Below are 57,671 nucleotides of genomic sequence, written 5' to 3'. Positions count from 1 at the left end.
TAAGAGATGGTGAGGGCGTTAAACAAGATAAGGTGGAAGCGATTAAATGGTTTATGCTTGCGGCTGAACAAGGCGATGCTGACGCTCAATATACTCTTGGTGTTAGCTATATAAATGGTGAAGGCGTAAAAAGAAACAGAGCCGAAGCTATCAAATGGTTTAAGCTAGCGGCTGAACAGGGCGATACTGATGCAAAACTTGCTTTACGCCGATTTGGTCGATAAGCTGGCATAGTATTTAAATAATTAGTGCTATTGCAGTAGCTAAAAACAGATCATCTATTTGGGGGCTGCCCCTAAAAATCTATAGGAGCGGTTATTGAAAACGCCGATTATAAAACTTTTTTTTATTGCAATAGCCAGTATGTTTTTCGTTAATTTTGCTCACAGTAACGACCTTATTGCAGATTTTCGCCAAAAAGCCGAGCAGGGCGATGCAATTGCTCAATTTGAAATGGGGGCAGCCTATGATATCGGCAAAGCCATTGCGCAAGATAAGGTGCAAGCTGTTAAATGGTATCGCCTTTCAGCCGATCAAGGGTTTTCAAAAGCCCAATTTAATTTGGCGGTTAAATATTTGCTTGGTGATGGCGTTGAAATGAATAAGCTGGAAGCTGTAAAATGGTTTAAACGGGCAGCAGAACAAGGCGAAGTTCGATCTCAATATAATGTTGCCACCGCCTATTTAACGGGTGAGGGGGAAGTTAAAAATACCCAGGAAGCCATAAAGTGGTTTAAACTTGCCGCAGATCAGGGCTATGTCGATGCGCAATTTGCTTTAGCAAACATATATTTCTTTGGCGAAGGAATTGATAAGGATAGAGAGCAGGGGATTAAGCTATTTACACTTGCTGCCGAGCAAGGCGATGCTAAATCTCAATATAATCTAGGAATAATCTATTATAATGGAATGGGCGTCACCATGGATAAGGTTGAGGCGGCAAAGTGGTATAGGCGGTCTGCCGATCAAGGATATGCTGATGCGCAATTTAACCTTGGTTGTAATTATATGCATGGCGAAGGGGTGGAAAAAAATATGGATGAAGCTGTTAAATGGTTTCAGCTTGCGGCGGCTCAAGGCCATGGATTTGCCCAAGATACGTTAAAACAATTGGGTAAATAAGGTATAAATCTAAAGCCATTATGGTTATTAAACCGCTATAGGAGTTGTCATTGAAAACGCACATAATCAAAATTTTATTAATAGCAATGGCAAGTATGTTGCTTGTCAATTATGGTTACAGCAATGAAACTATTATAGATCTTCATAAAAAAGCCGAGCAAGGTGATGTTGATGCCCAACACAGTTTGGGCACGATGTATCTTAAGGGCGAAGGTGTTGCACAAGATAAGGCTGAGGGGATAAAATGGTTGCGCCTTGCAGCAGAACAAGGATCTGCAACGGCCCAAAATAATTTAGGACTTGCCTATTTAACTGGTTTTGGCGTTGAGCGTGATCCGTTTGAAGCCGTAAAATGGTTGCGTTTATCTGCCGAACAAGGCCATGCAAGAGCTCAATATAATCTGGCTCGCGCTTATCTTGATGGAGATGGAGTTAATCAAAATAATGCGGAAGCAATAAAGTGGTTTACACGTTCAGCCGAACAAAATTATGCTGCATCTCAATATATCCTTGGCGTTGCCTATGAAAATGGTCAAGGCGTTGAACAAGATAAGGCGGAAGCCATCAAATGGTACAAGCGTGCCGCCAGTCAAGGCTATGCTGCAGCTCAATATAATCTTGGTGTTATTTTGTACGCCAGTGATAAAATAGAAGCGATTAAATTATTCAAGCTTGCGGCTCAACAAGGTGATGAGGATGCATATCGAGCCTTAAAGCAATTGGGTGAATAATTTAGTTTTGCTAGGGTAAAACGCGAACATATCAATGATTTTGGTTTGAATTAAAGCAGCTATTATTTTTTAAAAAACAACTTTTAACTTTGAAAGAATATATTGTTTTATGAGCAATTAATGCGTTAAAACTTTAGGTCGCGATAATTCCAAGGTCAAATTGGTCATGGCAGATGATTTTGATCTAGGAAAACTCTTCCATGACAAAATAAACAATCAAATGACCAAATTTGGCTATTTTAATTTTTAAACCTATCTTAAAATTTCAAATAGACAAGTTTTACTGATGGTAATTTCTCCATAGCATTTCGTTTGCATTAATAGGTTTTGCGCCGAATGCTTTTTGAAAATATGCCATTACTTGCTTTCACAAATACATAAAATCAATAATTAGAGCACGCTCAATTATAATAAACTCTTGTCAGCATGCTCTAATTGCGTTGTTTAATTAGTGGCAAAAAGCTTTAATATTATTCTACTCATGTTATTCTTTAGCGATTGGCGTATCGCTTTCAATAATTTGAACATCGCCTTGAATATTTTTAATTTTTTCTTCAGTGTCTTTCACCTGCTCACTATTATGAAGCACTGTATAAGTTAAGTCAAAAATAGTACTTTCACCGGCTTGTAATTGCTTGACGCGCTTTTGCTCCCTTTCAATCGTTACTGGATAAGCATAGCTTGTTCCAGGTTCAATCCCTGTTACATAGCCTTGTTTTTGCGTATCTGTATTTTTCCAAAGGGTTAAAACAGGCAATTCACGAATATCAAATTGAATTGCCGCGCCCTTATCGCCGGCTTTATTAATCACGGCTGCAATGGTTTTATGGTCTTTATCGGCGAGTGGTTCAATATTAAACACCATTTCGTCAAAGTCTTTTGTTGGGCCGGCAAAATCTTGCCATGTTTTCAAACCTGCCTTTGCATAATCATTGAATGGGCTAATTTTTGTCATTGGTGCGATAAAACGCGCCCCTTCTTCGAGCAAAGGTGTACCAAAATTGCTGTGATAGATGATTTGATAATCATGAGGATAATCAGCATGGTTGGTTAAAACATCATGAAGGGTAAAACTATTGCTGCCCGGTATATAGCGCAACTCTGTCATAGTTTGTAAATCTGCTTTTTTAAATGTGCTTTCTTTGATCAGGCCACGAATACGGATTTCATAAGGGGCTTTTTCATTAATTTCAACTTCAACCAGTGAAGCTGGCGTATTGCCAGCTTTACCGTGTAATGTGTAAATTTGGCCATCTGCAGTTACTGGGTGGCCCGTCCATTCAAAGCCACAACGAACCATCATTTCGTTAAAACCTTCAAGCCAGCCAACGCCATTTCTACTTTCAAGATTTATAAAAGCTGGATTAACTACTTCTTTAACTGGTGAATCCCATCCCATGCGCGTATTAAAACCTTCAACACGCAATAAATTCATGCCTCTTGTCGGAATAAGCGTTATTGTAAGCCCATCTTTACTCGTGATGGTTATAATCTTGCTGCCCTCTTGTTTGCCACCATGGAGAAGTTTTTGCTCAACAGTGAATTCTTTATCCTTGATAGCCAAGTCTTGACTGGAAATTTGCCAATTGCCTGCTTCAATATTGTTCTCAGTACTGGTTAAAACCCATGTCTTGGCAGATAGTGGACTAGAAATTATCATTGCAATTGCAGTTAGTGCTAATGTTCTTTTCATTTTATCACTCCATGAAACGAAGATGATTTAAATTTAGCACAAGAATTGGATATAGCTTCATCAAAAATAAAAATACCCGAAAAATCAATACATTAGCATAGACTTTATTACTGATGACGTTAGAGTATAAATATTTAAATATTATTTGTATTTTATCTACTTTATTATCAATTGCCTATTCCAAATAGCAGATTGGCAATTAGGTAATATTTACTAGATTGAGGTCAATATCGACACGATTACCGGAAAAATCTTGTAAAATTAAGGCTCAATTTGTTTTAATTTTTGAATGGCTGGTCCAAAATCTTGATCTGCCGCTCGCTTTATCCATTTTATCGCTTCCGCCTTGTCAATCTTTCCACCTTTACCTTCATAATATAAATTACCAAGATTTAATTGCGATGCGGCATGGCCTTTGTTTGCCGCCATAGAAAGCCATTTTTTTGCCGTATCATAGTTTTGCGGAACTATCTGGCCTTCATAATATAATCGCGCTAAATTTATTTGTGCCGAAAGGCTACCTTGATTGGCTGATTTTTCAAATAATTCAATGGCTTTTTCTAGGTTTTTTGGCACGCCATTGCCATTAATATAAAGCAATGCCAAAGCATTTTTTGCATTCCTGTCATCTTGGCTAACTGCACGCTCATACCATTCACGCGCCTTGGTATAATCTTGTGCAACGCCATCGCCCTCTTCATACATATAGCCTAAATAAAACTGCCCCTTAGAATTGCCTTGGCGTGCTGCAAGTTCAAACCACTTAAAAGCTTCACTGTAATTTTGGCGTACCCCTTTGCCGTCATAATACAATTGCGCCAAGCTCAGTTGCGCGTCAACATGACCTTGATTGGCGGCGCTTTTAAACAATTCAATCGCCTTTTCTGTGTCTTTTGCGCCACCTCTACCATTCACATCGAGCACAGCTAAATTGTTTTGGGCGTCTGGGTCATTTTGGCTAGCCGCACGCTCATACCACGTGCGCGCCTTGGCATAATCTTGCGCAACGCCATCGCCTTCAGCATAGATAACACCCATAATAAATTGCGCCGGTGCATAATCTTGTTTTGCTGCTAATTCAAACCACTTAAACGCTTCGCTATAATTCTTTTCAACACCGCTTCCAGTATAATAGAATCTGCCAAGCTGAAATTGCGCGTTAACTTGACCTTGATTGGCGGCGCTTTTAAACAATTCAATCGCCTTTTCTATGTCTTTTGCGCCACCTCGACCATTCACATAGAGCACAGCTAAATTGTTTTGGGCGTCTGGGTCATTTTGGCTAGCCGCACGTTCATACCACGTGCGCGCCTTGGCATAATCTTGCGCAACGCCATCGCCTTCAGCATAGATAACACCCATAATAAATTGCGCCGGTGCATAATCTTGTTTTGCTGCTAATTCAAACCACTCAAACGCTTCGCTATAATTCTTTTCAACACCGCTTCCGGCATAATATAATCTGCCAAGCTGAAATTGCGCGTTAATTTGACCTTGATTGCCGGCGCTTTTAAACAATTCAATCGCCTTTTCTGTGTCTTTTGCGCCGCCTTTGCCATTCACATAGAGCAAAGCTAAATTGTTTTGGGCCTTTGGGTCATTTTGGTTAGCCGCACGCTCATACCACGCGCGCGCCTTGGCATAATCTTGCGCAACGCCATCGCCTTCAGCATAGATAACACCCATAATAAATTGCGCCGGTGCATAATCTTGTTTTGCTGCTAATTCAAACCACTTAAACGCTTCGCTATAATTCTTTTCAACACCGCTTCCGGCATAATATAATCTGCCAAGCTGCAATTGCGCGTTAACTTGACCTTGATTAGCGGCGCTTTTAAATAATTCAATTGCTTTTTTTGTATCTTTTGCGCCACCTTGACCATTCATATAGAGAAAAGCTAAATTGTTTTGGGCGTTTGGGTCGTTTTGTTTAGCCGCACGCTCATACCATTCGCGAGCTTTGGCGTCATCTTGGGCAAAGCTTTGCCCTTGCTTATACATAACACCCAAATTAAATTGTGCCTGAGCATTATTATGCTCTGCCGCAAGCGTAAACCAGTGCCTTGCTATGTCATAATCTTGGCTGACAGTATCACCTGTATAATATAGCATACCAAGTTTAACTTGGGCATGACTGTCGCCGAGATCGGCTTTTAGACGCGTGACATGATGATCGGGATAATGGATAAAAACAAAAGCAATTGTGCCGATAATGGCAATGAAAAAAATACTCATTACAATTTGTAAAATGCGGCTCATTTTTAATCCCTATTATTTAACCAATAACAAAGCTGTTTTACACTGGCTCATATGCATCAGATTTAATGTAAATGCCAAAAGATAAAAATGTAAATAGCACTTGCTTGCTTTTATACATCTAGAGCACGTCTCTTTATTGTTAAACGCTCGTAAATTTTAGTATTTTGTATCAATGGCAAATTAAATATTTTAATTTTTAACAAATTTAATTAAAACTTACATTAATTGTACGCAAGGCCGTATTGCCATTTTCATCACTTACTCGCAATTGCATGCGCCCTGCCTGTTTTGGCCGCCAATCAAGGCTTGTTCCTGGAGTTACAACGCCAAGAAAGCGGTCTTTTTCAAACCAATAAAGCCGTTTTACGCCGGCCGGCGCATCCGCCTCTAAGCGTATATGATCATTTTCATCATCGCGCTTTAAAACATAGGTGACATTCACCAACGGATAACGAATTTGCGGTGGGGACATATTGTCAGATTTAACTGTAATACCACATGTTTTTTGCGTGGGTGGTTTACGCCGTGGCAAGCCAGCCGTGTCAAATAATGCATTTAAATCACTTGGCCAAAATTCAAAAATTTCTTGTTTAATATAGGGCTTATTATAAGGTGGGCAGGCAATTTCGCCGCTGCGTGTATCAATCATTAATGGTCGATGTAGATTGGAAATTTTAATTGGCGAAACGCCGGCAATAAACCAAGTTTGCTTTCGTTTTGGACAATATTCATTAGGTAAATCGCCAGAGGCTGCACAAACATCAACGCGCACGACATTTTTAGGCGGCAATTGTACTAATTGCTTTTCATTGGGCTTTAAAATTGGCAAAGCATCAGCAATCTTAAAAAATAACGGCGCTGCAGAACGCACGCCAATAAAGGCAGTAGGGCCGCTATTGTCAAAATTGCCAATCCATACCACCACAATATAGGGGCCAATCATGCCGCTTGTCCAGGCATCGTGGTAACTCCATGATGTGCCGGTTTTCCATGCAACAGGCCAATCTTTTCCACGGCGATCTTTTGGCAAACCATCGGGGCGCGGGTTTTGATAAAGCATTTGGCGGGTGATGAAGCTAGCTTCTGGTGATATTAGTGCCTCGCCCTCATGATAAAGCTCGGTTTTTAAAAAGCGCGGAAACTGTCTTTTGCCGTCTTTGGCAAGGGTGGCATAAAGGCTGGCAAGTTCCAACATTTTCATTTCACCGCCACCAAGGGCAATGGATAGTCCATAGCTTTCTTCTGGTCGCAGACCCGTAATGCCAGCATTTTTTAAAAACTGATAAAGGCTTGGTTTACGGGTTTTACTGGCCAGCCAAACGGCAGGCACATTGCGTGAACGGATAAGCGCTTCTTGCGCCGATAATGGTCCGACAAAACGGCCATCAAAATTTTCAGGCTGAAACGATCCAAACATAGTTGGCGCATCTTTAAGCATGGTCATTGGGTGGATAATGCCTTGATCAATCGCCAAAGCATATAAAAACGGCTTTACTGTTGACCCCGGCGAGCGCGCGGCGATGGTGCCATTGACTTGGCCATGGATTTTCTCATTAAAAAAATCTGCTGAGCCAATCATGGTCTTTATGCCCATATCACGGCTATCAATGATTAAAATGGCGCTATTGCGGATACCTAAGCGGCTGCGATCTTTAATATAGCCAGTATTAATTGCCTCTATTGCCTTTTGCAATTTCAAGTCGAGGGTGCCCTGTAACTGGTCTTCACGGTAATTGGCAAGCAGATAATCGCTATAATGGGGGGCTAAAAATGGCAAATCGCGCCTTGTATAAGCGGTGATTGGTAAATCATTTAATGCCGCACTGCGCGGATCATCTTTATTGGCGTCGCGCCAATCATTTAGCAATAATAGCCGCGCTTTTTGGGTCTCAAGTCCAAAACTTGCGCGTTTTGTTGGGCTTTGCGGAATAACAGCTAAGGCGAGGGCTTCATTTAGGGATAATTTCTGTGCAGATTTATGGAAATAAATTTGCGCAGCCGCTTCCACGCCTTCAATATTGCCACCCATTGGCGCAAGATTAAGATAGGCTTCTAAAATCTCCGCTTTGCTGTAACGCGCTTCTAACCAAAGGGCTGCTAATATTTGTTGCGTTTTACCTGAGATTGAACGCGTATTAATATTGTAAATTTTGCGCGCTAGTTGCATGGTAAGGGTGGACGCGCCTTGGCGATTGCCGCCAATATAAGTCGCAAGGCTAGCGCGAAACAGCGCAAAGGGATTAACGCCAAAATGGGAATAAAAATAGCGATCCTCTTTTAGCATAATGGATTCGACCATTACCGGTGACATGTCTTCAAGCGGCACAAAAAGTCGATAATGATCATCTTTGCTCAAGGTTAAACGCAAAATTTGCCCATTTTGGTCGCTAACAAGCCTTGAATAGGAAAATTGTTGTTTAAGCGGTGTATGGGGCCAAAGGCGCAGCGCGACGAGTACTAAGCTTAAAAAAGCAAAGCTATAAAGAAAAATGCGTAAATATCGCCGCAATCTTGATTTTGTAAAAAAACGCCGCCGCATTTAAGCCATACCAGTTTTAAGTCTTTATATGAAATACGCCATGATACCATCATGGCGTATTTTGTCATGGTTTATCGCAATTTTTGCGGTTTACTATTTTACCTCAATAATCAGCTTACCAATAGCACCTTCACCATTAATTTGCGGATTATACATGCTTTCAGCAAAAGCGGCCGGAATGGTAAATTGCCCTGCATTGATAGCGCGTACCTTATAGGTAAATGTGCCAACTTCTTTATCTAAGCTGCCGTAAAGCACAACGCGGTCGTCACGTGGATCAATAAAGTGAGGCTGCCAATCGCTTTGGTCTGGCTCGCCAACGGCTGGCAATGCCTGTTCTTCATCGCCTTCACTATCATATTCATTGCCCTCATCACCCTCATCACCACTTTCATCGTCATCAGAAGATTGCGAATGATTGGGTTGGCGATAAACAAGTTCAACACCACCTGGTAAAAGATCAACAATCGCGACATCACCGACATAATCTTGCCCTGTGCTGCGCATTCTTACTCGCACCAAGAATTCATCGCCAACATTGACCTTATCAATCTTGTTGCCTTTTAGGTCGGTATAATCATGGAAGATATCAATGCCATTATTTCGTGGTTCTTGGCTTTTGTTAATATCATAGCCAGCTTCACTTAACAGCACAAAACCTGGTAAGTCGGATCGGCTTTTTGTTAGTGTCAAGGATTTAAAATCAAAAGGTAAAATGGCTTTTGATGGGCTACCCTCTAAAGTCACACTTGTTGTTTGATCATTATTTTGTTTGACAACAGCTTCGATTGAGGCACCACTATTTTGCACTGCATTTTCGTAAATTGATGCTGCACGAATAAGCAATGCCGATGAAAGACTATTATAGCGTTGGCTTTGTAAATTATCGGCAATTTTTTGCCAAACTTCGTTTGGAATTTTTGATAATTGGTTAGGGAAATAGCGACCAAGTATGGTGATCGTTTCGCTATCATGCGTTAAAGCATCATCAAAGTAATATTGACTATCTTCATTATTTTTAAGCAATTGCCAATCAATGGAATTTACCAAGGCATTGGCTTCTTTATTTTGCTTAAACATCAAATAACTGGCCGCCATATAAACAGCAGTCGTATCTTTTTGCCATTCCTTTTTTTCATAATAAGTGTCAAGTCGCTCGCGAAGATTAGCAAGCTCATTGAAACTAGGACTAATGCCAAGGCTTTGTGCTTGGCGGTTTAACAAGTAAATTGCATAGGCTTGTAAACGAAAGCCGTTCATTCCTTCAAAAGGTGGTTCTTCTGCAATGTCTTTCAAAAAGGCTCTTGTGCGTTCAAAATTTTGGCTCGCTACATAAAAACCACGCTCTTGCGCATCAAGCATAAAATCAACCGCATAAAGCGTTGCGAAAATATCGCTATCGGGTGTTGCATTCCATTGCCCTAAACCACCAGAACTATTCATGCGTTGGCCTAATATTGTCAATGTATTGGCAACATTTTTTGCTGCATCACTGTCTTCTGCTTTGCCAAAAATAATTGATGGCATGGTTTTAGAAATGGTTTGCTCGGTGCAAACATAGGCATAATTATCAAGATATTGATTAAGGCCGGTTGCCCAATTAAGCGGTGAATAGCCAAAAGATGCCTCTACCTTGCTTAATTGCGAATAAAGCTTGCGTGTTGGTTCAAGCGTTATAACCTTATCATTGGTGATTTTAGCGCTTAACTGCACCCGTCGTTCAGATAGTGGACGGACAGAAACATTTTCAACCATAGTAAAGCTACGGCCATCAGCCAATTTTGCAACAAATTTTATATCATGGGCACCTAATTTGTTGCCATCATTATCATTGGAAGCTTTTAACTGCCAATTAGCGGTTGCTTCTTTAAGTGGATCAACAGTGAATTGCTGGGTCTTGTCACCAATAATCTCGAAAGCCCGACTTGGCTCAATGGTCAAACTTACCACATCTTGCGAAGCTAGATTGCTAAATGCGCCCATTGACACATTGACCACATCGCCAGGAGCAACAAAAGCCGGCACATTTGGGGTGAGTACAATTGGTGCCTTACTTTCCGTATAGCTTTGGGCAATACCAATATGGTTTTGATCAACTGCCACCGCAAAGAAATGCACTTTACCGTTGAAATAATCAGGCACTTGCCAATTAAGTTCACTTTCACCCTTCGGCATATCTTGAATGCCACTCCAATAGACAACAGGTGGCTTATTTTTGCGCTTAAATGGATTTAAATGATTGGACAACGCCCCTTCATCATCACCGCCTGAAGCTGCCAAAAATAATTTTGAAAATTCAGGCAAGATCAAATCAAGAATTTGAGTGGTTTCAACTTCCAAAGCGCGCTTTTTGAAAAAGAAATCCAATGGCCGTGGCTGGCTATAACGTGCCACTTGCAAAATGCCTTCATCAACGCCCCAAACCATCACTTGTGATGGGCGGTTAAGGTTGACCTTAATGGCAATATCATCACCCGGCTCAACCGTCTTTGGTGTTGTAAGCGCAATATTGGTCGTGCGATTATCTAAACTAATGGCAAAAGGCGCAACACCATAGGAAAGTGGCGACATGAAAATTTCATCCGATTGCGGCGAGCGGACAAATTGCACATTAATATAAGCATTGCCCTCTAACCCCTCAGGCAATTCAATATATTGAACGCTTGATGTTGTATCGGTTTTAAACCAAGAATGGGCATAGACCTTATCACGCTCGATGGTGATGAGACCTGCTCCGACATAAGGCGCACGAATATTAATTTCAATAAATTCGCCCGGCTTATAAGAGGTTTTATTAAGTTTAAGGGTAAGTTCGCTGTTACGATCTAACGAGCGTGATAGGTTAGCATCGCCCGCAACACTATAATTAAGCTGGTTTAAAACCGTATCACCATTTTTAATTTTAACAATAAATTCACCCGGATTACTGGTGTCGAGTGTATCAAATGTGCCATTTTCAGTAATAGAAAATGGTTTATTTTCAAGCACAACTTCTTTTTTGCGCGAAGCATAGCGATAAGTATCATCATATTGCTTTACCAATACCGATACATAGCGCACTTCCACCACTTCGCGTCTAAGGCCATTAATACCAATTGGTTTCAAATTGGCATTAACCGCAAGCCAGTTGACGCGCCGTTGTGTTCCCTTATTCACATAATCAAGATTATCATCACTCTTGACACCCACCATATAATCAGCCGGTGAAACAAGGGCGCTTGCGTCTGCTGCAACATTCCTGCCGCCATCAGCTTCAAAAACCCGTGCCAAAACTTGCAGCTTATAACCGCTTGCAGTAAAGCGGTTTAAATCAAGATTAAAATTGGCAATGCCATTTTCATCAGTTTTTTGGTCTGCCAAGTCTTCAACATGGCTTTCGTCCAAGGTGTTTTCAAGATAGAAACGATAATCGCGATAGCTATCAAAACCAACAAAAGCTGGCTCCATGCGCATGGTCATGCTTGTACGCCGATCACCTGCCGGCGCACCAAAAAGATGCATTGCTTTGACACTTGCCTTAACTTCTTCTGGCTTTAACCAGCCTTTAATTGGCGTTGGCGAAAGACTAGCTGTTACTTTCATGCGGTCTGGTTCAAAATCACGAATAGAAAATGAAACGCTACCAAGCGAATAATTGCCACCACTTTTGTTGGCAAGCTCAAGCTCTGCCGTATAGGTACCTGCAGGCATTGCAGGATCGGACGCAAAATCATAGCTTTCAAAGCCTTCTGCCGATAGCTGCATTTTCTCGGTCTTTACTTCGCGGCGGGCAGGATCATAAATGGTAAGCTCAACCGGCAAGCCTTGCAAATTACCATGCCAATCATCACGGCGAACAATCATGCCAAGATGCACGGTTTCGCCGGGGCGATAAAGGCCGCGCTCGCTAAACATGAAAGCACGTAACGTATCGGTTTTGCCATCTGCCATTAAACCGCCAATAGCAAAGCGCGATAGGTCAAGCTGGCGGCCTTCATTATTAATAGGCAAGAAAGATTGATCCTCGCCATTGGTGACCACATACATTAGCGGGCGTTTTTCACGAGATAATTCGCTTAAATCACCAAAATAAGCATGGCCTGTTTCATCGCTATAGCTTTGCGCAACCGGCAAACCATTAACGCCGTAAACTTCCACTAAGGCATTATCAATTGGTAAGCCCGTTTCGATGGATTGCACAAAAATATCATGGCCGCGATTGCTGTCGCGCTTAGCAATAATGCCAATATCGGTGACGACAATAAAGCGTATGTCACGCGCTGATGTAACCTCACCAAGGGTTTGGCGATCATAGCTACCTTTTTCACTCATGCGGACAACAAAAATACCATGCCGTCCATCTTCACTTGATAGGTAAGGAGCAAGATCCACATAGCTATATTGCATTTTATTGACGGCAATATCAGGAAGATCAAAGTCGATATTTTCGCGCTCGACTAAAGTATCAAATTCGCTTTCGCTCATATCAGGGCGAACAAAATTACCATCCAATTGATTAACCAAATGGTGAAGCTGCTTTGGCAGAACGCGGGCTATTTCAACTTGTGCGCCACTTACACCTTGCGCCATAACGCCAAGGGTGCGTTCACCACGAAGACCAAGCAAAGCGCCTTCTGACATGAATTGCAAAGTCTTGGGATAATTGGGCATATTTGATGTGTAAAGTGTTTGCGCATCACGCGATAAATAACCGCCTTGAGATTGGATTTTGCCATTAATGCGCACATAAAGTTGCACACCGGGCTCAGCATTAAGCTTAAATGAATGAAGGCTATTTTGAGCGCTATCACTAGGAATTTGAATAAGCGGAATTTTGCGCGAGCGAGCAAGCAAATTATCGGTAATTTCATTGTCGCGCCAATTAATGCGATCGCCAGATTCATTTTTACGCTGAGGTAAAGCCCAAGCTGTCACTTGTCCATCAATATTAGTATCGCTTACCGGTTTTGAGCTTTCAAACATGAAAATCGGCTCTGGTTCACCATTATTATTGCGCACAAAATCTATTTTTGCGTCACCAAAACTTAACTGATAACGTCCCGGTACATCAATGCTTGCACTAAATTCCTCAGTGCTAGCATTACCGCCAAGATTTGACGTCACGCCTTTTGACACCTTCAATTTAACGGTAGAGGTTTCAAGCGGCATGCTTAAAATTGCTGATTGAACAGACGCGGTTAAACCATCTTCAGAAAAGAAAATTTGCGGATTATTATTAGTCTTATTTTGATAAGTAAGACCGCGCGATAATTCAAATGATATATGTTTTGCAAAAGTCTTTTGATCAATTGGGTGGCTTGCTTTAATTTCCGCTACCATCTTCTTTTGATTAGGATCTTGCGGATCTTCATAAAGCTTTGAATTATTAACCGAAATAGCAAATGGACTAGTGGTTACATCAAAACTATAATCTTTTAGCAATACGCCGTCGGTAAACAAGCCTTTTTGCGCAAGGCTTACAGTATATTTTTGGTCAATTGGCCAATCTTGTTGCGGCTTAAAAGTTAAGACCTTGTCATTAGACCAATGCCATGTACCCTTGATTTGTGGTGATAGGCTTACGCCCTCTTCAATTGTTGTATTGACTTTATCAATGGGGGCGACAGAATCTGAAAATTCAATAGTTAAAGGATAGGTTTTGACATCCTTTTTATCATAATCGGATAAAGGTGGATTAGAATAATCATAGCTTACCATATAGGGCAGAGGTTGGTTCTGGTACCATATCCAGCCTCCGATTCCTGCACCAATGGCGACAATCAGAACTAATACACTTGCGATAGCACTTTTAGTATATCTTTTAAAAAAACAACCAATGAGAGAAAATAATTTGCAAATGGGTCTTAGCCAAAAAGGCGGCACCCATGAAACATTACCAAAAATAAGGCTCAAGATTTTTGCGAAAAAAGAATAAATTGCTTTAAAAAATGCCATAACTCGCCCATAAATTTGTTAATGTCTTCAATTAAAAATACTAAAGTCACAATTTGGATAAGAATATTACATTTTTCAAAAAACTTCACAATATAGTATATATTTTTATTAAGAGATTTTTCGAAAATTCGTTTTGAATTAAGATTATTCACTATATATGATTTTGAATATTTCTAAATAAAATGAGTTTGGTTTGAGGGATGCTATAATAATGGTAAAACTTAAGATAGTTGATATATTTCGATTACGTCATATCACACATATATTATGCGAAGAATTAACTCTTGATCAAAGTGCTAATATCAAAAACCATAATAATGCCTATGTTTTTAAGGATGAGGAAAAAATAGGCTCTTATATTACATCTTCTGGAAAAGTGTTTTTTTCATACCGTACATTAAATCCACCTAAATATTTTAGTTTTGCGACCAAAGATGAGGTGAATCTTGAAAGCCAACAATGTCAAACTGAAAATTGGTACTTAAAATTTGAATAGTTTTTACTATCAACTAAAAACAACAAAGCAGCTCATTTTTTATTAAATATAATGTTGTTTCAGCCAAGGTTACCCATCACCAAGAAGGCTTAGAGCTTAACTCCAATGATCATCGCGCATTTATCATTAAGTCGCTGATGTTGTATTGGGCGAAATTGCTTATTACCAATTTTTATCATCTCACGTTTTTTATAGCGATGAATGCATTCTTGGGCTGCAAGTTTGTGATCGCTTATCAACTCGAAAAACTTATCATCCAGCGATAAAACGCCAGAAAAGTCGCCTAGCGGATAATAGTCCTTATAAATTTCAAGGGCTAATCGGTCATGATAAATCATCAATATGTCCAATGCATCATGGTAACTTAAATTGCTATAAATGTTTAACCTATCGCAATAATCTGCAAATATCTTTGATCCATCAAGCTCAGTTTTGGCAAGCTGGCTTTTTATAACCATTGTTGTGTTTTGTAATTTAACGGGAAAATATTCAAAAATACATTCAGCAAAAGCAAGGGCTTCTGCCACACAAATTGGTGGCTTGAAATTTCCTGCCGCAAAAGCGTTGCCAATAAATTGCATTTGCTGTTCTATTTTATTTGCTTTCAAAAATAGTACTCACTGTGTTTTCCGATGCTCCAATATCATTTTGATAGTAAAACCTAACCGTAATTCGTAAAATACGTATGTTCTTAATTTTTCTAAGCATGAGTTTTCATATATAACCCTATAGCCACCTTTATCTTTACTATAATAAATACTTTTAAAACTTTGTCGATGAATAATATAGGGAGGATTTAAAATTTCGTCTTTAAATTCACTATTTTCAAAGGCACATTTTATTTCATTAAATATATAATCTTGCGGATAAATATCTTTAATTTTCTTAAATTCCGGATGGCTTGGATAATAAATTATAGCGAAATGTCGCGGATTCTTAAGAGTATATAGTGTATAATGATCAGCATCTTTTACAAAAGCAAAAGAGCCTTCTATCTGCGAATTTTCGATAAAATTGGGTGCTAGATAGCCAACTAAATCCATTATTTATAAACCTTAAATGTTAGTTTGATTATATTTAAAGCGGTTTTCAAACAAAAAACGCTTTGTAAACAATGGATTAGTGCGCCGATCTGATCCAATCAGAGCGAAATGCGCTCTGATGTGCAAAGGAAATATCAATAATAAACTGTGCTAAAGTTTTATGGCAACAATAAGAGGGGTTCGCATCGATAGTTGAAAAAGGCTATTGGTGCCAATAGCTTTTTCTGCTGCTGTTTTAGCAGGTGGAAACACGAAAACCGCCACGTCTTATTTATACAAACTGCAATGCGATAAAAACTAGCAGGCTAGCATCTTGCCGCCAAGGACTTTTTGTCATCGATTATTGTCGCAAAATCATAATTGGTATGAATATATTGTACGAGCATTAAAGGTTGCGATTATGTTGTTAATGATAACTCTTTAACTAAAATATCCAAATGATTCCCATTTTAGTAGATATTTCGAATTATAATTAAATAGTTTTAAATGTTTTGAAATATAGCCAATATGGATATAGAATTTACATTTATACTGGAAAAAAATAGGAGGGAAAATGTCTATAGATAATAAGCATAATTTTGTTGAAATAATATATAAGTCTATTATTGATGAAAATATTGAATTATATCGTGATAGTTATCTTGATATAAAAGCTGATCCCTCTTTTGATAATTACGGCAAGAACGTAGTTAACCTTATAAAAAATTTAGATACAGATGAAAAGGAAACGTTGTTAATGATTATGAAGCAAGTCATGATCGATACACTTTCCAGCATTTTTAATCTAATTGAAGAGGATGGCAATATTGCTGATGTAAAGCTCATTTATAAGGGTGAAACCATTAATGAAGATTTACAAGATGCCTTTTTAGCATATGTGGAAGAATTATAGTCTAAGAAATCAATAGGAGCTTACATTGAAGCATTATATTATCCGGTTATTTTTTATCTTCATCACTAGTATTTTTCTTGTAAATTTTAGCCATGGCGCTGAAACAATTGCTCAACTACTAGAAAGGGCTGAAAAAGGTGACGCCAATGCACAGTATGATCTAGGTCTCCATTATGATTATGGCGATGAAGTTGCAGAGGATAAGGCAGAGGCTGTAAAATGGTATAGGCGCGCTGCCGAGCAGGGGCATGACAAAGCACAATATAATTTGGGCATTAGTTACGACATTGGTGAAGGTGTTGCAGAGGATAAGGTCGAGGCAGCAAAATGGTTTAGACTCGCCGCTGATCAAGATAACCCTAAAGCGCAATTTAACCTTGCCGTTGCTTATGATCTTGGTGAAGGTGTTGCAGAGGATAACGCTGAATCTGCAAAATGGTATAGGCTTGCCGCTGAACAAGGTTACGCTAAAGCTCAGTTTAATCTCGGCGTTGCTTATGATAAAGGCCAAGGCGTTACAGAAGATAAGGAGGAGGCTGCAAAATGGTATAGGCTCGCCGCTGATCAAAGTCTCGCTAAAGCCCAATTTAACCTTGCCGTTGCTTATGATCTTGGTGAAGGTGTTATTGAGGATAAGGCTGAATCTGCAAAATGGTATAGGCTTGCCGCTGAACAAGGTAACGTTAGCGCGCAGTTTAACCTTGGTGTTGCTTATGATGACGGCGAAGGTGTTATTGAGGATAAGGTAGAAGCTACCAAATGGTATAGGCTCGCTGCAGAGCAGGGACACGCCAAAGCACAGTTTAATCTTGGATATAATTATTATCATGGTGAGGGTGTAAAAAAGAATAGACTAGAAGCAATCAAATGGCTTAAACTTGCTGCAGAACAAGGCGATGGTAGAGCACGTAAAATGTTAAATGCATTAGGCGAATAATTGAACGCTAATATTAAAAAAACGATTTTATGTGAGGTAAATGGAAATTATGCATTTTATCTCACATAAGCGTCTAATGGTGCATTCGCCCCGTTTAACTTCATAACTTTTTGCATTGATGTACTTTTAAGATATATTTTTATTAATTGAAAAATAGACAACATTATTAATGTAATTATTTATGTCATTACCCAAATATTTGTCATTGTAATAGTTTATTAATATGCAATTATTGGTTATCAAAAATTCAAAAATATGTCTTAAATCAATAAGATCAATCATTCTTATATGCACTTTAAAAATTACATCGCCATAATATTCTTCAAAAATAATAGAATGGTCCTGTTTATGAAACGGAAGAGCTTTATTGCTTAAATATCGACCATGATAGAATATCGACCATGATAGTTATGAAGTTTAAGATAAGTAATCAATTTTTGATATAAAGCGCTGTAATCATCTTGCCAAAAATCAGCTATATTATCCAGATGAAAATTGCCTTCATTATATATTTATTGAGGCAATATAATTGCTTTATAATATATATTGGACATCGCATATCTCTATTTTTACAAAACTATATTTAGGAAGATGGATTATAGCTTGATAGAATTTTTGTAATATTAATATATCGCATGATTATTACACAAATATATTGAACATAAAAGTTGAAAGGTAATTTTTAAAGTTATGCTAGAAATAGGTGATTAGGGTCAATACCAATGATATTTAACATTTGCAAAGTTTGCTGCTTTTAAAAGCACGCTATGATTTTGATCTACCAAAGCGTGCTTTGTTTTAAAAAATTTGGAATTTTATTTATGGGCATCCAACATATGGCGATTGGTTTTGCCAAGGTAATAGACAAGCGCTGCCCCAAATAGTGGTAAAATGCCAAGGATTAACAAGCCCAATGATGCGCTACTGGTGGTTTCCTTAATCCAACCCATGAGATAAGGACCACCAAAGCCAGCAAGATTGCCCACCGAATTAATCAGCGCAATACCTGCTGCGGCAGCACTACCAGTTAAAAACGCGGTTGGCAGTGTCCAAAATAGTGAAAAACAACAAAAAATACCAATAGCTGCAAAGGTTAGTGCAACCATAAGAATAATCGGCTCTTTCAAAAAGCTTGCGGTAATAAGGGCGATAGAGGCTAATAAAAATGGCAAGATCACATGCCAGATACGCTCACCAGTGCGGTCGGAATGAATGCCCCAAAGTACCATAGCAATAGCGGCAAAGAAATAAGGAATAGCAGTAACAAAACCCGTTTCCACATTGCTTAAACCAAAAGCCTTGATAATTTGTGGTAACCAAAAACTCATGGCATAAAGTGCTGCAACAAAGCTAAAATAAACAAAGCACAAAATTAATACGCGCGGCGAGGTAAGCCCTGCCATAAACGAATGATCGCTACCAACTTTGCGCCCTTTTTCAGCTTCCATGGCAATTTCATTTTCAAGCCAATCTTTTTCGTCATTTGTCAGCCATGATGCTTTGCTTGGTCTATCGGTTAGATAAAACCAAGCAATAATGCCAAGAATGACTGTTGGCACCCCCTCAATGATGAAAAGCCATTGCCAACCGCGCAAGCCCCAAAATCCGTGCATTTCAAGCAAAATGCCTGAAATTGGTGCGCCAATTAGGGTTGATATGGGTACTGCAATCACAAATCCTGCTAAAATACGGGCGCGGTAACGGCTTGGATACCAATAGGTTAAATAAAGCAAAATGCCGGGAAAAAACCCAGCTTCCGCAAGACCAAGCAGCAAGCGCAAGCCATAAAAACTCCATTGGCCTACAATGAGCGCCATGAAACAGGAGATCAGCCCCCAAGTGATTAATATGCGGGCAATCCACAGCCGCGCGCCTAATTTTTCCATAAAATAATTGCTAGGCACTTCAAAAAGGAAATAGCCCACAAAAAATATACCTGCACCAATACTATAAATTGTTGGTGTAAAGCTTAAATCTGCATTCATCTCCAATGCGGCAAAACCAACATTGACCCGGTCAAGATAGGCCATAAAATAGGCAATAATCAAAAAAGGCACTAAGCGCAGCGATACTTTGCGTATGGCGCTTTGCTCAATGCTTGCTAACGATTTTTTTGCCGTTACATTTGAAATTTCAACCATGAATCTCCCTCTTCCCGTAAAATAATGTGGTTCAAGTCAATAAATCTTGTTTACCCATGCTTTCCCCTAAAAGCCCATAGACTATAAACTTGAAAATAAAGAATAATTTTCTATACTTAAATGAAAAGACGATCAATCACTTTTATGCTGAAGAGCATATTGGCTTTTCTGAAAGGCAACACATGCGCAAAACTCTTAGTTTTGGCGCATTGTCTAAACGCAAAACTTGATCAACTCTTGCTGAATATGCTTTTAATAACAGCCAAGTTAAAAATTACAAAGATTACGCATTTATATATGGAATGTCATTTCTTGCGTGTTATTCATCATCGAGCATTTTATTGAGCACAATGTTTTATGCGATTGAAAAACCCTACATTAAAAATTGTATCCATACACTTAATTATCATGCATTATGATCTGATGCTTTATTTCAATCTTTTATAAAGCCCAAAACTTTATAAAGCCTTATAGTTTTATTAAACACAAGAGTTTTATTACAAAGCGATGTTCTAAATTCACAAATATGGATCGTTCGATGTCAAATTATTCGCAATAGTTTAATGTTAAAATTAATCAGATGACCATGGCGAAATTTGCGTTGGTAAAAGAGGTATTTGTTTAAGGGTTACGCCACGGTCGTCGATAAATTCTACCTCGTAGGCTATGCAAGGATTTGAAAATATTTCTATTATAGTACCACGTTCGCCCTTTTGTAAATTTTCAGTTTCTAAATCTTCCAAAACTACGACAATATCAAATAATCTATATTCCATAAAATGTCTTTCTTATTCGACAAAAAGATGGGGTCAAGCAGCTATACTAGATCTTAATGTGTAAACTTGGCTAGTTTAAATGAACGCGTCGCAAGTTTGATATAGTATTAAGTCAAGTTTAAAGTTTTACTAAGGGGAAATATATTGAATATGGTAGAGGCAGAGTAGATAACTAATTTTTATAATGAGGGTTTATAAAATGATTGAGTATCAAGGCTGGATGACTGTAAGTGGACATTGGTTAGAAGAATGTGAAGAGGACTTTGATTATCAAGCCGCATTAAAAACGATTAAAGCTGAATTTAAAAATAAATTTGCACATGAAAATGTCTATCATGAAAATAATTGCTTTATAAAGCTAGATTTCTTTAATGGCTTATTACGAATTACGGCTATAGGATGCAATAATAGAAAGACCAATATTTTTCAAAATCTATTTGATTTTTTTACTTTTACCCAATCGGTTGCAATCGGTTCATATGGAATCTTTAGTTTTTATGATGATGAACCAAGTGGTGAATATAAATATCATATTTATAAATTTATCAAAGGCGAATGCATTCATGATTTTGATCCGCTATTATCATCATTTTGTTCGATGGAGTAGAAACTGCAATTGTTGGAAGTAAGTTATTTATGAATGGTTGTTTATTTCGCTGCATTGGTTGATAATCCATCCGCATTTTTTAGCCGAATTGCTTTAATGCTTGGAAGTCTATTAAGTTATCAATCAAAAATTGATAAAATTTTTCGTCACTTTGTTTATGTTGTTCATAAAGCGTGTCAATCAGTGCGGTCCAATGTCTAGCCGACTGATAGTGATATTTCACTTTTAAAAATTCGCTCAATTCATCATTGTAGTTTTTTCGGCTTTGCTCACTATCCGCCAAACACCTTGAATAGGCGTAAAGATAGCCATAGAAGAAATTGGTTATTTCGACTTGGCAATTTTCATCTATAAAAAACATGCCAATATGTTTTTTTATAAAGGCGAGGTTTTCTTTATCAATCATTATTTGCTAGCACCAAAATATTTTAAGGCAAGGCGTGCCAAACTATCAAGACTATAGCCAATGATACCAATTAGCAGAATAATTGCCATTAATTCAGGGTAATCCAAGCGATCACGCGCATCGAGGATAAAATAACCAAGCCCTGCATTAACACCCAACATTTCTGCCGGCACGATAACAATCCATGCAATACCAATAGCAAGGCGAAGGCCAACAAAAATTTGTCCAAAAATACCGGGAAGAATAACAAAAAATAAGGTTTCAACTTTAGTTGCGGCTAGGCTTTTGGCAAGTTGCAACCAATGGCGGTCAAGCTGGTTTACCCCTGCTGCGGTGTTTAACAAGATTGGCCAAATGGCAGCAAAGGCAATTAAAAAATAAATCGGCTTATCACCAACGCCAAACACCATGACCGCTATCGGCATCCAAGAGAGGGGTGAAATCATACGTAAGAATTGAAATGCCGGCGATGTTGTTTTAGCAGCTATTGTTGAACAGCCAACCATAAGCTCTAACGGGATACCAAGGATAAGTGCAAAAAACAGCCCAACCAATATGCGCTTTAAACTTGCACCAACATGCAAGATAAGATCTGGGCTTTGTAACAAATGCCAAAAGGCAGGAAAGGCAAGACTTGGCGAAAAACGCGCGGCAAAGCCATTGCCCTTTGCCCAAATATCAATAGCAAACCACCATAGAAAAACAAGGATAGCCAGCCCTAAAATGCCAAGATAAAAGGCTTTCAATTTTGCCGTGGAAGCCTTCAACGGTAATTTTGTTTGGGTTAAATGCACGCTCATTTATGCTTCAATCACCTCAACGCGTTCAAAATTTTGCTCAAGCCCAAAGGCCGGTAAGCCGCCAAATTGGAGAAGTGCTGCTTTAATAAAGCGATCATCAACAAGGTCTTTGGCGGCAAATTCTGGGTCTAAATTGGCAAGAAAAGCATTATCGCCGTGCATTAATGTGGTTTTTAAATGCTCGATCAATGATACCGTATAAGACGGGAGAGGGTAGGGCTGGAAACCGATGCGCTTTTCGCGCCATTCTGGGTGTTTAATCGCACCGCTTTTAAGATAGGCGCTATCATCACGGGCATTTTCCACCAGTACTTTTGTGAGTGCAGCAACCGAATGGGGAGTATAGCGGTTGGCATTATCCTTAGACAAAAGTTCCGCGGTTTTTTGGCGGTTGGCAATTGTCCATAATTGCGCATCAACAAGAGCATTAACCACATTTTGCGACCATTGCGGACGCTCCATCAAATCGCTTTCATTCATTAAAACAAGGCAGCAGGCATGGTCTTTCCAAACATCACCGGTAAAGCGCAATATTTTGCCAATGCCGGCAAGTTCACCAAGGGCGTTAAATGGCTCTGCAACAATGTAGCCAGCAATTTCGCCATTGGCAAGGGCCGGCACCATGTCAGATGGCGCAAGAATGACAAGATTAACCTCGCGCTCGCCAATGGTGCCACTTTTCTTTGAAACAGGGGTAAGTCCGGCTTTTTTGAGCAAAATTTGTAAAACAACATTATGAATTGAATACCAAAAGGGAATGGCAACGGTTTTACCGGCAAGATCATCAATCGAATTGATATTTTCAGCAACCGATAGCGCCGAACCTGACATATGGTTCCAAGCGACGACTTTTACCGGTGCTTTGCTATTATAACGCGCCCAAACGGCAATTGGTGACAAAACATGCACCGCATTGACTTGTTCTGCAAAAAACGCTTCAACCAATTGTGCCCAAGAACGAAACATCACCGGCTTTTCAGCCTTAACGCCATGTTTTTCAAAAAAGCCTTGGCCATGGGCAACCAGCAAAGGGGTGGCATCAGTAATTGGCAAATAGCCAATTTTTAATGGTTCATCTTGTTTTGCGCCACTTTGGGCATTGGCAAAACGCGTGTTTAATATGGAAGCCGCCCCTCCTGCGGTTAAAAGCGCGGCAAGGCGCATAATATCGCGGCGTGAAAAAAACTCATCATTCATAATATGTCCTAATGCTTTGGGTAAAAAATAAAATCAGCCATTCAATTTTAATGGGCTAGTTTTTGCATTATCTCGTTCTGGATGGCTAACGCCATTGAACTATCATTACCGTTTTGGCGTAAGTGTGTAAGATCCCACTCGCCAAGCAATTGACCCGGAGTACCGCCAATCAGCAAAACCCTATCGCTCACTCTTAAAGCTTCATCAATATCATGAGTAATAAGCAAAGCGGCACTTTGATAATCGCTAATAATTTTGATTAAAAGCTGTTGCATTTGCCCTCTGGTAATTGCATCAAGTGCGCCAAACGGCTCATCAAGCAATAAAACATCAGGCTGGCGGGCAAGACAGCGGGCAAGGGCGACGCGGCTTGCCATGCCGCCAGACAATTGCGCCGGCATTAATGCACCTGCATTTTCAAGATTAACTTCGCGCAGGGCACGTTCTATACGCTGATGGCGCACTTGGCTCTTTAATTTGGGCTGATGTTTAAAGTTAAGGCCAAAGGCAACATTTTTATAGACATTAAGCCAAGGCAACAAGCAAGGGTTTTGAAAAGCCATGCTAAGGCGCGGATGAACTTTAAAAACTTCTACACCGTGAATTTTGACCACACCATTTTGTGCGCGTTCAAGGCCACCCAAAATCCGCAATAGGCTGGATTTGCCAACGCCGCTTGGCCCTAAAATGGAAACAATCTCACCTTGTCGAAGCGTCAAGCTAAAATCAGTTAAAATGGTGGTTTTACCATCATGGCTGATTGTTATATTTTCCCCAGCAAGCACAATATCGCCTTTTGGTGCAGCTTCCCTTGCATCAAGCATATTATTTACGGGCATAGCTGCGAGAGGCACTTCATCTTGAAATGCGGATTGAGTAAAGGATCGACCGACCACATTATTTCCATTCATATAATTAAGTTATTTTATTGGTTTTGCGCTTGTAACACTGCCTTTAATTGTGTGATGCTTGGTGTGATAATAGGGATAAAAGCTGCTTCACGCAAGCGGCGTGCAAAATCGCTACCAGTTTTTTGCAAATAGGCTTTGCCCCCTAATGTTTGCAATTCAAGCCAAATGGCTTTAGTAACCAAATCAGCAAGGCGAATACGAATGCGAAATAAGGCTGCAATATCGCTAATGAATTGCTGTTCAATCAACCCTTGCTGTAATTCATTGGTAAGGCTTGCAAGATCACTTGTTAATGTGTCAATTTCTGCGTTCAGCACATTGCGGCCTGCGCCCTGATTATGCTGTGCCTCGTCTAAAATGCGCCGTGCAAGCCCCAAGGACATAGCGCATTGCATACCAATAAAGCCCGGACGAACGGGTGCTATTGATGCGGCAAGATTATGGAAGATAATATGCTTTTGATCAATTTGCACATTTTTAAGCGATATGGATGCGGTATGGCTGGCACGAAGAGCCGTTAAGTCCAAATCATCAGAGCGGGTAAGGCCAAGATCATCAGCGGCAAAGCTCGCAACAAAGGCGGTTTTGTCAGCGCGCTCAATCGCGGCAGCGATAACAAAATTGCCAAGCCGCAAATTGGTAACCCAAGGCATGATACCATCAACAATAGTTTTACCATTTGTTTCAGCACTTACCTTAATTTGCAATGTTTCCAAACCGGCCATAAATTTCATGGCATTGGAAAGTGCTGATGCACCGGCTAAACTGCCATTGATAATTTGCGGCAATTGCTCTATTCGTAGCTGTTCATTGTCGCTTTCAATTAAAAAATGAGCATAAGTTTTTTGCCCCCAAAGCACAAAGGCAGCCGTTAAAGAATGGTAGGAAAGGGCAGCAATTGCCTCAACACTATCGCAAATTGTGCCACCATCACCGCCAAAATCCTTAGCAACGCCAATGCCAATTGCGCCAGTTTTTAACAATTGCGGTAAAATTTCATCGGCTTTGTCGCTTTGCTCATCAAGACTATTGGCGTTTTGACTAAAATAATCAAGGCCAGTTAACCCATGGCGAATTTCATTAGATTGAAAAGACAAAGCCTTGCCCTCATTTTGCTGTTGTTGCATTTTTATCATTTGCAAATTTGCCTTTTCTTTTATTAATGCTTTATCGCTTTATTGATTTTTCATTCATAAGGCAATAATTGCTCATTAATTGGCGGTTGGCCAAGATTATTGCTCTATTTCCAATCATTTTGTGCGTGTCATTTCGTCACCTTTTTATAGTATCTGCTAAACTATTAGGTAATCATCCAAAAAATACCAGTATAATTTATCAAATATTACTAAAATTTTAGTTTTGTTTGCTGTAATGAACCTATATTCAATTGCATTTTTGAGATTTTACATATGGCAAAATATTTCAATAATTGCTTTTTTACAAATTTTGGCTATTTTCGTAAAGACGATGGTTAAACAACAGATTATTAAAAAGTGCGGGTGCAAAAATGCACACCGAAAAAAGCATAAAGGCATATTGCATGGATAAAACGCAACAGGTTAATGCGCAATGCTATCAGTTAGAAAATATGCGCTATGCTGCGCAAGTGATTGCAATTTTTCTTGGTGTCACTTCGCTCTATTTAGCCTCCTATGTCCAAATACCCATTGGACCTGTACCAATCACCTTACAAACTTTTATTGTTACATTTATAGGAGCGTTTTTTGGACCGCGCCTTGGTTTCATCACCGTTATTTTATGGCTTTTTTGTGCGGCCATTGGTTTACCACTTCTTGCCGATGGAAAGTCTGGCCTTGCACCTTTTTATGGCGTAACTGCCGGCTATCTTTATGCCTTTCCTTTTTCTGCATTTTTAACGGGTCAGCTTGCCAAAAAGGGTTGGAATGGCAGTAATTTGAAATTATGCATTCTTAATATGTTACTTGGAAATTTGCTTTGCCTGTCGCTCGGCGCTTTATGGCTTGCGAGCCAAAAAGGCGGACAAATTGCTTTTGTTTATGGCTTTATGCCATTTTTACTTGGTGCGATTATCAAGTCTTGCGCCGCAGCCCTTTGCCTTAAAATCATTGACATATATCTTAGGGGCAAAACCTATGGGACTAATTAAAAGCTAAGAAATATTTAAAATAAGCAAATGTGAAAGATGCATATTATTAAGCTATAAAATCGCTCTTTGCATCACATGTTTTCAATAACTCGCAAAATTGAGCCAAAAGGTTTTATTTGCAGTTAATGATTTCTATTATCACTGAAATAGGTCATTTTGATTTATCTTCAATAATAAAATGTCAATGGCAAAGCAATTATTAGCCCAAATTACATTGCCCCGCTTTTGTCTTTCCAAACAATGACGGAGCAATAAAACTGATATGATCAATTAAATTTCACATTAGAGCGCTTTCCGAAGAGTGTGAAGCGGTTTTCGGGTAAAAACGCGGTGTAAACAATGGATTAGAGCGCTGATCTGATCCAATCAGATCGAAATGCGCTCTAATTAGAATTTTGATCTAAAGCCTATAGTGGCGTTTAATGTATAACTATCGCCAAAATCGCTAAAGCTGGTGCGGCCATCAACTTCCCCATAAATGGAATAGCTATCATCTTTCCAATTATAGCTGAACCCTGTGCCCAAGCCACCCCAAAACCGGTCTTGGTTATTGCGGAAGTAAACCTTGGTCACACTAATTTCAGTGCCATTTAAAAATTCATAATAAAGATTACCAATAGCATAGGTTTTAAAACGGCGAATGTCACCATTTGATGCTTTCCAAACCCGTGCATGATCAAAAGACATGCCAAGTCGTCCGGTTAGAGCATCACCATCGCGGCTTTGTATATAGCCTTGATACTTATCAGAAAAGCTATTGAAATCAACGCTATTATAGGATAGTTGGGCTTGCGGCGTTATAGTCCATTCATTGCTTAGAGCGATTTTCTTACCAGTTTCAATGCTTAAACTATAGCCATTGCCGTGGTTGCCATTTGCTAATTTTTGATTTTGTAACCATTTAGAGCGCAGATCGCTATCAAACCACATAAGTTGAGCAACACTGTCGATATAAACATCATTATTGCCATACCATGTCAATGTGCCACCAAAACCATATGCGGTGGTTTTGATATCACCTGTGCCAAACCGCGAAGAGATATCAGCTTTTGCGTTACCATATTGAAAATAGACGCCGCCAATAAGTTGGCCGCTAGTAAAGCTTTGACTATAAAAATCTAAACCAAACTGCATTTTTAGCAAGTCAATATCATAATTAGACGCTGTTTTACTTACATGCGAATTGACATGGCCGGTTAATCCCTCGGCCCTCATCCAAAAGCCACGCTCTTCGGTTTTTGCCGCAAAGCTTTGGTTGCCATCGGTCAAAAGCCATTTGCGATTGCCAACGCGTTGTTCAAGTGTGCCTAAATTATTTAAACGCTGCAGAATTTGCGGATAAATTTCATATATTGGCACTGCTGGTGAATAAACAGGACTAGGTATAGGCCTTGGTTCGGGCACTGGTTGAGGCTCAGGTGTTGGTTTTGGCTCTGGTTGAGGCTCGGGTTTTGGTTCTGGCTCAGGTTTTGGCTCTGGCTTGGGTTCAGGCTTTGGTTCTGGCTCTGGCGTGGTATAAAGCGAGCGTAAATACCAATCACCAGTAAAATTACCTGCTACATTTCCTGCATAAAGTGAATAAGCATAAGCGCCTGCCGCAACAGCCACTCTTCCTTCAAAACTATAATCTCCAGCCAGTGTAAAGTTGCTTGTTTGGGATGTGCCGTCAACTTGGATAAGTTGAATACCGTTACCTGTGGTTAATGCGCCTAATCCATCACGATTAACAACATAAACATCTGTTGCACCACTTGCATTACCGGTAATATGTAAAAAGTCGGTGGCTGAATCATCATTGCCAAGAACCGTATCAAAAATTATTTTGCCGCTTGTGCTTGTATAATCGCCATTAATTGTCAGCAAGCCAATATTATTGTCGCCTGGCTTAATTGTGCCATTATTGACAGTGCTGCCAACAATGCCCAAGCCTTCAAGCGTGCCATCTGCAGTAATGTCAAGTGTGCCACCTAATTGACCATTTACCACAAGCGATCCACCGGTGATATTTGTTTCGCCCTCAAAATTGCTACTATCTGCTGTAAGCTTAGTGCGACCAGAAAACTGATTTATTGTTCCCTTAGCAATGCTCGTTGCAGCTGAAGTTAATTGGCTATTAAAAATATAATCTGTAGCATTATGATTAAAATTAAGTGTTGCATTGCCAAGACTAATGTTTGGCGCGTCAACAATTCCAGGAGCAATTGCTGCATCACCGGCTTTTGCACCAATATTTAAACTTGCAGAAGACGCACTTTCTGCTGCCATATAAATAGTATCTTGTGCTTTTAGCGTTGCATTATCATGAAGGGTTACGCTTGCCGTACCAGCTTTTGCGATATAAATATTGGTTGCAGAAGATACAACCGAACCATCGCCAGCAATATCGACATTTGCAGAACTGCCATCATTTACCGCAAAGATTAAATCATGAGCGGTTGAAAAAACACTTGCATTATTAAGAGTAAAAGTAGTCTGCCCAGCAATTGAAATAGCTGCCCCGCCAGTCGCATTAAACTGTGCGCCATTATCTAAATTGATTTGTGCATTGGCACCAACCTCTTGTGCAGTGTAGAAATTTTGTACAATAACCGCACCATTATTATTGACATTGAATATACCAGTGCCACTTTGAGCAACCAAAATATTTGCATTATTAACGTTTAGTATAGATCCTTCGCCATCAATATTAACTGTACCGGTAATACCAGATGAGCGACCAACAATAATATTTTGATCCGTATTGCTAAATTGCAGCTCGCCGCCATTTAGAATATCAAGGCGGCCATTACCTTGGCTGCCAATCCAAAAATCATTATTGCTACCGCTTATTTCAAGTTTTGATCCAGCGTCAGAAATTGTAAGATGTCCAGAAGAGCCAGTTAATACGCCGATTTGGCCATATTTTGCTTGTACATAACCACCATCTAGAATAGACATTGTGGTGCTATTGCCAGCAGCTGCCCAACCTAAATAAAGGGCGTCGCTAATATTAATTTGCGAGCCTATACCCGTTACAGTGATAGAAGCGGGTGAATTAATCCCAGATATGAAAGTTGCATTGAGGTTAACAATACCAGTATCTATTGAGCTTGTTCCAACCTTCAACGTTCCATCTATATCTAAATTTTCATTAACCACCCAAGGTGTTGATGTATTTCCTGTAGGGGAAACTGTTATTGTATCAGTAGCACCAATATAAGCACCAAATGCAAAGCTCTTACTTAAAACAAGTAGGGATACCCCATAAAACAATTTAAGAAAATTTGTTTTAGCCTTTTGTTTAAAAGTATTTGCGATATTCATGCACTCATTCCTAATATTTATATAGTTTTACCTATTAATATAATAAAATGATAATGCAACAATTTAAAAATTAAAAATTTTTATTAGCAATTGCTAAAATTATATATCTTTCGAATAGGCCGACAATTAACGCGTTAATTTTATACCACGCCGTTATGAGCAATATATTTTTCCACAGGGCAAAAGTGTTGCCTAATATAGGATAGGGTGACTTTTAGAGGGTAATAAGCCACTTGCCATTGTGATTTGACAAGTGGGTTTAAACTAGCACTGACTAATATACCAAATTCTGCGAATATTTCATAAAGCGATAAGGCGTAATTATGAGTAATCATGCATTAAATATTAAGTCAAATGGACTAAAAATCATTAAATAATTTATTGGCAGATGCTTTTTCTTGCAAATATTTGTTGTATTCATCAGTGAAAAATTGATGCATTTTATGAAAATTGTCGATTATATTTTCATAAATTTCGGTTTGTTTAAATTTTGCAATTGCATCGTTTAAATTGTCTATGTTGCAGTTCAATTGGCAATTAATTTCCTTTTTTTTTCTTTGAATTTCATTCAAAGAGATTCCCATTCCGTGCGGTTCAATTTCACGCAAAAACATTTTCAGATGACCAATTTCCATGCTAAGAAAAATGATAGCATAGGTTTTAACGCCTTTTAGCAACTTCAAAAAATCATCTTTTTCGTAAAAAATGTACCTTAGCTCAAATATTGATAATATTTGTCTTACAATATTTATCTCAATAGGATTATCTAACGCTGAATACACTGCCATAGAACTATTGCCAGCTAAATTATATAAAATGGGAAGTGCATCTTTCAAATAAATCAAAAAATATTCTAAAGAGTGATCATATTTTTCAAAAAAATCTATATTATTTTCATATATTGGCTTTATAATCTCTTTTCTAAATAATTGCGGTTCTAATTGATACAACATCAAAACGACGTTATCGGCACTTCTCTTTGAGAAGTGTTCGACATGTTTGAATATATTCCCATTAAACCAAGTCAAGCAATAAGCGGCAAAATATTCTTGGAAAGAGCGATGCGTAAAATCATAAGACAACCCGTCCTTTTTTAAAAAACATAGACTTTCGGTTAAGTCGCTTATTACATTTTGGGGTATCTGATTTAAACTTAACGGCTTTTGTGCTTCTCCAATAAGGGTCTCAAGTTCTTCTTGTGTAAATTCATATCTTTCTTGACTATAACTCTTTAAACAAATGAGAGAAATAAGTTTTTAAATTCTGTGCGCCCGAGGTTACAATATAACTTACGTTTATAGCCATTTTTCATCAAATCATGACGTTCAAATAGTGCACCGAATGCTTGCTCATAAAAATCCACCATAAGATCAGGTAAGTTTTGATTGTCGGCATAGGCAATCAGCATCATATAGGCTAAAAGCGGCGTTGTTAAAAAACTTTCATGGGTTTGATAGATTGATCCTAGATTATTTAAAAAGGTTGTTTTCTTTTCCTTATCAAAAGGTGCTTTTTTAATAAGGTCACGCACTTGTTTTTCATTTAACGGCAAAACCTTAATAATTTCAAATTGGTTCCAACCCGAAAAACACTCATCAGGACGGCTGCTAATAATGAGGGTAACATTGGGGTTATTTTCTCGCAGGGAAATGATATGCGCTTGCAGTTCATGTCGGTTATCATGTGTGACTTCGTCAAAGCCATCAAGCAGCAAATAAAAATTACCTGCCCTTAAGCCATTAGTAAAATTTTCCTTGGATATGGTTGAGCCTGTTTTTATCACCGATTGATAGATGAAATCTTCAAGGTCGCTATGTTTGGCTTTATTAAAACTTCTAAGTTCGAGAAAAAATGGAATTTTTCCACGCGGGTCTTCAAATAAGGAAATCCACAAATAACGCATAAACATGGATTTACCGCCGCCGCCGGTACCGGTTAAAACATAGGCATTGTTATCATAAGCATCGTTTATATTTTTTATACGCTCGATTAATTGGTAATGATCTACGTGTTGTTTATGAATTTCAAAATTTTGACCCGCATAAATATCAAGCATATTTAACGGTTTGGTGCCATCAAGTACAGTTTTTATCTTGGTGCATTTGTCAAAAGTTGCTTTAAGATGAGGTTTAAAATCTGTTTTGATAGAAGCAGGGTTAGCAAAGTGCTGTTTAACCCGCTGATCCACGTAGCTTTCGATTAATTTTTTGAATGCTTTTGCAAAACCTGCTGCAACAAAAGTTGTTAATACTTCCACCGTAATTCCCCATAATGATTTGATGCAATCATTAAAGCGGTAAAGTAGGTATTCTGCAAGTTCAAAAACAAAAAAACGCTTGGCAAGTGCTGCCAAGCGGTTGATTTGTATTCAAACAATATTTGTAAAATTAGCCAAAAAGCTTGTTCATGGTTTTGCTATAAGTTTTAAATATTTCATCACGCGCAATGTGTTTGCCATCGCGCACAACTTCAACGCCATTAACCCAAGTGCTTTTAACATCCACCGTTCGCGCAAAAATCCAATTGTCTAAAATTGCGTCTTCCTTAATCCAATCTTGACCTTTTAAATCAAGGGCAACAAAATCGGCGCTATTTCCGCATTTAATTGCGCTTTGGCTTTTTAGCGCTTGATCGCCGCCCTTTATCGCTTCATCAAATAAATGGCGGCCATTAGAGCCTAAAGGTTTGGCGATTGCATTACGCATATGGGTTTTTAAGCGCACGGAATATTCAAATTGGCTTAGTTCATCCGCAACGCTAATATTAACATTGGAGTCGCTGCCAATGCCAAAACGGCCACCATGTTCCATAAAGGGCAGGGCGTTGAAAATTCCATCACCAAGATTGCCCTCGGTTAGCGGACAAAGACCAGCAATTGCGCCAGATTTTGCTATATTGACGGTTTCATCTTCTGTTAAATGGGTGGCATGGATCAAGCACCAATTTTCATTAACCTTAAAGCGGTTTAACAGCCATTCCACTGGGCGCTCACCACTCCATGCAACGCAATCATCAACTTCTTTTAATTGCTCGGCAATATGGATATGGATTGGATTACCATCAGCAAGTGGCAAAATTTCCTTTAACTCATCTTCTGTTGCGGCGCGTAAACTATGGGGCGCGATGCCAACAATACTTTTTTCAAGATTTTTTGCGTGGCTCCGGCATGATTGAACCAGTTTTGCAAAGCTCGCTGTGTCATTAATAAAACGCTTTTGCCCGTCAACTGGTGTTTGGCCACCAAAACCCGCATGAGCATAAAAGACCGGCAATAGGGTTAGATGAATACCGCTTTTTTGCGCAGCATTGCAAATGCGGCCGGCCATTTCGCCAATATCATTATAGGGCTTGCCGTCAATATCATGATGCAAATAATGAAATTCGCCAACACGGGTAAAACCAGCTTCCAACATTTCGATATAAAGCTGTGATGCAACGGCTTCCACCTCGTCAGGATTCATAGCAAGGGCAAGGCGGTACATTTCATTGCGCCAGCTCCAAAAACTGTCAGGCGTTGCGCCGCGCCGCTCGGTATAGCCTGCCATGGCACGTTGAAAAGCATGGGAATGCAAATTGGGCATGCCGCTTACCAGCACGTTGTAATGGGCGCCTGTCTGCTGCGGATTACCATCATAGGCATTTTCGTCAATCGCAGTAATTGAGCCATTTTCAAAGCTGATCGCGACATTTTTTTGCCAGCCCTTAGCCGTTAATGCGCTATCTGCAAATATCTTTTGCATCCTATCCTCCACTTGTTCACAATTTTGTATCGTTCATATTTTTGTCAGCGTAGTCTTTTAACCTTTTGTATCAACGTTATTTTTACCGCCAATAATGGCTAAAATATTCACTTTTTAAAACTTTGGCAGGGTTTTAAAATAAATTTGATTTGAATTTAAAAACTTTCTACTTGCCAGATTTTTAATATGTATATACATTATAACAAAAATAGGGAGGCTTCAATGGGAAAAATCATTCCATTTACCACTTCTGTGCCGCAACATCATGTATTTGCCGGCAATGATATTCTTTTCAAAAATGTATCTTTAATGACAATGGTCGCCTCTTCGTCTGGAGCATCTGCGCAAAACAGCGCGTCAGATTCCCATTTAGGCATTATTAAAAATGGTGCGATCTTTGTAAAAGATGGTTTGATAGCCTTTGTAGGTTCTGAAAATGACTTGCCGGCAATAAAAAGCGATCATGATATTATTGGTCTTGGTGGCCGTTGGATGAGCCCAGCATTGATTGATTGCCACACCCATATTATTTACGGCGGCAACCGCGCCAAAGAATTTGAAATGCGCCTTGCTGGCGCAAGCTATGAAGAAATTGCCCGCAGCGGTGGGGGCATCGTGTCGACCGTGGGGTCGACACGAGCGTTAACGGTTGATGAAATGGCAGCAACATCGCTGCCACGTCTTGACCAATTGATAAATGAAGGTATCACCACAATTGAGGTAAAGTCTGGCTATGGGCTTGATATTAAAAGCGAGCTTGATATGTTGCGCGCTGCCCGCAAGCTGGAAACTTTACGCCCGATAAAAGTGCGTACCACGTGTTTAACTGCCCATGCAACACCGGTTGAATATAAGGGGCGCAACGCTGCTTATATTGACGAGGTGGTGTTACCCGTACTTGAACAAGGCGCACGTGAAGGTTTAATTGATGCGGTTGATGCATTTTGTGAAAATATCGCCTTTTCACCGCAAGAGTTAAAGCCAGTTTTTGATAAAGCAGTAGCCTTGGGCTTGCCCGTAAAGCTTCACGCCGAACAATTGAGCAATCTTGGCGGCGCAAAATTTGCCGCTTCCTATGGGGCGCTTTCGGTTGACCATATCGAACATTTGGACGAAGAAGGCGTTGCGGCCATTGCAAAATCTGGCACGGTAGCGGTTATATTGCCGGGGGCTTATTACACCATTCATGAAACAAAAAAGCCACCTATTGCACTTTTGCGCCAATATAATGTGCCAATGGCGGTGGCAACTGATTGCAACCCCGGCACATCGCCCTTAACATCGCTATTGCTCACCATGAATATGGCGGCAACCTTGTTTGATATTCGTGTTGATGAATGTTTAGCAGGTGCAACCCGTGAAGCTGCCCGCGCCCTAGGATTATTGGAAAGCCGTGGCACCTTAGAAGTGGGCAAACGCGCAGATCTTGCCATTTGGAATATTGATGAACCGGCCGAGCTTGTTTACCGCATTGGCGCAAATCCGCTTTATGCGCGTTATATTTCAGCACAATAAACAAAATTTACAAAAGCAAAATTTTTAAGAAAATGTCCAAATTGGACGGGAGGTAAAAATGACAATTACTTTAAAACCGGGTGAAGTAACCCTTGAACAAATTAGCGATATTTACTGGAATGGTACTAGCGTTAAACTTGATCGTAGTTTTGATGCAGCGATTGAAAAAGGCGCCGCACGCATTGCAGAAATTGCCCAAGGTAATGAGCCTGTTTATGGAATTAATACTGGCTTTGGCAAGCTTGCCTCTATCCGTATTGATGCAAGCGATGTTGCAACCTTGCAGCGCAATCTTATTCTTTCCCATTGCTGCGGTATGGGTGCGCCGTTAAGTCGCGACATTGTTCGCCTTATCATGGCATTAAAATTGGTGTCGCTTGGCCGTGGTGCTTCTGGTGTGCGTCTTGAACTTGTCCGCCTCATTGAAGACATGCTAGAAAAAGATGTAACGCCGCTTATTCCTGAAAAAGGCTCAGTCGGCGCATCTGGCGATCTTGCGCCACTTGCTCATATGGCAGCGGTCATGATGGGCGAGGGCGAAGCTTTCTTTAAGGGCGAGCGCATGAGTGGCGCCAAAGCCTTGGCACTTGCTGGTTTAAGACCAGTTATTTTGCAAGCGAAGGAAGGCTTGGCACTGATTAACGGTACGCAAACATCAACCGCACTTGCCATTGCTGGCTTGCTGCGTGCTTACCGTGCATCTTGCACCGCGCTTGTGACTGGTGCTTTATCAACTGATGCTGCTATGGGTTCATCTGCGCCATTCCATCCAGATATTCATACACTTCGCGGCCATTATGGCCAGATTGCCACGGCACGTACTGTGCGTGAATTGCTTGACGGCTCGCAAATTCGTGTTAGCCACTTGGAAAATGATGAGCGCGTGCAAGATCCTTATTGCATTCGTTGTCAGCCACAGGTTAATGGTGCGGCAGTTGATGTATTGCGCCACTGCGCTAATACTTTGGTCATCGAAGCCAATGCGGTTACCGATAATCCATTGGTGTTGAGCGATAATAGCGTTGTTTCAGGTGGTAATTTCCACGCTGAACCAGTGGCTTTTGCTGCTGACCAAATTGCATTGGCAGTTTGCGAAATTGGTGCAATTGCACAGCGGCGCATTGCCTTAATGGTTGACCCTGCGCTTTCCTTTGGCTTACCCGCCTTTTTGGCGGCAAAGCCGGGCTTAAATTCTGGTTTGATGATTGCCGAAGTAACATCGGCGGCATTAATGTCTGAAAATAAGCAAATGGCGCATCCTGCTTGTGTTGACTCAACCCCAACATCTGCCAACCAAGAAGACCATGTGTCGATGGCTTGCCATGGTGCACGCCGTCTGCTTGCCATGACTGAAAATCTGTTTTCAATTCTTGGTATTGAATTATTAATGGCAGCGCGCGGTGTTGAGTTTCGCGGCCCCTTAACCACTAGCCCACAATTGCAAAAAGCAATTGCGCATTTGCGCCAAAGCGTGACTTCGCTTGAGGTTGACCATTATATGGCACCAGACCTTGAAGAATGCCGCCGCATTGTTGCATCGGGTGAAGTGGTTGGCCTATTTGACCAAACAATATTCCCCATTTTAAAGGACTAAGTGCAATGGATGTCTTTGAAGTCAAACAAGGCACATCACCGCTTATTTTGGCCTTTCCTCATACGGGCACTTTCGTGCCCGATGATATTGCCGCCAATTTAAACGATACCGGCCGCTTGCTTACCGATACCGACTGGCACATTCATCATTTGTATGATGGGCTTTTGGATAATGTTACTACTGTTCGTGCGTTATTTCATCGCTATTGCATTGATGCCAATCGTGATCCTTTGGGCGTTAGCCTTTATCCCGGGCAAAATACCACAACGCTTGTGCCATTAACTGATTTTGATGGCAAAGATATTTGGACAAATGCCCCCGATATAGAAGAGGTGGAACGGCGCAAGCAACTGTTCCATACGCCTTATCATAATGCTTTAGTTGATGAGATTGCACGAGTAAAAGCCATTCATGGCTATGCAATCCTATATGATTGCCATTCCATCCGCTCACATATTCCATTTTTGTTTGATGGTATTTTACCAGATTTCAACGTCGGCACCAATGAGGGGCAAACCACCACAGCTAAAATGGAACAAGCGGTCATGGATGTGCTTAAAACTGCAAGCAACTATAGCCATGTGCTAAATGGCCGCTTTAAAGGCGGTTGGACTACGCGCCATTATGGCAAGCCGCAAGACAAGGTGTTTGCCATTCAAATGGAGCTTGCCCAAAGCACCCATTTGCAACAGGAAACATTGCCCTTTGCCTATGATGAATCCAAGGCAAAGGCATTGCGTACGCCGTTAAAAGCGGTGCTAGAAGCGGTGATTGCCAGTTGTGCTTAATTTGTTGCGCCTAATTTGTTGTGCTTGAAAACGCATCAGGCAGAAGCATTTGAATTTAATTTTGTAAATTAAACCCATTATCTTATACTTTTGGAGGAGTAAAAATGACCAGTAATCCACGTCATAATATCCGCGAAATCCGCGCCCCACATGGTAGTGAAATCAGCGCAAAAAGCTGGCTAACTGAAGCGCCATTACGCATGTTGATGAATAATCTTGATCCTGATGTTGCTGAAAACCCCAATGAATTAGTGGTTTATGGCGGTATTGGTCGTGCTGCTCGCACATGGGCAGATTATGACAAGATCGTTGAAACTTTGCGCAGCTTAAATGATGATGAAACCTTGTTGGTGCAATCAGGTAAGCCGGTTGGTGTTTTCCGCACCCATAAGGACGCGCCGCGCGTTTTAATCGCCAATTCTAACCTTGTGCCCCATTGGGCTAATTGGCAGCATTTTAACGAGCTAGACCGCAAGGGCTTGATGATGTATGGCCAGATGACGGCAGGCTCATGGATCTATATCGGCTCGCAAGGGATTGTGCAGGGCACTTATGAAACCTTTGTTGAAGCAGGCCGCCAACATTATAATGGCGACTTAAAAGGCAAATGGGTGCTAACGGGCGGCCTTGGTGGCATGGGCGGCGCACAGCCTTTGGCAGCGGTTATGGCAGGGGCTTCATGCCTTGCCATTGAATGTAATCCAGATAGCATTAATTTCCGTCTTCGTACCCGCTATGTCGATGCAAAGGCTGAAACCCTTGATGAAGCAATGGCCATGATTGATAAATGGACAAAGGCTGGCGAAGCAAAATCCGTGGCGCTGCTTGGCAATGCCGCAGAAATTTTGCCAGAAATGGTCAAGCGCGGCATCCGTCCCGATATGGTAACCGACCAAACCTCCGCTCATGACCCAATTAATGGCTATTTGCCCATTGGTTGGACAATGGCGCAGTGGAAAGAAAAGCGCGAAAGCGCCCCACAGGAAGTTGAAAAAGCCGCCCGCGCTTCCATGAAAGTGCATGTCGCTGCCATGCTAGATTTCCACCATGCCGGTATCCCAACTTTTGACTATGGCAATAATATCCGCCAAGTTGCCAAGGATGAAGGGCTTGAAAATGCCTTTGATTTCCCCGGCTTTGTGCCTGCCTATATCCGCCCATTATTTTGCCGTGGCATTGGGCCATTCCGTTGGGCTGCCTTGTCTGGCGATCCAGAAGATATTTACAAAACCGATCAAAAGGTCAAGGAATTATTGCCAGACCATAAAGAGCTGCATAATTGGCTTGATATGGCACGGGAACGCATCTCCTTCCAAGGCTTGCCAGCCCGTATTTGCTGGGTTGGCCTTGGCGACCGTCACCGCCTTGGTCTTGCCTTTAATGAAATGGTTAAAAATGGCGAATTGTCAGCACCAATCGTTATTGGCCGCGATCATTTGGATTCAGGATCAGTTGCTTCACCTAACCGCGAAACCGAAAGCATGAAAGACGGATCAGATGCGGTATCCGATTGGCCATTATTGAACGCATTGCTTAACACGGCATCAGGCGCAACATGGGTATCCTTGCATCATGGCGGCGGCGTTGGCATGGGCTTTAGCCAACATTCGGGCATGGTTATTTGTGCGGACGGCACGGATGACGCAAAACGCCGTATTGAGCGCGTTTTATGGAATGACCCTGCAACAGGCGTTATGCGCCATGCCGATGCAGGTTATGACATTGCAATTGAATGCGCCGGCGAACACAACCTTCGCCTGCCATCTATTTTGGATAACTAGAGTAAAAATCCTCCCAAGGAATGCCCCAAGGCGCAAAACCTTGGGGGCTTTTTGTTATTTTAATTGCTGTCTTAACAAATAATTATTAGCAATTATGTCTTCTATTTCTGTTAGGCTGAAACCAAGTTCATAAAGTACAATCAATTTAAATATACTTTGAGTTTGCAACATTAGCGTATAAACATCGTATCCGAACTGTGTATTTGGTTTTATATCAATACCGTTATGCGTATAATAGTGTCGTGTTTCCACAATATTGCGAATTAGCTCGACATAGTTCGTCCATTTGCCAATTATTACTTCTATTGGTGTTAAAAGATTTGTTAGTTCATCTTCTAATTTAAATTGAGTTGTGTTTTTATAACCGCCTCTTTTATACCTTGCAACATTTTCTAACGCCTGAGCAATTGCTAAAAATTCACTTTCAAGCAAAAATCTTTTGTGAATCTGTGTCGAATGATACAGAGTTAAGCCTGCCTCGATTTCTCTACACAGCAAAAAATAATTATGTAATATTGAGACAAGGCGACCTTGTACAAGGTCATAAGAAAATAAAAAATTATTTATCTTAAAATTTGGCATTTTTTCGACTGATAAATTGCTTTTATAGTAAGTTTGAGTGGCTTTTTGATAGCCATTTTCATCAAAGTAAACCAACACATTGTTAATTGTGGTGATATTATTGCATGCAAAAGAAAAGAAACTGTTTAGATTATGAGCAACTGATATAAATTTAGAAACGTTATCAGGCTTAATACTTGTGATTTTTAAAAAAGGTAATTTTTCAACTATAACTGTTTTAGCATCATGCGCCCAATTGGCTTTCAGAACGAGTTCAATTTTGAAACCGCTAAATTCACCGAGATAAATATTTTGTTCTTTCCCCCAAGTGACACTTTGTGGTTCAATTTCAAAATTTTTCTTGATGTTAAAATCTTGACCATGTAACCAAGTCTCTAATCCCTCTAATTTAAAACGCATTTGGTTTATTTTAAACGGCGCCATATGAGAAGTATGATGATCCAATAAAGCCAAGTCTGCACTTAAAACAATATCATCGCCAATAGATGTGTTTAGTATACAAGATGTTATAAAACAGCCTTGTAAAGTTACATCAAAATTGGTTTTTATAATACCAACTACATTAAATTTAATATCCTCATTGAAAAAATTTGAAGCGTCAAAATTTTTAAAACTTTCAAACAATTTTAGTCGAATATCGCCACCATCTTCAATTGTAAGATGGCCAATGACACCATCTTCTTTGCTTTGTTCTGGAAGCCAGAATTTGCCCATCACATCAATTGGTTGATCTAGCCGCATATATTCCCCCTCACATTTGCTAGTTAAATATCGTTCACTCTATGTTCTCATAAATATAAGTGTTTGTAAAGGTTAAAGCAAAAGGCTTGTATTGTTAATGCAATTGATTATGCTAAAGCCATTGTAAACAATGGTTCGCTTATTGATGAATATTATAAATCTTGATTTTTTTATTTCAACCATGCAATTGCTTGACTATGATTGTATTTACCAACACGATAATAGCGTGATTGAATTCGACTTGGTTGATGATAAAATTACGATAACTAAGAAATATAATCCGATATATTTAAATGATAGTCTTTTCGCGGCTGTCACGCCATTAAAATTTATTGAAGCAGAACAATATAGGCTTTATGTGGGGCAGGGTGATGGGCATGGATCAAGCGGATTTATTATCCTTTGCGAAGATGATGTTTTAAAATGGTTTTTATTTTGTAATACTTCCAATCCATTTGAAGATGCGATGTTAGTCGGCGATTTTATTTTATGCCGCACAAATAATGGTAAGACCTGGAAAATTAATATGAAAAGTCCTGAGAAAATACAAATAGGTAATTAGCATTTACGCATAGTCTCATTTACAGCAGATAGGTGTTATTTTTTTTCATAATGAGTTTTCAAACATAACAAACGCATTTAAAAATACTAGAGCGCCGATTTGGTTGGATCAGATTAGCGCTCTAATCCATTGTTTACACCGCATTTTTGTGTCCAAAAACCGCTTCACACTTTTCAAAAAACGCTCTAAAATATCCTGAGTGGGTATTTTTAAATATAGCCTGCTGTTTTACCTATAAAATCTTTGTGTTTTGGCAATCGCTTGACTTTAAACTGGCTTTCCATCTTTATAAGGTTAAAAGCTGAGTGCAAATAAAAGCAAATCCACCCTTTACTAAAATGCCTTGATATTTTGGGAGAACCCTATGGCCAAGCCGCAAATTTCTACCCTTGATAAATCGCATTGCCAGCCGCAAGATGGTTTACCCACACCGCAAATTTATTGGGCATGGGCAACGCTGATGATTGGCCTAACGCTTGCTGTACTTGATGGTACTATTGCCAATGTTGCTTTGCCAACCATTGCTAGTGATTTTGCCGCTGGGCCTGCTGCCTCCATCTGGATTGTTAATGGGTATCAGCTTGCCATTGTTATCACTATTTTGCCGTTTGCGGCCTTGGGCGAGATTTACGGCTATCGACGTATTTACCTTATAGGCGTTGCGGTGTTTACGCTTGCGTCTATCGCATGTGTTTTTTCGCGCTCGCTTGAAATGCTTACTCTTTCACGCATTATTCAAGGCTTTGGAGCCGCTGGATTGATGAGTGTTAATACTGCGCTTTTAAGATTTTGTGTGCCGCAAGCAAAATTTGGTACTGCCATTGGTTTAAACGCGTTTGTCGTCGCGCTTTCTTCCACTATTGGTCCAAGTCTTGCGGGCGTAGTTTTACAATATTTAAGCTGGCCTTGGCTATTTTTCATCAATGTACCGCTTGGCGTTTTAACCATTGCCATGGGTGTAAAAACTTTGCCGTTAAATGCACTATCGCCGCGAAAATTTGACTATTTAAGTGCTGTTTTAACCGCCATTGTTCTTGGTCTTACAATTATCACTATCGATAATGCCGGTTCTCATATGTCGGTGCCGCTTTTATTGATGCAAATTATAATTATCATTACCGCAGCTATTTGGCTTATTCGTAGGTCGCGGCAAAAAAGTGACCCACTTTTACCTTTGGATTTATTGGCCATTCCAGTTTTTAGCCTTTCGCTTTGCACCTCGATCATGTCGTTTTTGGCGCAGATGATGGCACTTTTATCACTGCCATTTTTATTGCAGGTGGTTTATGGCTATAAGCCGATTGAAGTGGGCTTTTTGATGATGCCTTGGCCTATTGCCCTTGCAATCATTGCGCCAATTTCTGGCAAATTATCGGATCAATATTCGCCTGCCATTTTAGGGTTTATTGGTCTTGTTGTTTTAGCCATTGGTTTGTTGCTGATAGGTTTTTTGCCAACCGAGCCAAGTATCATTGATATTTGTTGGCGGTTAGCTATTTGCGGCATTGGTTTTGGCCTATTTCAAGCACCCAATAACCGTCTCATCATTACATCAGCACCAAAGCCGCGAAGCGGAGCAGCAAGCGGTATGCTTGGTACGGCGCGTTTGCTTGGCCAATCGCTTGGTGCTGCATCGGTTGCATTGTTTTTAGCAATTTCAGGTGTAGATAATATTGCAAATATTATGTTTATTGCGGCTGGCTTTGCCACTCTTGCCGCCTTAATTAGTATTTCGCGCCGATAAAAATAAAAAAGCCGCTATTTTATTGCGGCTTTTGTTTAATCCATCAGCAACTTATCATCGTCAAGTGCTTCACCGCGCACTTTGGCAAACATATCTAGTAAATCGGGTACATCTAAGCCTTGGCGTTCTTCATGGGCAACGTCAAGAATAATTTTACCACCATGCAACATTAAAGTACGGTTGCCATAATCAAGTGCTTGGCGCATAGAGTGGGTCACCATCAAGGTGGTCAACTTATTTTCGCTCACAATACGGTCGGTAAGTTTCATCACAAATTCTGCCATGCCTGGGTCAAGCGCGGCAGTATGCTCATCAAGCAATAATATATCGGCTTTTGCCAAGGTTGCCATAATCAACGATACTGCTTGGCGTTGTCCACCAGAAAGCATATCCATGCGGTTTTGAATACGGTCTTCAAGTCCAAGACCAAGGGCCGCAATGCGATCACGAAATTCTTTATGACGCTCTTTACCAATTGCCGATTTTAACCCGCGTTTTTCACCACGTTTTGCCGCAAGTGCTAAATTCTCTTCAATAGTAAGCGAGCCACAGCTACCAGCTAGCGGATCTTGGAAAACACGAGCAATCTGGTTAGCGCGCTTTGCCGTTGGCTTTTTTGTAACATCACTATCATTAATCATTACTTTGCCATTGGTTGGCAAAATATCGCCTGCTAAAACTCCAAGCATGGTGGATTTACCCGCACCATTGGAGCCAATAACGGTGACAAAACTGCCGCGTTCTATTTCAAGATTAATGTCAATGAGGGCGCGTTTTTCAAGTGGAGTGTTTTTCTTAAAGACAACATCAATATGAGAAAGCTTAATCATATTTTTTTTGCTCCCAAATATTTAGGCACAATAAGAAAGAGAGCCACAATGGTTGCGGTTACCAATTGCATATCTTTTGATGGGTCTACGCCCAAAATACCGCCCAAAGCTAAAAAGACAGCAATACGATAAAGCACTGAACCAATAATACAGGATATTAAAATAACAAGCAGATTGCGAGTTTGAAATAATGCTTCTCCAATAATGACCGCTGCAAGACCAAAAACAATGGTTCCTATACCGCCGGTAATATCCATACCATGATTAACCTGCGCAAAAAGGGCGCCACCAATTGCCACTAAGCCATTTGATAAAGCAAGACCGAGATAGACCTGAAACGAGGTATTAATGCCCTGTGCACTCGCCATTTTTTTGTTGATACCGGTTGCGCGAATAGCAAGCCCGGTTTCACTTGCAAGAAACCGCCAAAAAATCAAAGCCGTAATGAAAACTAATATGCCAATGACAATAATACGCATATAAAATGGTTTTAGGCCAAATAGTCCTTCAAATGGCGTAAAAATTGAAGGCGCATTACCAACTTGTAAATTGCCCCCTCCCATAACATGCAAATTTATCGAATAAAGGGCTGTCATAACCAAAATGGAAGCAAGAAGATTCAAAATATCAAATTGCAAATTAAGCAATGCTGTTACAAGTCCTGCTAAACTTCCGGCCGCAAAAGCCGCTACCATAGCAAGCCAAGGATTAAACCCAGCGACAACCAATGCAACATAAACCGCACCACCCAGCACAAAGCTACCATCTACGGTAAGATCTGGAAAATCTAGAACCCTAAAAGACAAGTAAACACCAATACCAACAAAGGCTAGTATGAAGCCCATCTCTACGGCGCCCGTAAAGGCAAACATGCTCATGGTCCAACCTTTCTGTTCTTCTCGATATATATTGTTTTAAGCATTACTCGTATTCTCAATAGCGTCCTTGTTTATATCAATTCAAACGGATTTCAACATTTATCGAAAAATGTCAATGTTTAAGCGCATTTTTATAGGGTATTGGCTAAAATTTGATTGGTTTTCAAGCACATTTTTGAAAATCATGCATTAAGAGCTATATGGAATCAAGCTCTTGCTAATATTCATAATATAAAAACGAAAGGACTATTTCCTTAATTGATACTTTAAACGGGCAGGGCAGAACCGTTGTAATCATTAATCAACAAAAATTTCAATATAAAAAAAGCCCCTTTTACGTTAAATAAAAGGGGCTTTTTGATTAGTTGCTATTTAATTATTTCTTTAATTTCAGTGTGATGGGGGTCTTTAATTGGACGAGCAAACATCACTGATACAAATGAGATTATTGCACAGAAAATGATATAGAAGGCAACGGCAAACCATGCACCATTAAATTTATAAAGCAACATGGTTGCAATAAAGGGTGCTGTACCACCAGCAAAAGCGGCACCAATTTGGTAGCCAAGAGTAATACCTGTATAGCGCACCCGTGCTGAGAATATTTCAGACATTAAAGTACCAAGGGTTGCAGTAAGCGGCGCCCATACGATACCTGCACCAATAATTGTTGCGGCAAAAACACCGGTAATTGTGCGTGTATCAAGGATCATAAAATATGGGAATGCAAAGGCTGCCATAAGAACACAGCCAAAAAGAAATACTTTTTTACGACCAAATATATCTGACATCAGCCCCATAAGAGGGATAAAGAGGATTGTTACAATAGATGCAACAGTCACCGAATTAATTGCGTAAAACTTTTCAATATCTAATTGGTTGGTTGCATAGCTGATAATAAAGGTGGTGAAAAGATAAAATGGTGCGGTCTCAACTACTTTTGCACCGGTCGCGATTAACACTTCGCGCCAATGGTCACGGAATGTATCAACAATCGGCACAGAGGCAATTTTACCAGCCTTTTGGGTTTCACGGAAAGCAGGTGTTTCATCAACACCCTTACGGATCCAAAGTCCAACAAAAACCAGCAAAATACTACCAATGAAAGGAAGACGCCAGCCCCAGCTCATAAATTGTTCTTGTGGCAAAAGGCTTACCAAAGACAAAGCACCCGTTGCAAGCACGAGACCGAGCGGCACGCCAAGCTGAGGCACTGAACCAAAAAGACCTTTACGATTTGATGGTGCATACTCAAAAGCAAGCAATAATGCGCCACCCCATTCCCCTGAAATGCCTAGGCCTTGAATAAGACGTAAAACAATGAGCAATACAGCCGCCCAAACGCCTATTTGGTCATAGGTTGGCAAAATACCAATACCAAAGGTTGAAATACCCATAAGCGATAGAGTGAGAACCAGGGTCTTTTTACGGCCAATCTTATCACCAATATGGGAGAAGATGAAACCGCCAAGCGGCCGGACAAAGAAGGTTAGCGAAAAGGTAAGATAAGCGAGCATTTGCCCGACAATCGGGTCAAACTCTGGAAAGAAGAGTTTGTTAAAAACCAAAGCTGCCATAGTGGCATAAAGGAAATAGTCAAACCATTCGATGGCGCTGCCGATAAGACTTGCGGCAAGAACGCGCTTGTTCATCACTTCTGAACGCGTGGGTGCTGTCATTTAAAGTTCCATTTGTTTCGTTAATCATTTTTTGGCAAACTAGAGGAACTTTGCCAACTTGCAAAGCAAAATTCGAATAAAATATGACTAAAAAGTGATAGAAATCCTGAAATAAGGCAGCTTGCCTTACTTTTGCCAAATTATTTTAAATTTACGGGTCATAAATTCTCTTTATACATCAATTCATGCCATTGATGAGTGGCGACTGCATTTAGTTTTTTAAAGAATCACGGAATATTACAAATTCTTTCATTGGTAATATGAGTAAGCACTAAAAAATTAACCCAGCAATTGGTTTGATAGCTAAATATTGCAAAATTAAGCTTAAAATATTTAGCCGCATAACTAATAATAAAATCATTTTTATCAAATTTTACTAAATCATCGCTTTTGATGATATTATTTATATATCTGATTTATGAAATTCTTCACCCTCGCACATAAAAAGCTTGTCAGTGTTTATTAAACATTGAATTTTTCAACATCAAACAACGTTTTTTAAAATACAGCCCCCGTAAGGGCTTTGCTAAAATTAGAAGCAAATAGGAGATTTTGAATGAATTTTATGGATGATATAAATTGCGGTAATGAAATTCTTGTTTATCTAAAATACAAAAACTCATATATATTAATGCATGGGCCTAAAGACTTTTGGTATATGGACTATAGCATTTGGAACCGCAATGCAGATGATAAACATATCATAACTGATTTCTCGTTTCGATTTGGAATTAAAATATTAAATGAAGATAATTTAAATGTGTTCTTAAAATGTGCTTCAAGTTATATAATTGATGATAAGACGAAATTGAAATTAAAAAAATTAGAAAAAGAAATTAATAGTTTAAATGATTTTTATTCTTTTTTACCCTCTTTGTTGATCGATTTTGATCAAAAATATTTATATTCTTATTATCGTGATATGATTTCTTTTGAAAACTATGTCCCAGAAACATGGACAGGTTTATATGAAGAATTTTATGATTTAATCCCTGATAAAGAAAAATATTGGACCTCAGCAGAACTAACTTTTTTTCAAACAAAAGCAGATTGAAATATTCAGGCCTTGTCGTAAATATTTTTCGTAATGTGCGTTAATGTTAAAAATATAAAACCTTGAGAGTTATCTACCTCTTGGGCCTGCCTATTATAGGGATATATAGTGGCTCAAAAGATTAAAAAATAAATTATTTTAAAATCAAAAAGTAATTGCTCAAGGAATGGTTTTAAAGCCAATTTTACGAGTTAGGCACTTTGACGCAAGGATCATTATTCAGGTGACAGCCAAGTAGCTCGATATGGTTTAAGCTAAAGGGATATTGAGGAGTTGTTATTTGCGCGCGGTATCAAGGTTAAAGGGTTAGATTTGGGGAAATAACTCTATCGAGCAATTGATAAACACGGCGTTTAAGGCGTAAATGCGTCAAATTTAAACTTTGCGAAAAGGCCAAGTAGTTTGCTGCCTTGATAAAAACCTATAAAATATTGCCGCCTTTCGCAGATGCTAATATTTGCTGCTAGTTTGCATTGGGTGTAAATTCTGCAATAATACTATGGCGATCACCCGGATAGGTTAACTCCACAAAGGTGACAACACCAATATTATTTTTGGTAAAACGCTCAACGCAAAGACAAGCGCTATGTTCGCCAATATTGAGGATTTTAGCGGTTGCAGCATTAATATTGCGCGCTTTAATTTCATTATGGGCGCTGCTCCACGGCACTTGGTCCACCAACCAATTACCTGGCGCTATGGTTGAAAAATCGGCGTCTTTGGCTTCAGGAACGCTTGTAAGGTTGATTAAACGCCGCTCCAAACAAAAAGGGTGATGATTACCAAAATGCAAACAGCTAATGTCGCGCACCAAGCTTTCATTGCCGATATCAAGATGCAATCTATCATGTGCATCAGCTTGGCGAATAGTATCAGAGATGATTTTAAAGCTATAGCTAAGATTAAGGCTTTCAATCTCCATTGAAATCTCATTAATCGGTAAAACAGCAGCATGGCTTTGCGGCATACGGACAAAGCTACCCTTTTTGCGCCGCCGTTCAATCATACCTGCAGCCACCAGCTGCATCATCACTTTATTGACAGTCATACGCGAAACACCATAATGTTCAGCCATATCAACCTCAAAAGGTAGTTGAAAGCCAGGGCTCCATTTTCCCGTCAATATCTTGTCGCTAATATCATTCAGGATCTGCTGATGTCTGGTTTCATTTGAGTGTTTTGTCATCTCACTTCATTCGCTTTTAAAAGTTCCCCAAACTTATATAATAGGGTGTCAGTGCTCTTTTTGCCAATATTTTTGTCATATTTGGAAAAAATGCTTTAATTTTGTGCAAGTTTTTGAAATATAATCAATCAAAATTTGGGGGAGGGGTAAAATAGAAACGCTTTTGCTATGATATTGCCAAGTCGCATATTAAAAGCTCAATTTCACCTATTACCTGCACGAAATGTCGATGTCAAAACGTATCTGCCATGGAATAATCAATATTCGCATTGAATTATCAAAGCTGTTAGTTTTAAACACATATTTATACAATAATTTTGACGTATTTAAATTATAAATAAACATAGTGAGCCAATTATATAATATTTTTACAATGGGTTTATTTAAAATGGCAGTAAAATTAGGACTATAAAATATAAGATTAAATTAGATTAATTAAAATGAACAAACAAAGGGATTACTTCCATGAAGATGAAAGCAATAACTCTAATTTTAATTTCATTAATGAGTATAACCGGTGTTCATGCCCGCACAGTCTTTATGCAAGAATTTGTTTGCCCAATAGGAGGGCAAAAATTTTCCACACAAATGGACGGCAGTGGCACATCTTTTGGGCAAATGCTAGATTTTAAGCCGATTGGTCCAATGCCAGCTCCTTGGACGCTTGCTGTTTGTCCCGATAATCAATTCGTAATCTTTAAAGACGATTTCACTGAAGAAGAATTAAAAATTTTAACGCCTTATGTTGAAAGTGCCGAATATAAAAAAATAATCAATACACCAACCTATTATAGAGCTGCACAATTGCAAAGAGTGCTTAAAGAACCAACAGGCGACATTGCAACGACTTTACTGCAAGCTACTTGGCAATCTCCAACCGTGCCGTATCAGAAGGAAGCACTTGCTGAGTATAATAAATATATTGATGAGCTTGCACAAAACCAAAGCACTGCTCAATTATTTGAAAATGCACGATGGGTTAATGCCAATTTAATTGCGCTTGAGCTTGAGCGCCGCACGGGTCAATTTGATGCTGCCAAACAACGTTTGAACGCATTATCAATTAGCAATGATTTCAAAGAGGATGACCAATTTATTAAACAGATTTTGACTTTACAAAAAAAACTTATTGATCAAAAAGATCAAAACGGACATCGAGTAATTGATGAAAGCGAATAAAATTTAAAAAACCAAAATGAAATGGAGGGGTTTTGATGAACTATGCGGATTTAACCCCTTATGAGTTTCCGCTAGAAGAAAATTTCAAATTACTTAATATTGGACGTTTTGATAAAACCATGCCTTTTACTCAAGGTAAAACATCGCAAGAATTTAAAGAAAAATTGGCGATGCTTATACAAGGAAAAATTGCCAATGTTAATATTATTAGCGGTAGGATACGCGGGTATTATTATTGCCCGTGTTGTCCACGCCTTGTTGATCCACCATGGATCGAGCTTTACTATTTTAACGAGATGTTACTTAACCATTTGGAAATAATCATTCCATCAGCCAAAGATGATAGGTGCTTTTACTTCACTTATGGTACCATTCATCATTTGGTTGATTGCCATGATTATCTACCGCCAACCGATTTTATTGAGGCTGTATTAAAACTAAATAGCAGTACAGCTTTCGATGCTGAATCATTTTATGGGGCATAAATCGGTCATTGATTGACCAATTATTCCCTTATATTTGCAAGGACCGCGTAAATGCTCACCAATTTTACTAAGCTTATTGGTCAACATGTTACGCCAATATTTCCATTTGGCTTCATCGGGCGACCTTGGGATAATTTTTATTGCTTAGAAAAATATTTTATTGAAACTATTGATGAAGAAAAATGGCACTGCTTTGATCTCGGCGATGTGTTAATATTTGTTGATTTTAAGTGTGATTTTTTAATGATTGATGATAATTTATTTATTATTACCGACCGCTTTTTTGTGAAAATGCGTGAAAAAATACAACATTTTTCGCGCGGTGCAATAGGGCTTATTGGTGCGCCGGCAAGGGTAGAGCGGGACATGGGTGATATTGTCTATGCGATGAATGGTGCAATCAAACAAAGTGCAAAGTTAAAGAAATGAGCGCGCAAAACCTTGTTATTGAGCTTGATTTACGCGATGTCGATACAGCGCAAAAGCTTTATACAGCACTTAATAACGCCTTTGGCTTTTTTAGTGGCTTTGGTAATAACGGCAATGCGGTGTTAGATTGTCTGTCATCTATTTATTATGGTGAACAAAGCCTTTGTCAAGTAACCAATAATTGCGATAGCGAGACAATTTTGGAATTTGTTTTTTACACTGAAAACAAAAATATTATCCTACATCTGCTCGACCTAATTACTGGCATTAATCAGCGTTTAACAATTATTGGGCTTCAGGGGCGCTATTGCCTTCGTCCAATTTTACCTATTCGCAATCTATAATTATGAGATTGAATAATCGTGTCGTTTTACGATAAGATAATCACATAAGATATCTTATGGAACTTTTTTAATTGTTGAATTTTTGTCGATTGCAAATTTGAACCTTTTTTGCGGCTCGGATAGATTTCCCTCAATCGTTCAAGTTAGAATTAACCAAGCCTAAATACAACGACTTTCATTATACAATATTATCATATGTAATTAACATGGTATGAATCTCTAAAATGTGCATCACGTGGAAAGTTTTTATTACCATGAAAGCCAAAATCCTCTAATTCAAGCTTATATGTTTTTTTAAGAAATCCAACATTTCATGATAGTCATCAAAATAGTCTCTTACGAAAAATGGTTCTGTTTCTGGTGCTTCGTCAATCATAACGACATGGTCATCATAGTCTTTATTCCACACCACAAAAGCCATCACTGTATATGTCCAGTAAAGGTCATCTCGTAATGGGCGACCAATTTTTTCTATTTGAGATTGCAAATTCGAATGTTCAAATATATCATTTCTAATCTTCCATTCAATATCATCATGTGTACAGGCTCGAGCATAAAAAATAATCCATTGTTTAGTTTTACCATCTGGCGAATTAATATAGCAATAACGCTCATCACTTAAATATATTGGCCAAGGGTTATCAGGTTTTTTTATACATTTTTAATATCCTTATTTGCCAATTTGCCTTAACGTGAAATAAAAAATGCAAGACACATGAATTTTTTACGCCTATTTATTAACGAAACCAATGGTACTATCAAAATGAACTAGCGATTGACAATACGCGCCGGCAAAAGCCCGACAAGGCAACAACTTAACGCTAAAAAGCCGGCAAAAATCCATAAAGCGCCATGTGCTGACCCGGTTAGATGAATTGTTATGCCAATCAGCGTATTAGACACCATACCAGCAATATTGGCAAGGGATATGGCAAGGGCAAAACCTGTTGCGGCGGCGGTGCCTTTCAAAAAGTTGCAGGCAAAGCAAAACACAAAGCGCATAGATGAAAAGCAGAATTGAATAATCAATGCCATCAAGCATTCACGCATTGAAAACTGTGAAGTATTTTGCGCAGCTATATAGCCCTAATCAGCAGCTAATTTATAACATTTCGCAGCTTCATTTTTACGCGCTGTAATGCCTATGCCATTATAAAAAATACAACTTAAATTTTAGTTTTAACATCAAACAATAGGCAGATTTTTAATAAAATAACGATCATGGTAATTTTATTAAAAAATATATCATTCAATACAAATATTTAGGATATTTAATACTATATAAAGGCTATTTAAAAAATACATTCCACATTTTCAATACAATAATAATTTACAAAAAAATACCGCCTTAGGGAATAAAATTACCAAAAAAATGTCTAACCCTTTAACGAGGCTAATTAAATCAATGCATTCGATATGATGATCATCGTTGGGGCATTATAGTAAGGCTGCAGTAATGAATGAAGACATGATAGGCATAATCGAACCGCATATTCCCACGATGCGCCGATATGCCCGCGCTTTAATGCGTAATAAGGAAAGCGCAGATGATTTGGTGCAAGATTGTCTTGAACGCGCAATAGACCGCTGGCACCAACGCCAAAGTGATAAAAGTGCACGCGCTTGGCTATTTACTATTTTGCATAATCTTGCCATCACGCGGTTACAGCGCGTGCAAAACCAGCCCCATCTTATCGAATTAGATGAAGCAAATAGTACAAGTTATGCGGCAGCCCAAGAAAATGATCTTTATTATAAGGATGTTATGGCAGCGATTGACCAACTAACCGCTGAACATAAAACACTTTTATTATTAGTGGCGGTTGAAGGCTTTTCTTATAGTGAAGTGGCGCAAATGCAGCAAATTCCACTTGGCACGGTAATGTCGCGCTTATCACGGGCGCGCATTCAATTGCATAAAATATTAACCGCTCCCAAAAGCACTCTTCAAAACAGCATAAAAGATGATGCGAACAGCCATTTGCGGAGAATAAAATGACAGATCGCCCCACAACTCCAATCACTGAAGATGATCTGCAAGCCTTTATTGACAACCGCCTTGATGGCGTGCGGCAAGCCGAAGTTACTGATTATTTGGCTAAACACAGCGACATGGCTGATAATATTGCTCATTTTTGCCAAGAAGCGGCAGCGCTGCGCCAAGCCCTTGCCCCAATTATTGATGAGCCAATCCCATGCGCTCTTAATTTGCGCACGCTTATTGAAGAAAGAGCAAAGTATAATCATAAAGGCGTAAAAAAAATAAAATCCACTTGGTGGAAATTACCCGATTGGAGCGGATATTGGTCTAAAATTGCGGCGGCACTATTTTTTATTGCTATAGGCTCTCTTTCTGGCTGGACTATGCGCGGTATGGAGATGGCCAATAAAAGTGATCTTCCAAATTTAAGCCGCATGGCCGCTGTGAGCTACAATATTTTTGCCCCCGAAAAAACCACTTTTGGCACTATAAATGCAGCACAAAAGCAGGAGCTTACCAGCCTTGTTAGCAATACAACCGGCCATCCTTTTAATATTCCCGATTTAACTGGCACTGGCTATGATTTTATTGGCGGACAAATGGTGCCAACTGTGCAAGGCGCTGCGGTTTTGTTTATGTATAGCAATAAAAATGGTAATCGCTTAGCCATTTTAACCCGGCCGATGCCGCGCGAAAAAGTTGGCAATATGGAGGCAGTTAGCATGGAGAATATTCATGGCTTCATGTGGGCTGATGCAGGGCTTGGTTATAGCGTGGTTAGTGAATTAAATCCGCAAATTTTGCACCCCTTGGCTAATGAGGTACGCCGACAAATTCGCCAAAATATTTAATTTAACCTTATTTTTAGTAATATTTAAAAAGGCCTATAGCATGACGCTATCGGCCTTTTTAAGTTTTCCACATTAGGCAAGCTATGATTAATCATTGATTTTAAAAAATTATTCTCATTTTTGCCACAATTTTTGAAGCGCGCATTATTGCTTTTAAATTTATTTTAAAACGAAATCGTAAAAAACTTGCGCCTTTTTAATTATGTATATACATTAAACGCAAGGGAGACTGAATATATATCTTGATAAGGCGTAACAAACTGTAATCCTTGTTATAAGACATGTTCAACTTGATTGAGGGATTGTTTCATTATTTTGTTGATCTTGTATCAATAATGACTAGGGTTTAAAGACTGCGTCAAACCGTCAACGGATAAATACACAAGCGCACTAGCGTTTTAAATAAATTTGATTAAAAAGCTAAGGGCAAAGGCGGCAAGATATGCGGAAGTCTTGAGTCACATGGCTCATTTCCCATTCATGTTTATTGATTTATCAAGGAGGAGGACGAGATGAGCGATCATGGTTTAAAAAAAGGCCTGTCACGGCGCCACATACTTTTCATTGCCCTAGGCTCGGCAATTGGTACGGGGTTGTTTTACGGATCGGCTAAAGCCATTAACCTTGCCGGCCCTAGTGTTTTATTTGCTTATATTATTTCAGGTCTTATTGCTTTTATGGTTATGCGCGCCCTTGGCGAAATGGTTATGCGCAAACCGCAACCTGGTTCTTTTGGCCGCTATGCAGCCAATTATATTTCCCCTTGGGCAGGCTTTGTTACCGGTTGGACTTATATTTTTGAAATGGCGCTTGTATGCCTTGCTGATATTACCGCTTTTGCTACCTATATGGCTTTTTGGTACCCTGATGTGTCACCTTGGCTTTGGACACTTGGCGTCACTTTGATTATTTGCGGTTTAAATCTTACCTCAGTTAAATTATTTGGTGAGCTAGAGTTTTGGCTTTCATTTATTAAAGTTGCAGCTATTGTTGCAATGATTATTGGTGGTATTGCAATTATTCTTTTTGGGTTTTCAACCACAAGTGGACAACCAACAGGTATTCATAATCTTTGGTCTCATGGCGGTTGGTTTCCAAACGGTTGGTTTGGCTTTTTAGCTGCATTTAGCGTTGTGGTTTTTGCTTTTGGTGGTATTGAAATTATTGGCCTTACCGCAGCAGAAGCACAAGATGCTGATAAAAATATTCCAAAAGCCATTAATGCCATTCCATTTCGTATTTTGCTTTTCTACGTTATGACTTTGGCCGTATTAATGTCAATTTATCCTTGGGATCAAATTGGTTTAGGCGGCAGTCCATTTACATTAATTTTTGAAAGTCTAGGCGTAAGCTATGCAGCTAATATATTGAATATTGTTGTGGTAACTGCTGCAATTTCAGCGATTAATAGCGATCTTTATGGAGCAGGTCGTATGATGCATGGCCTTGCCGAAGAAGGCCACGCGCTAAAGCATTTGCGCCATGTTGCACCAAATGGTGTGCCAGTATTAGCAATTGGCGTGATGTTTATTGTGTTAATTGCCGGTGTTGTTCTTAATTATTTCTTCCATGATGATTTGTTCTTTTTAATTGCGGCTATGGCAACTTTTGCAACGGTTTTTGTCTGGCTAATGATCCTTTTATCACAATTCTTCATGCGTATGAAAATGACCAAGGAAGAAGCTGCTGCGCTTAAATATCCAATTCCTTTCTGGCCAATTGGTCCAGTCGTCGCCATCTTATTCATGGTATTTATCATTGTTTTATTAGGCGTAGTGGAAAGTACTAGGGCTGCGCTTTGGGTCGGTCTTATCTGGCTTGCTTGGCTTACCATTTGCTATTTGGCAATTAAATATCTTGATAAGGATGGACGTTTTGTCCTTAAAAAAGAAGATTAATGGATAGCTTTTAAAAAAATAAAAAATCCCGATCTGAAATTGTCAAATCGGGATTTTATTTAAAATTTTAAGGTATCTCTTTAAAACGTGCCTCTTTATAATGTAACCACTTTCTATAAAGTGGGCCTCAAACCAGTATTTAAAATTAAACTCCATCACAAATTATGCTGGTAATTTTATCAAAAAGCTACCCTCACCCTTCGCTTCTCGCTTCAGCGATAAGCAAATAATATCTAAAATTCTCCGCTTCAAATTTTAAAAAATTGTTTCTGTGGGTCTATTGGTATCCAAAATATTTATTAAAGCTCACTTTTTATTTTTAAAATACCATCAATTGCCAAAATAACGCCAACGACCATTAAATTTTTTTAATGGGAATAAAATCGTGCGTCAATAGTCTTACTATCATATGAAACAGCCAAATTAATTATAGGCAATCCTAAACATTTAGGAAAAGCCCTATTAAAAGGAAAAGTCTATGATCAACCGACGTGGTTTTTTATTAAGCGGGGCTATTGGTGCAGGGGCACTTGGTCTTGCATCGCAAGTAAATCGTTCGGCCAATGCGGCATCACAAGGTGCCGCCGCCTTCCCCGTGTCATTGAGTGATGATGAGTGGAAAAAACGCCTTAATGATCGCCAATATCAAGTATTACGTCAACACGGCACTGAGCGTCCTTATTCTAGCCCATTAAATGACGAGCACCGCCGTGGCACTTTTGCTTGCGCGGGATGTGCAAGTGATCTTTTTGCGTCAAGCACCAAATTTGACAGTGGTACAGGTTGGCCAAGCTTTTGGGCGCCACTTAAAAATGCGGTTGGTGAAACAAAAGACACATCTTATGGCATGGTGCGCGTTGAAGTACATTGCGCGCAATGTGGTGGCCATTTAGGCCATGTTTTTAATGATGGGCCAAAGCCGACCGGTTTGCGCTATTGCATGAATGGCGATGCTATGACCTTTAAAGCAATATGATCTAATTAATACGCGATTGGTTTTGCAATTTTGTTGAAAGCCTACACGCGACATAAACAGGGATGCAATCTTAACTGTTTTAACTTATAGAATTGAGATAAATATGCTGATATTTGTAATTGCCTATCTTAGCGGCGTTTTAACCGTCATCAGCCCATGCATATTGCCGGTTTTGCCCTTCGTATTTACGCGCACCGGTCAGCCTTTCATGCGCTCTGGCTTGCCAATGTTACTTGGTATGGCAATAAGCTTTGCAATTGTTGCGTCACTCGCGGCAGTTGCGGGTGGCTGGGTAGTTGCAGCCAATCAATATGGGCGTTTATTTGCACTTATCCTATTAGCCCTTTTTGCGATAACGCTGCTTTTTCCAAGCCTTGCAACTAAATTTGCCGCGCCCTTTGTGGCGCTTGGCAACCGTCTTTCCAATGATGTCGACAATAATGCAAAAAAAGGTAATATTTGGGGCTCCGCGCTTTTGGGTGTGGCAACTGGGCTTTTATGGGCGCCTTGTGCGGGCCCTATACTTGGGCTTATCCTTACCGGTGCGGCGATTAATGGCCCCAATGCCAACACGTCTATTTTGCTGCTTGCCTATGCTTTAGGGGCAATTACATCGCTTGCAGTTATTTTATTAGTGGGTGGCCGTTTGGTTAGTTTATTAAAACGTTCATTTGGCGTTACCGATTGGGCGCGGCGCGGCCTTGGCATTGTGGTATTATTGGCCGTTGGAGCAATTGCTAGCGGCCTTGATACTGGCTATTTAACCCAAGTGTCAACCGCTAGCACCAATGCGCTTGAGCAAAATTTGATGTCACGTTTTGCCAGCGATAATGAACCCCCCGATAATAATGCGCCAAATAATAATGGCTCTAGCAATGCCATGATGGCAGCAAATCCGGCAATGATGAGCGCAAATGGCGCAGCAGATAATGCTGGTAA

General features: G+C 39.7%; 46 protein-coding genes and 1 pseudogene (2 of these 47 cut by a window edge). 24 read left to right on the top strand and 23 right to left on the bottom strand.

All coding sequences use genetic code 11. From position 1 onward, the window contains the following. The 3 genes from H3299_RS14990 to H3299_RS14980 all read left to right on the top strand — a co-directional run. Window positions 1-224, top strand: the final stretch of a protein-coding gene (locus tag H3299_RS14990) for a tetratricopeptide repeat protein (RefSeq protein ID WP_246708274.1). 679 nt of this gene lie to the left of the window's left edge; 224 of the gene's 903 nt are visible here — the last part of the coding sequence; the start codon falls outside the window, past its left edge; its stop codon occupies window positions 222-224. 94 nt (window positions 225-318) lie between these two features. After that, window positions 319-1,122, top strand: a complete 804-nt coding sequence (locus H3299_RS14985; RefSeq protein ID WP_182419799.1) for a tetratricopeptide repeat protein — start codon at window positions 319-321, stop codon at window positions 1,120-1,122. 50 nt (window positions 1,123-1,172) lie between these two features. Next, window positions 1,173-1,853, top strand: a complete 681-nt coding sequence (locus H3299_RS14980; protein WP_182419798.1) for a tetratricopeptide repeat protein — start codon at window positions 1,173-1,175, stop codon at window positions 1,851-1,853. 484 nt (window positions 1,854-2,337) lie between these two features. Here the strand turns inward: H3299_RS14980 and H3299_RS14975 are convergent, their stop codons facing one another. From H3299_RS14975 to H3299_RS14960, 4 genes are all read right to left on the bottom strand, one after another. Further along, the gene (locus tag H3299_RS14975) at window positions 2,338-3,546 is read right to left on the bottom strand and encodes an aldose 1-epimerase family protein (RefSeq protein ID WP_182419797.1); all 1,209 of its coding nucleotides are present in this window, start codon (window positions 3,544-3,546) and stop codon (window positions 2,338-2,340) included. Window positions 3,547-3,807: 261 nt separating this feature from the next. Continuing rightward, window positions 3,808-5,805 carry an SEL1-like repeat protein gene (locus H3299_RS14970; protein WP_182419796.1) on the bottom strand — a complete coding sequence of 666 codons (1,998 nt, stop codon included), beginning with the start codon at window positions 5,803-5,805 and terminating at the stop codon, window positions 3,808-3,810. 205 nt (window positions 5,806-6,010) lie between these two features. Next, on the bottom strand, window positions 6,011-8,344 hold the full coding sequence (gene pbpC, locus H3299_RS14965; RefSeq protein WP_182419795.1) for a penicillin-binding protein 1C: 2,334 nt from the start codon (window positions 8,342-8,344) through the stop codon (window positions 6,011-6,013). A 93-nt stretch (window positions 8,345-8,437) separates the two neighbouring features. Beyond that, the gene (locus H3299_RS14960) at window positions 8,438-14,278 is read right to left on the bottom strand and encodes an alpha-2-macroglobulin (RefSeq protein WP_182419794.1); all 5,841 of its coding nucleotides are present in this window, start codon (window positions 14,276-14,278) and stop codon (window positions 8,438-8,440) included. A 211-nt stretch (window positions 14,279-14,489) separates the two neighbouring features. Between H3299_RS14960 and H3299_RS14955 the strand changes: the two genes are divergently transcribed. After that, window positions 14,490-14,774, top strand: coding sequence for a hypothetical protein (locus tag H3299_RS14955; RefSeq protein WP_182419793.1), 285 nt, complete (start codon window positions 14,490-14,492; stop codon window positions 14,772-14,774). 89 nt (window positions 14,775-14,863) lie between these two features. Here the strand turns inward: H3299_RS14955 and H3299_RS14950 are convergent, their stop codons facing one another. Beyond that, window positions 14,864-15,382, bottom strand: a complete 519-nt coding sequence (locus H3299_RS14950; protein WP_182419963.1) for a hypothetical protein — start codon at window positions 15,380-15,382, stop codon at window positions 14,864-14,866. A gap of 9 nt (window positions 15,383-15,391) precedes the next feature. Then, window positions 15,392-15,817, bottom strand: a complete 426-nt coding sequence (locus H3299_RS14945) for a hypothetical protein (protein ID WP_182419962.1) — start codon at window positions 15,815-15,817, stop codon at window positions 15,392-15,394. A gap of 553 nt (window positions 15,818-16,370) precedes the next feature. Here H3299_RS14945 and H3299_RS14940 point away from each other — a divergent pair. Both H3299_RS14940 and H3299_RS14935 read left to right on the top strand, forming a co-directional pair. After that, entirely contained in the window at window positions 16,371-16,709 is a 339-nt protein-coding gene (locus H3299_RS14940) for a hypothetical protein (RefSeq protein WP_182419961.1), read from the top strand. Between the two features lie 25 nt (window positions 16,710-16,734). Continuing rightward, window positions 16,735-17,646 carry an SEL1-like repeat protein gene (locus H3299_RS14935; RefSeq protein ID WP_182419960.1) on the top strand — a complete coding sequence of 304 codons (912 nt, stop codon included), beginning with the start codon at window positions 16,735-16,737 and terminating at the stop codon, window positions 17,644-17,646. Window positions 17,647-18,461: 815 nt separating this feature from the next. On the opposite strand, the gene H3299_RS14930 is transcribed toward H3299_RS14935, so the two are convergent. Next, a complete protein-coding gene (locus H3299_RS14930) occupies window positions 18,462-19,787 on the bottom strand; it encodes an MFS transporter (protein WP_182419959.1) in 1,326 nt (441 codons plus the stop codon). Window positions 19,788-20,359: 572 nt separating this feature from the next. Further along, entirely contained in the window at window positions 20,360-20,563 is a 204-nt protein-coding gene (locus H3299_RS14925) for a DUF4926 domain-containing protein (protein WP_182419958.1), read from the bottom strand. A gap of 199 nt (window positions 20,564-20,762) precedes the next feature. Here H3299_RS14925 and H3299_RS14920 point away from each other — a divergent pair, with 199 nt between their 5' ends. Continuing rightward, window positions 20,763-21,170, top strand: coding sequence for an Imm7 family immunity protein (locus H3299_RS14920; RefSeq protein ID WP_182419957.1), 408 nt, complete (start codon window positions 20,763-20,765; stop codon window positions 21,168-21,170). Window positions 21,171-21,249: 79 nt separating this feature from the next. Here H3299_RS14920 and H3299_RS14915 read toward each other — a convergent pair whose 3' ends face one another. The 5 genes from H3299_RS14915 to H3299_RS14895 are packed head-to-tail and all read right to left on the bottom strand — an operon-like array spanning window position 21,250 to window position 25,620. Continuing rightward, window positions 21,250-21,576, bottom strand: a complete 327-nt coding sequence (locus tag H3299_RS14915; RefSeq protein WP_182419956.1) for a hypothetical protein — start codon at window positions 21,574-21,576, stop codon at window positions 21,250-21,252. Beyond that, window positions 21,576-22,376 carry an ABC transporter permease gene (locus tag H3299_RS14910; protein ID WP_182419955.1) on the bottom strand — a complete coding sequence of 267 codons (801 nt, stop codon included), beginning with the start codon at window positions 22,374-22,376 and terminating at the stop codon, window positions 21,576-21,578. Before H3299_RS14910 ends, H3299_RS14915 begins: the two co-directional genes overlap by 1 nt. Then, on the bottom strand, window positions 22,377-23,573 hold the full coding sequence (locus H3299_RS14905) for an ABC transporter substrate-binding protein (protein WP_182419954.1): 1,197 nt from the start codon (window positions 23,571-23,573) through the stop codon (window positions 22,377-22,379). 47 nt (window positions 23,574-23,620) lie between these two features. Continuing rightward, a complete protein-coding gene (locus H3299_RS14900) occupies window positions 23,621-24,469 on the bottom strand; it encodes an ABC transporter ATP-binding protein (RefSeq protein WP_246708266.1) in 849 nt (282 codons plus the stop codon). Between the two features lie 29 nt (window positions 24,470-24,498). Continuing rightward, window positions 24,499-25,620, bottom strand: a complete 1,122-nt coding sequence (locus H3299_RS14895) for an acyl-CoA dehydrogenase family protein (protein WP_182419953.1) — start codon at window positions 25,618-25,620, stop codon at window positions 24,499-24,501. 404 nt (window positions 25,621-26,024) lie between these two features. Between H3299_RS14895 and H3299_RS14890 the strand changes: the two genes are divergently transcribed. Next, entirely contained in the window at window positions 26,025-26,612 is a 588-nt protein-coding gene (locus tag H3299_RS14890; RefSeq protein WP_182419952.1) for a biotin transporter BioY, read from the top strand. 387 nt (window positions 26,613-26,999) lie between these two features. Here the strand turns inward: H3299_RS14890 and H3299_RS14885 are convergent, their stop codons facing one another. The 4 genes from H3299_RS14885 to H3299_RS14870 form a co-directional block, all read right to left on the bottom strand. Further along, window positions 27,000-29,915, bottom strand: a complete 2,916-nt coding sequence (locus H3299_RS14885; RefSeq protein WP_182419951.1) for an autotransporter outer membrane beta-barrel domain-containing protein — start codon at window positions 29,913-29,915, stop codon at window positions 27,000-27,002. A 359-nt stretch (window positions 29,916-30,274) separates the two neighbouring features. After that, the gene (locus H3299_RS14880) at window positions 30,275-30,997 is read right to left on the bottom strand and encodes a hypothetical protein (protein WP_182419950.1); all 723 of its coding nucleotides are present in this window, start codon (window positions 30,995-30,997) and stop codon (window positions 30,275-30,277) included. Between the two features lie 149 nt (window positions 30,998-31,146). Then, window positions 31,147-32,172 carry an NACHT domain-containing NTPase gene (locus tag H3299_RS14875; RefSeq protein ID WP_182419949.1) on the bottom strand — a complete coding sequence of 342 codons (1,026 nt, stop codon included), beginning with the start codon at window positions 32,170-32,172 and terminating at the stop codon, window positions 31,147-31,149. Between the two features lie 130 nt (window positions 32,173-32,302). Then, window positions 32,303-33,655 carry a formimidoylglutamate deiminase gene (locus H3299_RS14870; protein WP_182419948.1) on the bottom strand — a complete coding sequence of 451 codons (1,353 nt, stop codon included), beginning with the start codon at window positions 33,653-33,655 and terminating at the stop codon, window positions 32,303-32,305. A 309-nt stretch (window positions 33,656-33,964) separates the two neighbouring features. Between H3299_RS14870 and hutI the strand changes: the two genes are divergently transcribed. The 4 genes from hutI to hutU all read left to right on the top strand — a co-directional run bounded on the left by hutI (window position 33,965) and on the right by hutU (window position 39,333). Further along, on the top strand, window positions 33,965-35,170 hold the full coding sequence (gene hutI / locus H3299_RS14865) for an imidazolonepropionase (protein WP_246708272.1): 1,206 nt from the start codon (window positions 33,965-33,967) through the stop codon (window positions 35,168-35,170). A 58-nt stretch (window positions 35,171-35,228) separates the two neighbouring features. Continuing rightward, on the top strand, window positions 35,229-36,764 hold the full coding sequence (hutH, locus tag H3299_RS14860) for a histidine ammonia-lyase (protein ID WP_182419946.1): 1,536 nt from the start codon (window positions 35,229-35,231) through the stop codon (window positions 36,762-36,764). A 5-nt stretch (window positions 36,765-36,769) separates the two neighbouring features. Continuing rightward, complete coding sequence (gene hutG / locus H3299_RS14855; RefSeq protein ID WP_182419945.1) at window positions 36,770-37,552, top strand: N-formylglutamate deformylase; 783 nt, start codon at window positions 36,770-36,772, stop codon at window positions 37,550-37,552. Between the two features lie 104 nt (window positions 37,553-37,656). Continuing rightward, complete coding sequence (gene hutU, locus H3299_RS14850) at window positions 37,657-39,333, top strand: urocanate hydratase (protein WP_182419944.1); 1,677 nt, start codon at window positions 37,657-37,659, stop codon at window positions 39,331-39,333. A gap of 54 nt (window positions 39,334-39,387) precedes the next feature. On the opposite strand, the gene H3299_RS14845 is transcribed toward hutU, so the two are convergent. Next, window positions 39,388-40,656, bottom strand: a complete 1,269-nt coding sequence (locus tag H3299_RS14845) for a HEPN domain-containing protein (protein ID WP_182419943.1) — start codon at window positions 40,654-40,656, stop codon at window positions 39,388-39,390. A gap of 145 nt (window positions 40,657-40,801) precedes the next feature. On the opposite strand from H3299_RS14845, the gene H3299_RS14840 reads away from it, so the two are divergent. Beyond that, on the top strand, window positions 40,802-41,218 hold the full coding sequence (locus H3299_RS14840; protein ID WP_182419942.1) for a hypothetical protein: 417 nt from the start codon (window positions 40,802-40,804) through the stop codon (window positions 41,216-41,218). 364 nt (window positions 41,219-41,582) lie between these two features. Continuing rightward, window positions 41,583-42,962, top strand: coding sequence for an MFS transporter (locus H3299_RS14835; protein WP_246708264.1), 1,380 nt, complete (start codon window positions 41,583-41,585; stop codon window positions 42,960-42,962). Window positions 42,963-42,997: 35 nt separating this feature from the next. Here the strand turns inward: H3299_RS14835 and H3299_RS14830 are convergent, their stop codons facing one another. From H3299_RS14830 to H3299_RS14820, 3 genes are all read right to left on the bottom strand, one after another. Next, the gene (locus tag H3299_RS14830) at window positions 42,998-43,792 is read right to left on the bottom strand and encodes an ABC transporter ATP-binding protein (RefSeq protein WP_182419941.1); all 795 of its coding nucleotides are present in this window, start codon (window positions 43,790-43,792) and stop codon (window positions 42,998-43,000) included. Next, window positions 43,789-44,670: an ABC transporter permease gene (locus tag H3299_RS14825; protein ID WP_182419940.1), complete on the bottom strand. Its 882-nt coding sequence runs from the start codon at window positions 44,668-44,670 to the stop codon at window positions 43,789-43,791. The genes H3299_RS14830 and H3299_RS14825 overlap by 4 nt, the downstream gene beginning before the upstream one ends. A 368-nt stretch (window positions 44,671-45,038) precedes the next feature. Beyond that, window positions 45,039-46,349 carry an MFS transporter gene (locus H3299_RS14820; protein ID WP_182419939.1) on the bottom strand — a complete coding sequence of 437 codons (1,311 nt, stop codon included), beginning with the start codon at window positions 46,347-46,349 and terminating at the stop codon, window positions 45,039-45,041. 556 nt (window positions 46,350-46,905) lie between these two features. Between H3299_RS14820 and H3299_RS14815 the strand changes: the two genes are divergently transcribed. Further along, window positions 46,906-47,403, top strand: a complete 498-nt coding sequence (locus tag H3299_RS14815; RefSeq protein WP_182419938.1) for a hypothetical protein — start codon at window positions 46,906-46,908, stop codon at window positions 47,401-47,403. Between the two features lie 463 nt (window positions 47,404-47,866). On the opposite strand, the gene H3299_RS14810 is transcribed toward H3299_RS14815, so the two are convergent. Then, on the bottom strand, window positions 47,867-48,589 hold the full coding sequence (locus tag H3299_RS14810) for a UTRA domain-containing protein (protein WP_182419937.1): 723 nt from the start codon (window positions 48,587-48,589) through the stop codon (window positions 47,867-47,869). Between the two features lie 465 nt (window positions 48,590-49,054). Here H3299_RS14810 and H3299_RS14805 point away from each other — a divergent pair, with 465 nt between their 5' ends. Genes H3299_RS14805 through H3299_RS14790 form a run of 4 tightly spaced genes read left to right on the top strand, consistent with a single transcriptional unit; the run spans window position 49,055 to window position 51,026 of the window. Then, complete coding sequence (locus H3299_RS14805; protein ID WP_182419936.1) at window positions 49,055-49,768, top strand: hypothetical protein; 714 nt, start codon at window positions 49,055-49,057, stop codon at window positions 49,766-49,768. A 35-nt stretch (window positions 49,769-49,803) separates the two neighbouring features. Next, window positions 49,804-50,253: a hypothetical protein gene (locus tag H3299_RS14800; protein WP_182419935.1), complete on the top strand. Its 450-nt coding sequence runs from the start codon at window positions 49,804-49,806 to the stop codon at window positions 50,251-50,253. A 51-nt stretch (window positions 50,254-50,304) separates the two neighbouring features. After that, window positions 50,305-50,682 carry a hypothetical protein gene (locus H3299_RS14795; RefSeq protein ID WP_182419934.1) on the top strand — a complete coding sequence of 126 codons (378 nt, stop codon included), beginning with the start codon at window positions 50,305-50,307 and terminating at the stop codon, window positions 50,680-50,682. Further along, complete coding sequence (locus tag H3299_RS14790) at window positions 50,679-51,026, top strand: barstar family protein (RefSeq protein ID WP_182419933.1); 348 nt, start codon at window positions 50,679-50,681, stop codon at window positions 51,024-51,026. The genes H3299_RS14795 and H3299_RS14790 overlap by 4 nt, the downstream gene beginning before the upstream one ends. A gap of 768 nt (window positions 51,027-51,794) precedes the next feature. Here H3299_RS14790 and H3299_RS14785 read toward each other — a convergent pair. Further along, window positions 51,795-52,001, bottom strand: a pseudogene (locus H3299_RS14785) (MFS transporter); the annotation flags it as partial. 481 nt (window positions 52,002-52,482) lie between these two features. On the opposite strand from H3299_RS14785, the gene H3299_RS14780 reads away from it, so the two are divergent. From H3299_RS14780 to H3299_RS14760, 5 genes are all read left to right on the top strand, one after another. Next, the gene (locus H3299_RS14780; protein WP_246708263.1) at window positions 52,483-53,025 is read left to right on the top strand and encodes an RNA polymerase sigma factor; all 543 of its coding nucleotides are present in this window, start codon (window positions 52,483-52,485) and stop codon (window positions 53,023-53,025) included. Next, entirely contained in the window at window positions 53,022-53,858 is an 837-nt protein-coding gene (locus tag H3299_RS14775; protein ID WP_182419932.1) for an anti-sigma factor, read from the top strand. Before H3299_RS14780 ends, H3299_RS14775 begins: the two co-directional genes overlap by 4 nt. Window positions 53,859-54,370: 512 nt before the next feature. Next, on the top strand, window positions 54,371-55,756 hold the full coding sequence (locus H3299_RS14770) for an amino acid permease (protein WP_182419931.1): 1,386 nt from the start codon (window positions 54,371-54,373) through the stop codon (window positions 55,754-55,756). A 478-nt stretch (window positions 55,757-56,234) separates the two neighbouring features. Beyond that, the gene (gene msrB / locus H3299_RS14765; protein WP_182419930.1) at window positions 56,235-56,732 is read left to right on the top strand and encodes a peptide-methionine (R)-S-oxide reductase MsrB; all 498 of its coding nucleotides are present in this window, start codon (window positions 56,235-56,237) and stop codon (window positions 56,730-56,732) included. Between the two features lie 103 nt (window positions 56,733-56,835). Further along, window positions 56,836-57,671: the start of a cytochrome c biogenesis protein DipZ gene (locus H3299_RS14760; RefSeq protein ID WP_182419929.1), read on the top strand. It continues 1,060 nt past the right edge of the window; 836 of the gene's 1,896 nt are visible here — the first part of the coding sequence; its start codon is at window positions 56,836-56,838; the stop codon falls past the right edge of the window.

The organism is Bartonella sp. HY038 (genome assembly GCF_014117425.1).
Lineage (GTDB): Bacteria > Pseudomonadota > Alphaproteobacteria > Rhizobiales > Rhizobiaceae > HY038.
Note: the sequence above shows the minus strand (reverse complement) of the source record. Positions and strands in the feature narration are given on the sequence as shown.

What these genes read in the sequence shown, in the direction of transcription:
- H3299_RS14975 (WP_182419797.1), bottom strand. Translation starts at nt 3,546, where the DNA reads ATGAAAAGAACATTAGCACTAACTGCAATTGCAATGATAATTTCTAGT.
- H3299_RS14970 (WP_182419796.1), bottom strand. Translation starts at nt 5,805, where the DNA reads ATGAGCCGCATTTTACAAATTGTAATGAGTATTTTTTTCATTGCCATT.
- pbpC (WP_182419795.1), bottom strand. Translation starts at nt 8,344, where the DNA reads ATGCGGCGGCGTTTTTTTACAAAATCAAGATTGCGGCGATATTTACGC.
- H3299_RS14960 (WP_182419794.1), bottom strand. Translation starts at nt 14,278, where the DNA reads ATGGCATTTTTTAAAGCAATTTATTCTTTTTTCGCAAAAATCTTGAGC.
- H3299_RS14955 (WP_182419793.1), top strand. Translation starts at nt 14,490, where the DNA reads ATGGTAAAACTTAAGATAGTTGATATATTTCGATTACGTCATATCACA.
- H3299_RS14945 (WP_182419962.1), bottom strand. Translation starts at nt 15,817, where the DNA reads ATGGATTTAGTTGGCTATCTAGCACCCAATTTTATCGAAAATTCGCAG.
- H3299_RS14940 (WP_182419961.1), top strand. Translation starts at nt 16,371, where the DNA reads ATGTCTATAGATAATAAGCATAATTTTGTTGAAATAATATATAAGTCT.
- H3299_RS14930 (WP_182419959.1), bottom strand. Translation starts at nt 19,787, where the DNA reads ATGGTTGAAATTTCAAATGTAACGGCAAAAAAATCGTTAGCAAGCATT.
- H3299_RS14925 (WP_182419958.1), bottom strand. Translation starts at nt 20,563, where the DNA reads ATGGAATATAGATTATTTGATATTGTCGTAGTTTTGGAAGATTTAGAA.
- H3299_RS14920 (WP_182419957.1), top strand. Translation starts at nt 20,763, where the DNA reads ATGATTGAGTATCAAGGCTGGATGACTGTAAGTGGACATTGGTTAGAA.
- H3299_RS14915 (WP_182419956.1), bottom strand. Translation starts at nt 21,576, where the DNA reads ATGATTGATAAAGAAAACCTCGCCTTTATAAAAAAACATATTGGCATG.
- H3299_RS14910 (WP_182419955.1), bottom strand. Translation starts at nt 22,376, where the DNA reads ATGAGCGTGCATTTAACCCAAACAAAATTACCGTTGAAGGCTTCCACG.
- H3299_RS14905 (WP_182419954.1), bottom strand. Translation starts at nt 23,573, where the DNA reads ATGAATGATGAGTTTTTTTCACGCCGCGATATTATGCGCCTTGCCGCG.
- H3299_RS14895 (WP_182419953.1), bottom strand. Translation starts at nt 25,620, where the DNA reads ATGATAAAAATGCAACAACAGCAAAATGAGGGCAAGGCTTTGTCTTTT.
- H3299_RS14890 (WP_182419952.1), top strand. Translation starts at nt 26,025, where the DNA reads ATGGATAAAACGCAACAGGTTAATGCGCAATGCTATCAGTTAGAAAAT.
- H3299_RS14885 (WP_182419951.1), bottom strand. Translation starts at nt 29,915, where the DNA reads ATGAATATCGCAAATACTTTTAAACAAAAGGCTAAAACAAATTTTCTT.
- H3299_RS14870 (WP_182419948.1), bottom strand. Translation starts at nt 33,655, where the DNA reads ATGCAAAAGATATTTGCAGATAGCGCATTAACGGCTAAGGGCTGGCAA.
- hutI (WP_246708272.1), top strand. Translation starts at nt 33,965, where the DNA reads ATGACAATGGTCGCCTCTTCGTCTGGAGCATCTGCGCAAAACAGCGCG.
- hutH (WP_182419946.1), top strand. Translation starts at nt 35,229, where the DNA reads ATGACAATTACTTTAAAACCGGGTGAAGTAACCCTTGAACAAATTAGC.
- hutG (WP_182419945.1), top strand. Translation starts at nt 36,770, where the DNA reads ATGGATGTCTTTGAAGTCAAACAAGGCACATCACCGCTTATTTTGGCC.
- hutU (WP_182419944.1), top strand. Translation starts at nt 37,657, where the DNA reads ATGACCAGTAATCCACGTCATAATATCCGCGAAATCCGCGCCCCACAT.
- H3299_RS14845 (WP_182419943.1), bottom strand. Translation starts at nt 40,656, where the DNA reads ATGCGGCTAGATCAACCAATTGATGTGATGGGCAAATTCTGGCTTCCA.
- H3299_RS14840 (WP_182419942.1), top strand. Translation starts at nt 40,802, where the DNA reads ATGAATATTATAAATCTTGATTTTTTTATTTCAACCATGCAATTGCTT.
- H3299_RS14835 (WP_246708264.1), top strand. Translation starts at nt 41,583, where the DNA reads ATGGCCAAGCCGCAAATTTCTACCCTTGATAAATCGCATTGCCAGCCG.
- H3299_RS14830 (WP_182419941.1), bottom strand. Translation starts at nt 43,792, where the DNA reads ATGATTAAGCTTTCTCATATTGATGTTGTCTTTAAGAAAAACACTCCA.
- H3299_RS14825 (WP_182419940.1), bottom strand. Translation starts at nt 44,670, where the DNA reads ATGAGCATGTTTGCCTTTACGGGCGCCGTAGAGATGGGCTTCATACTA.
- H3299_RS14820 (WP_182419939.1), bottom strand. Translation starts at nt 46,349, where the DNA reads ATGACAGCACCCACGCGTTCAGAAGTGATGAACAAGCGCGTTCTTGCC.
- H3299_RS14815 (WP_182419938.1), top strand. Translation starts at nt 46,906, where the DNA reads ATGAATTTTATGGATGATATAAATTGCGGTAATGAAATTCTTGTTTAT.
- H3299_RS14810 (WP_182419937.1), bottom strand. Translation starts at nt 48,589, where the DNA reads ATGACAAAACACTCAAATGAAACCAGACATCAGCAGATCCTGAATGAT.
- H3299_RS14805 (WP_182419936.1), top strand. Translation starts at nt 49,055, where the DNA reads ATGAAGATGAAAGCAATAACTCTAATTTTAATTTCATTAATGAGTATA.
- H3299_RS14800 (WP_182419935.1), top strand. Translation starts at nt 49,804, where the DNA reads ATGAACTATGCGGATTTAACCCCTTATGAGTTTCCGCTAGAAGAAAAT.
- H3299_RS14795 (WP_182419934.1), top strand. Translation starts at nt 50,305, where the DNA reads ATGCTCACCAATTTTACTAAGCTTATTGGTCAACATGTTACGCCAATA.
- H3299_RS14790 (WP_182419933.1), top strand. Translation starts at nt 50,679, where the DNA reads ATGAGCGCGCAAAACCTTGTTATTGAGCTTGATTTACGCGATGTCGAT.
- H3299_RS14780 (WP_246708263.1), top strand. Translation starts at nt 52,483, where the DNA reads ATGAATGAAGACATGATAGGCATAATCGAACCGCATATTCCCACGATG.
- H3299_RS14775 (WP_182419932.1), top strand. Translation starts at nt 53,022, where the DNA reads ATGACAGATCGCCCCACAACTCCAATCACTGAAGATGATCTGCAAGCC.
- H3299_RS14770 (WP_182419931.1), top strand. Translation starts at nt 54,371, where the DNA reads ATGAGCGATCATGGTTTAAAAAAAGGCCTGTCACGGCGCCACATACTT.
- msrB (WP_182419930.1), top strand. Translation starts at nt 56,235, where the DNA reads ATGATCAACCGACGTGGTTTTTTATTAAGCGGGGCTATTGGTGCAGGG.